Here is a 57325-nt window from a genome sequence, read left to right on the forward strand (position 1 = left end):
CGCCCGGGCGCGGGGGGGGGGGCGCGGGGGGGGGGGCGGCGCGGCGCGGGGGGGGGGGGGGGGGGGGGGGGCGGGGGGGGGGGGGGGGGGGGCCCCCCCCCCCCCCCCCCCCCCCCCCCTCCCCTCCCCCTTCCGCCACCCGCCCGACGTGAACAGGAGGGTCCGTCGATGGGCCGCCGTTCCCCGCTCGCCCACGCACCCCGCCCCACCTTCAAGGGCCGTCCCCAAGTGCACTTCGACGGCGCGGTCAAGGCCGTCTCCCGGACGCCGATCGTCCTCGCCACGGACGCCTCCGTCGCCGGCGACAAGGTCGGCACCGGCTACCTCGCCACCACCGGCGAGACCGGACTGCGCGCCCACGCCTACCCGCAATACCTCACCGCGCCCCGCGTCCGTGTCGTCGTCACCGAACTCCGGGCCGTGTACTGGGGACTGAGGCGGATCTTCGCGGCGCACCCCGGCCGGCCCGTCGAGGTGCGCGTCGACAACCTCGACGCCCTGGACCTCCTGCACGAGTGGCAGGGCGGCGGCTACCGGATGCCGGACGGGTACGAGACCCGGCTGCGTTCGCGAGGCCGCACGCCCAGCCTCGTCAAGCTGCAGATGTACGCCGAGTACACGCCCGGCCTGACCTTCGTCCATGAGAAGGCCCACGTCGGCAACCCGCTCAACGAGGCCGCCGACTCCCTGGCCAAGCTCGGCCTGCGCTCCCTGCGCGGCAGGGTTCCGGTGGCCGAGATACCCCGGCTGGTCCCGCTCTGGGCGAGCGGGGCGCTGACCGAGTACCGGCGGGGCCGGGGCTGAGCCCCGTATCCGCCCGCCACGCCCTCCTCCCGCCACACCTCCGCGCCCTCGTGCCGAAAGGAAGTTCCGCGATGTCCTCCCCCGAGCAGCAGCCCACCCCTCCCCCGGCCCCGGCCGAGGTCCCCGAAACGAGCCGGGAAACGGCCGAGGAGCCGGCCCCCGCGTCCGCCGGGCCGCTCCCCGCCCTGCCCGGCCACCCGCCGGCCGCGTCCGCCTCCCGCTGGTCGCGGCTGTCGCGCGGCACCGTCCTCGCGATCGGCGTCGGCCTCGGGGCCGCCGTGGTGGGAGCCTGCTGGGCGGGGGTGTCGCTGGCCGACGGCTCGGAAGAGACGTTCAGCACCGACGGGACGCTCACCGTCACCGGGATCGGCGCGGGTCTCGACTCCGGCGACCCGTGCACCGGAACGGACGGCTACTCCGACATCGACTTCGGCGCCCAGGTCAGCGTCACCGACGCCGCCGGGACCCTCGTCGCCAAAGGCGATCTGGGTCTCGGCCAGAAGACGGAGCTGGGCTGCGAGTTCCCCTTCACGGTCGACGACATCACGCCGGGTTCGAAGTTCTACACGGTCGAGGTCTCCCACCGCGGCGGCCTCACCCAGACCGAGGACGAACTGCGCATGGGCGGCCTCGCGTTCACCCTCGGCGACTGAACGACCAAACCACCCAGGGCAATTGCTCAGTTTCTTCCCTGCGCATCCCACTTCTTTCGGAACGTGTCACTGAACGATGTGCCTCACCCACGTGTCGGCTGATGGGGCACCGTGGCTCCGGCGGTCACAGTCGAAAGGGAGAACCTCCATGAGCACGTACACCGGTCCACTCGTCGACGGTGTGGCCTCGATGAGCGCGTACGAGAGGCAGGTGTGGGACACGGTCAACAAACACTGGCAGCGCCGCGACGACCGCCGTGGTCTGTCGAACTGGGCGGGCTCCGCGCTCGGCCGCACCGGTGAGCTCGCGGAAAACGCCGTGCGACGGGTCAAGGACGCCGTGCCGGAGGCGGTCACGGAACCGGTCCGTCGAGTGGGCGACGCGGTCGTCGACACGACCGTGCGACCGGTGCTCGCAGGCGCGACAGCGCTGCTCGAGTTGGCCAACGACTTGACCCTGGAGCTCAACAACCCGAAGAACGTCGAGGAGCGCGCCCGCAAGCGAGGCGTCGACATCGGCAGTTTCACCGAACTGCGGCAGCAGGACCTCAAAGCCTGCGACCGGCTGCTGACCCGTGACACCCTCACGTGGCGGGCCGTCGGCGCGGTCGAGGGCGGTGCCACGGGCATGCTGGCCACGGTCCCCGTCGTCGGTACCCTCACCGCGATGACAGCGGACATCCTCGTCGTCCAGGTTCTGAGCACGTCGATCGCAGCGCGCATCGCGTACTCCTACGGCTATGACGCCAAGGATCCCGGCGAGCAGGACTTCATCCAACGCCTGGTACAGCGGTCCTTCATGGCGCAGGCGGCCAAAGCCAAGCCGTTGCGTGACACCGCGCGGGCGGCGAACGCGGTCAAGGGGCGCGTGAGGTGGTCGGAGAAGCTCCGCAACGACCACCGTCTCCTGGCCGCCCTGGAGAAGTTGATGCAGCGGCTGGGCCCGGCCGGCTCCAGGGTGCCGGTTGGAAACGTCGCCAAGGCCGTTCCGTTCGTGGGTGTCCTCATCGGTGCCAGCATGAACAGCGCGGTCCTCGGCAGCGTGGCCGCCGACGCTCGGCGGTACTGCCAGACCCGGTTCCTGTGCGACAAGTACGGACTCCCACTGCCGGCCGCGCTGGTGACCGGTCAGGACGACGACCCCCAGACCCGTGCCACGTAAGTGATGGTCACTGCGGTATCACCGGAGCGTGCGATATCCACGGGGTGGCGGGCTTGCCGTCGGACGGCAGCGGTTGGGCGGAGAGGGTACGGCTTTAGGCGCCGAGCGGTTCCCCCGGGTCGGCCCGGCGGCACCTCGGCCGCCGAGGAGATCGCCGCCGCACCGGACACCCGGGGGCAAGGCGTTCAACACCACCCTCGCCAGGCCACCGGCCACCGGTGGGGTGGGCGGCGGGCCGCTGGACGTCTTCGGCGCGGGAGACGACGAGGGTGCGAAAGCGACCGTCTCCGAACTCGTCGCCTCCGAGGAACCGCGCCCCCTGGTCGCGGGAGAGGCGACACGATCCCGGCGCCGGTCAGGGCTTCCTGACCGGCGCGTGCGGCCCGGCGGTCCTTCTGCCGGGCCACCCGCCGATCAGTGGGTGCCGGTGCGCTTCTCGAGGCGGGTACCGTCGCGGAGGGTGATCGACATCAGGTCACTGGGGGCGTCCAGTTCCAGGCGGTGCCAGCGGCCGCGGGGGACGATCGCGGCGGTGCCCGCCCGCAGCCGCACCATGTCCTCGGCCCCGCCGGGCGTGTCGGGACGGAAGTAGAGGCGGACACCGCCGGTCAGACAGCACACCGCTTCCTCTGCCTGCGGGTGCATCTCCCAGTGATCGGCGTGAACGTCGGCGGCGGTCTCCACGTGGAACGTGGCGATCTGCCAGGCGTCGGAGCCGCTGCTCGTCATCTGCCGTTCGGCGGCCCGGACATCGCCGTCGGGGTGGAAGTGCAGCGCCGAGGTGAACAGGTCGATGGTGGTGGTCGTCATGACGGAGTTCCTTCCAGCCGGTTCTGCGCGGGGGTGGTGGAGCGCGGGACGGGAGTGACGGCTCGGCGGCGCGGCAGTACACCGACGGCCACGACCGCCGCGAGCACGAAGACGGCGGCGGCGACGGCCAGGCCCAGGGCGTAGCCGTCGTTGAGTGCGGCGGGATCGGTGGTCGTGCCGGTGTGGTGTGCGGCGACGGTGGCCAAGGCGGCCAGGCCGATGCAGCCGCCGAGCTGGCGGGAGCTGTTCATGAGGCCGCCGGCCATGCCGGCCTCACGCGGGGCGACGCCGGTGGTCGCGGCGGCGGCGACCGGCGCCAGGACCAGCCCGGCGCCGACACTGGTGACGAGGGACGGGCCGAGTACGTCGGTGAGGAAGCTGCCGTCGGGGCTGATGAGGGCGAACCAGGCCAGGCCCGCGGCGGCCAGCAGGGCGCCGGGCACCAGGGACGCACGGGGGGTGCGGGACGCGGTGACGCGGGTGGCGACGACGGTTCCCGCGACCAGGCCCAGGGAGAAGGGCAGGAACGCGGTGCCGGTCGCCGCGGCACCCATGCCCAGGACCTGCTGCATGTACAGGGACACGAAGTAGAACGCGGTGAACTGTCCGGCCGCGGCCAGGAACACCAGCACGTTCGCGCCGGCGACCCAGCGGCTGCGCAGCAGGCCGAGGCGCAGCAGGGGTGCGTGGACCCTCGCCTCGGCGAGGACGAAGGCGGCGAGCAGCACGGCCGCGGCGGCGAGAGTCGCCCACGTGACCGGGGAGCCCCAGCCCAGGGTGTCGGTTCGGACGACACCGAGCACCAACAGCCCGACTCCGCCTGTCGCCAGGACGGCGCCCGCTGCGTCCAGCCCCTCGCGCCGGGCGGGCGGGGTCTCGGCGGGCACCCCCGTGAGGACCAGCGCGAGAGCCACCGCGACGACGGGCAGGTTGATCAGCATGATCCAGCGCCAGCCCGCGTACTCGGTCAGCAGTCCACCCGCCAGTACGCCCAGCGCGCCGCCCGCGGCGTTCACCGCGCTCCACACCCCCAGCGCCCGGACACGTCGGGGGCCTTCGGTGAAGGTGGTGGTGAGCATCGCCAGCGCGGCCGGCGCGGCCGCGGCGGCGCCCAGGCCCTGCCCGGCGCGTGCGGCGATCAGGTGCCAGGGGTCCTGGGCCAGTCCGCCAGCCAGCGAGCACAGCCCGAAGGCGGTCACCCCCAGCACGAACATCCGACGCCGGCCGTACAGGTCGCAGGCGCGGCCCCCCAGCAGCAGGAACCCGCCGAACGTAAGCGCGTACACGTGCACGACCCATGACAGGTCGAGCGGCGCGAATCCCAGCGCCGTACGGATCGCGGGTAACGCGACGTTGACCACGGACATGTCCAGGGCGACGACGAACTGGGCGACGGCGGCCGCCGCCAGCACCACTCCGGGCCTGCCCTCAGAGTTTTTATACATGTAAGAAAATTTAGCGCCGAGGTTCGCCGTTGTCGACACCTGGGGAATGATGGAGGGCATGCCGCAACCGTCCGCACCGCGCAGAACCCCGGGCCGACCTCCCCGTATCTCTCGCGAGGAGATCATCGGGACGGCCCGCCGGATCGTGGAGGAGGGAGGTGTGGACAGGCTGACCATGCGGCGGCTGGCCACGGAGGTCGGCAGTACGCCGATGGCGCTCTACCACCACGTCCGCGACAAGGAGGAACTGCTCGTCCTCCTGCTGGACGACTACGCCGCCCGGACCCTGCGCCGGCCGGAACTGCCCGCCGCGCCCCGCGAGCGGGTCGTCGTGGCCGCCACCGCGATCCGCGAGGCGCTCGCCGCCTGCCCCTGGATCGTGGAGGTGCTGACCGCCGACGACCTGCTGTCCACGAGCGCGCTGTGGTTCGTCGAGCAGATCGTCGACGGCCTGGTCGGATGCGGCCTCTCCCTCGACCGGGCCGTGCACGGCTACCGTGCGATCTGGTACTACACCGCCGGGGAGATCGTGGTCAGGGCGACAGCGGCCCGACGGCGCGCGGACGACGACCGTGCGACCTACCGGGAGCAGGTCTTCGCCGATCTCGACCCGAGTGAACTGCCCCGCCTGACACAGGCCGCGGACCGCTGGGCGCCGCTGACCGCCGAGGACACCTACCAGGACGGGCTCCGGGCCCTGGTGGACGGCCTCCTCGTCAGCCGCTGACGACGCGCCACCGACGATGTGCCCGGCCGTCGGCGCCGAGTGAGCGAGGGCCGACGGGTCCGTGACGCGGCCTCTGCGGGGCCTCTGCGGGGCCTCTCACCCTTGCGGGCGAGCCCCGTGCCGATCGAGGAGTCCGGCGGCCCCCGCACCGGCCGGCCCTCGACCGACCACGCCGTCAGGCGGTGACCCGTACCGTCTCCACCCAGCCCGGGGGCTGCGGCGCACCCTCGCCGATCAGGGCCGCGATCAGGCGGCAGGACGGGGTCTCGTCCGGCCAGGGGGTGAGCCCGTCGGTGAGGACGATGACGATCGAGGGGCGGTCGCGGGCCGCGAGGGCCGCTTCGATGCCGACGCGCATGTCCGTGCCGCCCCCGCCGCCGAGGGTGACCTGCTCGGTGGCCGTCACCCGGGACACGGCGTGCACGTCGGCGTCGCAGGCGAGGACGGTGACGCGGTTGCCGCGCACGCCGACCTCGCGCAGGACGCCCGTGACCTCGCCCAGGGCGGCGGCGAGTTCCGCGTCGCCCATCGAGCCCGAGGTGTCGACGACGACGGCCACCCGGGGCAGCGGACGGCGGAGACTGGGGAGGACGACGCCGCGCAGCGCCGGGGTGCGGCGCGACGGGCGGCGGTAGGTGTAGTCGACGGCTCCGCCGGCCCACGCGGCGGCCTCCCGGACCGCGCCGGACAGGGCCTGCCGCCAGTCCACCGTGGGTTCCAGGAGTTCCGCGGCCCAGCGCTGCCAGCCCTCGGGCAGGGTGCCGCGGGAACGGTGGTGGGCGCGCATCGCCTCGGCGGTGTGCCGGCGCAGTGCCTGGGCCTCGACGTCACCGAGCGCGGCGGGACCGGCGGATGCGGGGAGTTCCCAGGGCGCGGGACGGCCGTGGGCGCCCGATCCGCAGTCGTGTTCCCTTACGTGCGGGGGCAGTCGCGGCAGGTACACCTCGAACAGCTGCCCGTCGGGCAGGCCGAAGAGGCGGGGCTCGACGCGTCCGGCGGGCAGGCGCAGGCCGTCGGCGAGGAGGTCGTCGTTGATCTCGCAGTCCTGGGCGACGTTGACGCGGTACCGGTCGCGCTGGTCGGCGGCGGGGAGCCGGCCGGCGCGGCCGTGGTGGTCGCGCAGCAGGTGCGCCGCCTCGTGGATCCAGACGCCCGCGAGTTCCTCCACGAGGGTCGCGTCGACGAAGGCGGGTGACACGTAGCAGCGCCAGTGGCGGTCCACGCCCATCGTCGGCACGTCGGGGCTCGCCACGACGGTCAGGGCGTACAGGGCCGACGCCAGGTAGGGGCGGTCGCTCGCCGCGCGGTAGCGGGCGGCGAGCAGTTTGGTCGTGTCCAGGCGGCTGCGGGGGTCCGTCATGCCCGCGTGCCTCAGCGGCTGCCGGGCAGGGCCCCGGACATCCGCAGCAGGTCCAGGAACCCGTCGATGCCGGGGGGTACCGGCCAGTCCAGACGGCGCATCGACGCGAGGTCGGTGGCGGCACGGGCGGCCACGTCCGGTACGCCCGCGTCCACGGCCTTGGCCAGGACCGTCCAGCCGGCCTCCCAGCGGGGCCGGGTGAGGTCGCTCTGGATGGCGGCGACGACCGCGATGAGGAAGGCGAGCTGGCGGTCGCCGCGCTCGGGCAGGGCGAACGCGTCGGGGTCGGCGAGGACCCGCTCGGGGTCGGGCAGATCGAGGTGCTCCAGGTACGACAGCAGTTCGATGCCCGCGCCGTCCCCGACGGCACCGGTGAGCGCGGCGGCCGTCGCCTCGCGGCCGGCGCCGGTCGCGTATCCGGTCGCGAGCAGCCGCAGCGCCATCTCCCAGGTGCGCGGGGACGGCCACGACCGGCCCCGGCTCTCGGCATCGGCGGGGATGTGGTGGACCAGGCCCGGACGGGCCGTGAGGAAACCGGAGACGGCACCGCGGGCCCGCGCGACGGCACCGGGCACCTTGGCCGGATCGACCGCCGGAACGGCCACCTCCGGCCAGGTGCCGGCCATGCCGCGCGCGACCGTGGCCGGGTCGTGGGTCCAGTCGAGGTGGACGAAGCGGTTGGCGAGCGGCGGGCTGAGGTGCCAGCCGTCGGCGGCGCTGGAGGGCGGGTTGGCGGCGGCGACGATGCGCACCGCGTCGGGCAGGACGAGGCTGCCGACCCGGCGTTCGAGGACGACCCGCAGCAGCGCCGCCTGCACGGCCGGTGGCGCGGAGGACAGTTCGTCGAAGAAGAGCAGGCCCTGTCCGGCGCGGGTGAGCCGGACCGCCCAGTCGGGCGGGGCCATCGGCACGCCGGTGGTGGCCGGGTCGTCCCCGACGATCGGCAGTCCCGCGAAGTCCGACGGCTCGTGCACGCTGGCGATGACCGTCTCCAGCGGGAGGCCGAGTCCGGCGGCGAGTTGTTCCAGGCCGGCGGACTTGCCGATGCCGGGTTCGCCCCACAGGAGGACGGGCTGGTTGGCCGTCACGGCCAGGGCGAGCGCCTCCAGTCGGTGGTTGGCGGCGGGTTCGGTGCGGTGCGTGCGCAGCCTGCCGACGAGGTCGTCGGCGGCGGCCAGCGGGGCCGGTGCGGTGCGGTGGGCGGGGCCGGTGCTCAAAACGGCGGTTCCTTGCTGTACTCGACGGGCTCGTCGGACTCGGGCTCGGACTCGTCGAGCTCGAGCTCGGGCTCGGGCTCGGGCTCGTCGGGCTCGGGCTCGGGCTCGTCGGGCTCGGGCTCGGGCTCGTCGGGCTCGGGCTCGGACTCGTCGGGCTCGACAAGCTCGTGGTCGTCCGCTTCCTCCTCCTCGTTGCGGTCCATGTACTCGTCCCACCACTCGGCCCCGAGGCCCGGGTGTTCCTCCCGGACGCGCTTCCGGAGGAAGGCCAGGTCGGAACGCCTGTAGCGGCGGATGGTCTGGGCCAGCGACAGCTCCGTCTGGTCTTCCACGTCGATCCGGGCGCCGGCGTCGAGGAGTGCCTCCACGAGGGCCCTGGAACCGCCGTCGTTGACCGCCACGAACAGCGGAGTACGGTCCCGCTGGTCCCGGGCCTCCAGGTCGAGCCCCGCCGCGAGCAGCCGGGGCAGCAGCGGTTCGTGGTCGAGGAGGTGCAGGACGTGGAGCAGCGAGCGTCCGGAGGCGTCGCGCACCCGGGGATCCACGCCGGCGTCCAGGAGGTGGAGCACGCCGTGCGTGTCGCCGTGCTGGGCGCGCAGGAACAGGTCCTGCCGCTGGGCGCGCAGTGCCTTCGGCAGCCGGCCGTCGCCGGACGCCCAGGTCTGCTCGACGGCGAAGCACCCGGCGACGGCGCCGCCGAACGCGCGCAGGGCCCGCTCGCGCCGCTGCTCCTCGTCGCTGTGCGGCATGCGGAGCAGACCGCCCGGGCGGAAGCCCACCTCGTGCCATTCGCCGCGGCAGCGCACCCGGACGGGTTCGGGGAGGGCGGGGCCCGGCGGGCCGCCGGTCCCGTCGGCGACCCGGAGGGCGGGGAACAGCGCCTCGCGGACCAGCGGATGCAGGTGTTCCGGCTCGACCCCTCCGACGCGCATCAGGTCGAGGTCGGGGAGCCTGCGCCAGAGTGCCTCTGCCAGGAAGGGCAGGCCGTCGGCCTCCTCGCGGCCGACGGCCCGCACCCCCAGGCCGGTGGCCGTCGACTCCAGCAGGACGCGCGTGCGCCAGTCGCCGAGGACGAGGAAGCGGTCCCCGACGCCCTCGTCCTTCAGCCGGCGGACCTCCCGCTCCAGGCGGGTGTGGTCGAGCGCGAGCCTGCCGAGGAGCTCCGCCGGATCGGCCCGGTACCAGCCGGGGCCGCCGGCCGGGGGCGTCAGGTCGATCGCGATCCCGGCCGCGGTGAAGGCCGCCTCGACCTCGCCCCTCTGGTGCAGCAGGGTGACCCATTCGGCCCGGGCCGCCGCGTCGCCGGGGCCGGGGTCGGCGGTGGGCAGTTCGTCCGTACGGCGCGGTCGGCCGTCGGTGTGGAAGAAGGGGAGCCGTTCGGTGCCGCCGCCGCACCGCTCGCGCAGTTCGGCGGTGTGCCGCGCGTCCCACAGGTGCCGGGCGTACCGCCAGTCCTCGATCCGGGCCCCGAAGACGCCCGCGGTCTTCTCGTCCGAGACCGTGCGGAACCGCAGGGTGACCCGCTGCGGGCCCTCCAGCATCGCGGGCGTGGTGAGGTGCAGGTACGGCGTGGAGCGGGGGCCTTCGCCCGCCCGCACCGGCCGGTAGCGGGCGAGGACGACGGTGCGGTCGGTGTCGAGGGTGGTCCGTCCGCCCAGCACCCGGGGCAGGTGCCAGCGCACCAGGTCCGGGACCAGGTGGCGCAGGTCCTCCTCCAGCGCCGCGGCGACGTCGTCGCCACAGTGCTCGGCGACCTCCGGCAGGTCGATGTCGACGTCCACGCCGGCCGCCGCGCACGCGCCCCGCCAGTCACCGGCCGTACGGCGTCCGGTCGCGCGCTCGATCATCCGCCGGGGTACGGCGTAGCGGCGGATCCGCCGCCGGCTGGCCGCCTCCTCCGGGGAGAAGCAGGGGACTGCGGGACGGCGGCTCACCGGTAGACACTTCCTATCGCGCGCAGGTCGGGGTGGGCCCCGGCCACGGGCCGCAGGCGCTGGGTGAAGGAGCGCTTCACCTTCCGGGGCAGTCCCGGTCCCAGGCCGACGTACTCCAGCGGTGAGTCGTCCGGCACGGCCGCCAGCAGGGACTTCGCGCCGCGCCCGGTGAGTCCGGTGTGGCACAGCTCCAGCCTGCGCAGCGGGCTGCCCGCGAGGGCGGCGGCCAGGGCGCGGGCGCCTTCGTCGCCGGTGGCGTTGGCGGGGGCGCCGAGGCTCCGTTCGGACATCGGCCGTCCCAGGTCGAGCGTCTCGATGGCGCCCAGGGCGTCGGCGAGGGCGCGCGCGCCGGCGGGGCCGATGCCGTTGCCGCCCAGGCCGAGGCGTACCGGCCGTCCGGAGCCGGCGGCGGCTGCCGCGAGGACGGCGGCGCCCTCGTCGCCGAGGTGGTTGGCGGGCAGGTACAGCTCGCGCACGCCCGCCTCCCGGATCAGCGCCGCCAGCAGGCCGGCGGCGTCGGCGGTCAGGCCGTTCCCGCCGAGGAAGAGGCGTTCCACCGGGCACGGGCGGCCGGTGAGGGCGTCGAGCAGGGCGCGCAGGCCCTCGGTGGTGACACCGGTGTTGACCAGGTCGAGGGTCCGCAGCGCGGTGTTGCGGCGGAGCGTCGCGGCGAGCGCCACGGCGCCGTCGTCGCCCACCGGGTTGCGCTTGAGCCACAGGGCGCGGACGGTGTCGTCCGCGGAGAGTGCGCCGGCGAGCGCGGCGGTGCCTTCCGGGCCGATGCGGTTGCAGCCGAGGTAGAGCGTGTGCAGGCCGTGGCCGGCGGTGAGCGCGCGGGCGACCGTCGACGCCCCTTCGTCGCCGATGGCGTTGGTGCCGAGCAGGACGTGCCGGGCGTGCGGCGATGCGGCGGCGACGGGCATCAGCCGGGCGGTACCGGCCGCTCCGAGGCCCTGCTTGCACAGGTCGACACGGCCGTCCGCGCGCACGGTGCCGAGCGGAAACGTCTCGTCGCTCTCCACCGCCCGGGCCGACCTCAGCCGGGCCAGCAGCGGATCCAGGCCGACAGGGTCACTGATCGGAATGTCCGGGTGCTCGATCGCCGGGCAGCGCACGGGTGTCGGCTGCGTCATCACCACTCCACCGGTCCATCGCCGGTGCCCGGCTCGCCGAGGGCGGCATGGCCCTCCGCCCGCCCAGGACGGACCGACGCCAATCGACGTTCCTCCACGACAAGGGCGGCAAGGCCGGTCGGATTCGAACCGACGTCCTCCAGCTTGATGCTAGGGCGCGACGACCTCTGCGCTACGGCCCTGCCGTGGAGATCATAGCGGGATCGGCCGCGTTGTCGATCACTTGTTTGAATGAGATCTCCCGCGCGCCGCACGCACGCGGGTCGTCACCGGTGCGTCAGGCGGAGGAGACGGGCAGCACGTCGGGCGACAGTGCCGCCGCGTGGGCCGTCGCGGCCGTCATGCGGCGGCGGTGGTGACGGCGGCACAGGACCTCGTAGCCGACCTCGTCCGCGGAGCCGGTGACGTCGCCGACGACCACCTGGGCGCCCTCGACGACCATGACCCCGCCGACCGTACGGGCGTTGTGCGTGGCGCGGGCGCCGCACCAGCACAGGGCCTCCACCTGGAGCACCTCGACCCGGTCGGCCAGCTCCACCAGCCGCTGGGAGCCGGGGAACAGCTTGGAGCGGAAGTCGGTGGTGATGCCGAAGGCGTACACGTCGAGCTCCAGGTCGTCCACGACCCGTGCGAGCTGGTCGATCTGTTCCGGGGCCAGGAACTGCGCCTCGTCCGCGATCACGTAGTCCGCGCGGCGGCCCTGGGAGAGGTGGTCGACGAGGTACGCGTACAGGTCCGCGCCGTCGCCGACCTCCACCGCGTCCGTGACCAGGCCGAGGCGGGAGGAGAGCTTGCCCTCGCCGGCCCGGTCGTTGCGGGTGAAGATCATGCCGACCAGACCGCGCGCCGAACGGTTGTGCTCGATCTGGAGAGCCAGCGTCGACTTCCCGCAGTCCATCGTTCCGGAGAAGAACACCAGCTCGGGCATGGGAGGTCGGGCACCTTTCGGCAGGGGTTGCGGGCGGAGACTCAGGAGCGTACTTCGAGCAGGGGGACCAGCTGCTCGGCAGGGGTCATCGAACCGTGGTTGCCGACCATCGCCGACTCCCTGGGCTCCCGCTCGGAGGCGATCAGCAGGACGTCGTCCCGCGCGGCGGCGACCACGTCGCCGATCCGGTGGTACACGCGCTCGTCGACCGCCGGACCGAACCAGCCCGCCTCGATCGCCTCGTCGCGCGAGGCCACCCAGAACTGCTCGCCGAGCACCTCGCGCCAGCAGGTCAGCACGTCGTTGGCGGCCCCCGGTACGGCGTAGACGTGCCGGGCGCGGCCCTCGCCGCCGAGCAGGGCGACGCCCGCCTTCAGTTCCCAGTCCTCGTCGAAGTCGATGCGGTGGTCCTCGTCGAAGGGGATGTCGACCATGCCGTGGTCGGCGGTGACGTAGAGCGCGCTGCGCGGGGGGAGCTGTTCGGCCAGGCGCTGGACCAGCCGGTCGACGTACATGAGCTGGCCGCGCCAGGTGTCGGAGTCGACGCCGAAGCGGTGGCCCGCGCCGTCGACCTCGGCGTAGTACGTGTAGACCAGGGAGCGGTCGGCGGCGGCGAGCTGCTCGGCCGCGGTGTCCATGCGCTCCTCCCCGGAGAGCCGCCCGTGGAAGGTGCCCCCGCTGAGCGCGATCTTGGTCAGCGGGGTGTTCGCGAAGGTCGGCGAGGAGACCTGCGCGGCGTGCACGCCCGCGCGGTGGGCCAGCTCGAAGACGGTGGGGTACGGCTGCCAGGGGCCGGGCGGGGCCCAGGGCTGCCAGCGCAGCTGGTTCATCAGCTCGCCGGTGTCCGGGTTGCGCACGGTGTAACCGGGCAGGCCGTGCGCGCCCGGCGGCAGGCCGGTGCCGACGGAGGCGAGGGAGGTGGCGGTCGTGGCCGGGTATCCGGCGGTGATCGGACGCCCGGTGCCGCCGCGCGAGGCGGCGAGCAGGGACGTCATGAAGGGGGCTTCCTCGGGGTGCGCCCTCAGCTGCTCCCAGCCCAGCCCGTCGATCAGGAACACGCAGTTCCGGTCGGCGGGGGCGAGCTCCCCGATCCCGGCGGTCGCGCCGGGGACGCCGAGGCCCGCGGCGAGCGTGGGCAGCAGGTCGGCGAGCGAACCGGTGCCGTACTCGGGCACGGGGGCGGAGGCGATGGGGAGGGGCTCCGGGTGGGTGTCCCAGACTGCGGGCTGCACCATCAGCGGGCGGTGTCCGCGGTCGCCTCGGACAGGGCCTGCGCGAAGGTGAGGGCCTGGCGCACCGTCTCCGGGCCGTCGCCGGCCTCGCTGACGCGCAGGCTCAGGTCGTCGGCCGTGGAGCTGCCCGTGTAGCCGTGGTCGGCCTCGCAGTTGGGGTCGCCGCAGGCGGCCGGCTCCAGGTCGATGCGGGAGACGGCGCCCCAGCCGATGGTGAGCACGATCTCGCGCGGCAGCGTGCCCGGCTTGTACGACTCCGGGTTGGCGACCACACGGCTGACCACGATCGACGAGATCCGGCCGAGCTTGACCGACTCCGTGGACGTGGTGGCGTACGGCGTCGGGGAGGTGGTGTCCGCGGCCTGCTCGTCGGTGTGGCTGACGATGAAGCGGTTGCCGGTGAGGACGAGCACGGTGACATGCCGCCGCACCTCGTTCTGGTCGAACGTCGTCTCCTGATGGACCAGGTACGACCGGACGGGCTCGCCGCCCACGGCGGCCTCCACCGCCTCGGCCACGAGGGCCGGGTAGTAGCCGCTGCGCTCGATCGCCGCCCGCAGCCCCTGGGTCGTCGTACTGGTCTTGGCCATGACGCCCATCCTACGGGGGACCACTGACTGCGAGGCACCGGTCAGTACGCGGGGAGGGTCCGCGGGCCGAGGTCGTCACGGGCGGGCGGCGGGGCGAGGCGCACGGACGCGCCGAGGACGCTCACGCCGCGCGGGGCGACGACCACCGGTTCCAGGGTGATCGCGACGACCTCCGGATGGTCGTGGACCAGCCGCGACACCCTCAGCATCAGCTCCTCCAGCGCCGGGGTGTCGACCGGTGCCGAGCCGCGCCAGCCGAACAGGAGCGGGGCGGTCCGGATCGACCGCACCAGTGAGGTCGCGTCCCGGTCGGTGACCGGGATCAGCCGGTGCGCCATGTCCCCGAGCAGCTGGGAGGGCGCCCCGGCGAGGCCGAAGGACAGTACGGCTCCGGCGGCGGGGTCGATGACCGCGCGCACGACGGTGTCGACACCGCGCGGTGCCATCCGCTGCACCACCGGGCGCAGCTCCTCCGGGGCGCCGAACAGCTCCGTCAACTCGCCGTACGCCCTACGAAGTTGCTCCTCGTCGGCCAGGTCCAGGCGGACGCCGCCCAGGTCGGCGCGGTGCCTCAGGTGGGGGGCGGTCGCCTTGAGGGCCACGGGGTAGCCGAGGGTACGCGCGGCCTCGGCGGCGGTACCGGGGTCCGGGGCGGGGAGGGCGCGGTGGACGTGGATGCCGTAGGTGCCGAGCAGGTCGCAGGTCTCGGCGGTGCCGAGGGTGAGGCCCTGCCCGCGCGAGAGGAGCCCGCCGATGAGGGCGGCGGCACCCCGCTCGTCGATGTCGTCGTACTCCGGCACCTTGCCGGGGTCGGCGGCGTCCCGCCGCCACTGGCCGTACGCGACGGCCTGGGCGAGCGCCCGGACGGCACGCTCGGCGGCGGGGTAGGCGGGGATGAGGTGGGCGCCCTCGGGGGGCGCGACGGGGGCCGGCGGGCCGCCGTCGACGGCCGCGCGGGCGCGGTCCGAGGCATCCGCGCGGGCCGGCGCACCGCTGCCGGCGGACGGCAGGACGCCCGCGGCGGCCGGGGGCGGCGCGACGCCGGACGGCCGGGACGCCGTGCCCGTCACCGTCTGCGGCGCGGCGCCGGCCGCCGAAGGGGGTGCCGTGCTCGTCGCGGCCGACAGCGCCTCCGCGAGGCCGCCCAGCTCCACGTGGACCACCAGCACGGGTTTGGACGGGGTCGCGGCGGCGGCCGAGCGCAGGGCCTGTGCCAGGGCCGCGTCGCCGACCGAGCCCTCCCCCACCGCCGGGATCGCGGTCACGACGACCGCGTCGCTCGTGTCGTCGGCCAGCGCGTGGGAGAGCGCCGCGTGGAAGTCCGCCGCCGAGGCGGCGGTGGTGAGGTCCAGCGGGCGGTGCGGACGCAGGCCCTCGGCGAGACAGGCGTCGTAGGTGAGCAGGCCCAGGGACTCGGAGTTGCCGAGGATCGCCACCCGGGGTCCGGCCGGCAGGGGCTGGCGGGCGAGCAGCAGGCCCGCGTCGACCAGTTCGGTGATGGTGTCCACGCGGATCACCCCGGCCTGCCGCAGCAGCGCGGACACCGTCGCGTGGGGCAGCCGGGTCGCCCGTACGGCGTGCCCCCGGGGCCCGGCTCCGTGGCGTGCGCCCTGGACCACGACCAGCGGCTTCGCCGCCGCGGTGCGCCGGGCGAGGCGGGTGAACTTACGGGGGTTGCCGATGGACTCCAGGTACATCAGGGCGACGTCGGTGTCGGGGTCCTCGTACCAGTACTGCAGGACGTCGTTGCCGGAGACGTCGGCCCGGTTCCCGGACGACACGAAGGTGGACACGCCGGTGACACCGGTGACGCCGCCGCCGCGCCGGTGCAGGCGGGACAGCAGGGCGATGCCGATGGCGCCGGACTGGGCGAACAGGCCGATCCGGCCGGGTCGGGGCATCTCCGGGGCGAGCGAGGCGTTCAGTCGCACGTCGGGCGAGGTGTTGATGACGCCGAAGGCGTTCGGGCCGATGATCCGCATGCCGTACGAGCGCGCCTGCCGTACGAGGGCGCGCTGGCGTTCGCGGCCGTCGGGGCCGGACTCGGCGTAGCCGGCGGAGACGACGACGAGCCCCTGCACGCCGTGCTCACCGCACTCGGTGACGATCTCGGGGACCCGCTCGGCGGGCACCGCGACGACGGCGAGGTCGACGGACCCGTCGATGTCCCGCACCGAGCGGAACGCGGCCACCCCGCCGAGTTCCTTCTCCCCCTCCCCCAGCGACTTGTTCACGGCGTACAGCCGGCCGGTGAACCCGGTGTCCCGGAGGTGGTCGAGGACGCTGCGGCCCACGCCGCCGGGGGTGCGGCCGGCGCCGACGACCGCCACCGAGCCGGGGGCGAGCAGCCGCTGCACCGAGCGCGCCTCGGCGCGCTGTTCGCGCGCGTACTGCACGGCCATGGAGCGGTCGGTGGGTTCGAGACCGAACTCCAGACGGACGACACCGTCCTCGAAGCTGCGCCTCTGGGTGTACCCGGCGTCGGTGAACACCTTGATCATCTTGGTGTTGGCGGGCAGCACCTCGGCCGCGAAGCGGCGGATGCCGCGCTCCCGCGCGACGGCACCGATGTGCTCGAGGAGGGCGGAGGCGACGCCCCGGCCCTGGTGGGCGTCCTGGACGAGGAAGGCGACCTCGGCCTCGTCGGCCGGTGCCGACGCGGGCGCGCCGTCGGCGCCGATCCGGTCGTAGCGTACGGTGGCGATGAACTCGCCGCCGATGGTGGCCGCGAGTCCCACCCGGTCCACGAAGTCGTGGTGCGTGAAGCGGTGGACGTCCTTGGCGGACAGGCGAGGGTAGGGCGCGAAGAAGCGGTAGTACTTCGACTCGTCCGACACCTGCTCGTAGAAGCTGACCAGGCGCTCGGCGTCATCGACGGTGATGGGGCGGATGCGCGCGGTGCCGCCGTCGCGCAGCACCACGTCGGCCTCCCAGTGGGCGGGGTACTCGTGCCGGTCCGACGAGGTCTGCATGGGCCCCAGAGTACGGCTCGCGTACGACGACGGCGCGAGGCAGTCTGTGGTGGACGACAGCCGGGCCGAGGCCGCGGTCCGGCCGTCACCGGGAGCGGGAGCGGAGCCGCTTCGGGCACGTTCCCGGCACGCTCCGGGCTTGCTTCACGATGTGGGAAACTGGTCTAGACAACCCTGAACAGCGAAGGGCAGCAACACATGGCTGAGCGCCGCGTCAACGTCGGCTGGGCCGAGGGTCTCCACGCCCGTCCCGCCTCCATCTTCGTCCGAGCCGCCACGGCCGCAGGCGTCCCGGTGACGATCGCCAAGGCCGGGGGCGACCCCGTCAACGCGGCCTCCATGCTGGCCGTCCTGGGCCTGGGCGCCCAGGGCGGCGAGGAGATCGTCCTCGCCTCCGACGCCGAGGGCGCGGACGCCGCCCTGGACCGTCTGGCGAAGCTGGTCTCCGAGGGCCTCGAGGAACTCCCCGAGACCGTCTGAGAACGCAATACCGAAAGGCCCGCCCGGACCACCGGGCGGGCCTTTCGACTCTCCCTCACACAGGCGGCTTTCCCCTTTTACGGGCAGCAGAAATAATCCCCGGGAAATACTCCCTCTTTGTATACGGCACCCGTGTTAATGCCGAACACTCGGCATGTTTACGGCATGTTGCGAGTTCCTCACACGGTCCGCGCGGCCGGCTCCGGAGGCGAAACGCAGGCGGTGCCCGGCGCTCGCGCGCTCGGTGTGCAGCGCCGTGACCGACCGCGCGCGGTCGCCGTCGCCGCGCGCCACGGCGTCCACGATCACACCGTGCTCCGCCCAGTACTCGACGGGATCGGACGGCCCCTCGACGGCGTACATCCAGGCGATCTTGTGCCGCAGCTGGGTCAGTGTCGAGGTCAGTGCCGGGCTGCCGGTGGCCTGGGCGAGCGTCTCGTGGAACCAGCCGCTCAGGGAGCGCAGGTCGTCGCTGTTGCCCTGGCGGGCGCGTTCCTGCCCCAGCCTGACCAGGCCGCGCAGCACCTTCAGATGGGCCTCGGTGCGGCGCTGGGCCGCGCGGGAGGCGCCGAGCGGCTCGAGGAGCATGCGCATCTCCAGCAGGTCGGCGGCCTCCTGCTCGGTGGGTTCCGCGACGCACGCGCCCGCGTGCCGCCGGGTCACCACGAATCCCTCGGCCTCCAGCGTGCGCAGCGCCTCCCGGACGGGGACGCGGGAGACTCCGTAACGGCGGGCGAGCACTTCCTCGGTGAGCCGGCCGCCGCGCTCGTGGACACCCGCGACGATGTCGTCCCGGATCGCCGTGCACACCGAGTGCGCGGGAATGCGCATGACGAACCTCCGGATTAATCCCCGTGAAACGTCGACGATTGACGTGTGTTCCGCGACTCTATTGCAATCGGCGGGAATTCACGACGGCGGGCCGGAATCCATGCATATTTTTTGGACAAGTGATGCGGCGGTGCCCGGAAACACCGATGCCCCGGCTCGGGGAGCCGGGGCATCGGGAAGCGGGCGGGTCAGAGGTTCACGCCGTGCGCGCGGAGGTAGGCGACGGGGTCGAGGTCGGAGCCGTAATCGGCGCCCGTGCGGGCCTCGAAGTGCAGATGCGCGCCCGTGACGTTGCCGGTGGCGCCGGAGAGGCCGATCTGCTGCCCGGCGGCCACCTGCTGGCCCACCGAGACGCCGATGGACGACAGGTGGGCGTACTGGGTGTACGTGCCGTCGTGCATCTTGATGACGACCTGGTTGCCGTACGAGCCGCCCCAGCCGGCCTCGACCACGGTGCCGACGCCGACCGACTGGACGGGGGTGCCGGTCGCGGCGTGGAAGTCGACACCGGTGTGACTGCCGGAGGACCACAGCGAGCTGCCGGCCTGGTAACCGGTCGAGACGTACGAGCCGGCGATCGGGGAGACGAAGGTGTTGAGGCGCTCGCGCTCGGCCTCCCGCGCGGCGCGCTCCTTCTCCGCGCGGGCCTCCTCGGCCGCCTCGGCGGCCTTCTCGCGCGCGGCCTCCTCGGCGGCCTTCCGCGCGGCGGCCTCGGCCGCCTCCCGGGCGGCCTCGTGCTGGGCGGCCGCCTGGGCGTCGATCCGGTCGGCGACCGCGTCGCCGAGGGTGACGACGGGCGTGAGGCCGGTCTGTGCGGCAGCGGGCTCGGCGGCGAGCGCGGGGGCCGCGAGGGAGCCGACGACGCCGGTGGTGGTGAGCGCCGCGACGCCCGCCACGCGGGCGGTGCCGCGCTGCGTCCGGCTGGGACGACGGTGCTTGCCCGGGGCGCGGGTGAACGCCATGTACAGGCTGGTCCTTTCCTTCCCTCTCGCCTACCGGGTTAGCTGACGGGTTCGGAGCAGGAAGGTCTCCTACGGGCCCCCTCGCGACACGCGCGGGCGTCCGATTCACCCCAGGGACTGCGGTGGGTCCCCGGCTCCCCCGGCTCGCGCCGTAGGGGGACTCGGCGATGGCTGTCCGGTGCCGCGGGTGCGGCGCACTGCCCGACGAACAGCCCGGATGACGCTAAGCGGGCCGTCTCCCGATCCTCAAACGAATCCCGGTTTTTGTAGCGCATCCCACAGGCCAGACAGGCAACTTCCGCCCCGATTCGGGCATAAGCGGGCCCTGGTGGCTTTCGTGTCACCAGGGCCCCACGCGCGCGTGCGTCCTCGCCGCTCGCTACTCGGCCGTCACGACGGTGACTTCACCGATGCCGAGGGCCTCGACGGGTGCCTTGATCTGCGCCGCGTCACCGACGAGGACGGTCACCAGGCGGTCCACCGGGAAGGCGTTCACGACGGCCGCGGTGGCCTCCACGGTGCCGGTCGCGGCCAACTGCCGGTACAGGTCGGCCTGGTAGTGGTCGGGCAGGTGCTGCTCGACCTGGTCGGCCAGGGTGCTCGCGACGGCCGCGGCGGTCTCGTACTTGAGCGGCGCCACGCCCACGAGGTTCTGCACCGCGACATCGCGTTCGTCGTCGGTGAGCCCGTCGGCGGCGAGCGTGCGCAGCACCGTCCACAGGTCCTCGAGGGCGGGGCCGGTGTTCGGGGTGTCGACGGAGCCGCTGATGGCCAGCATCGCCGCGCCGGTGCCGTCCGGGGCGGACCTGAGGACCTGGCCGAACGCCCGTACGCCGTAGGTGTAGCCCTTCTCCTCGCGCAGCACGCGGTCCAGGCGGGAGGTGAGGGTGCCGCCGAGGCAGTACGTGCCGAGCACCTGCGCGGGCCACACGCGGTCGTGCCGGTCCGCGCCGATACGGCCGATCAGCAGCTGCGTCTGGACGGCGCCGGGGCGGTCCACGATCACGACGCGCCCGGTGTCGTCGGCGACCACCGGCGGAACGGGCCGCGGCTGCGCCGAGGAGCCGGTCCAGGCGCCCAGGGTGTCGCCGAGCAGGGCGTCCAGGTCGATGCCGGTGAGGTCGCCGACGACCACGGCGGTCGCCGTGGCGGGGCGGACGTGCTTCTCGTAGAAGGCGCGGACGGCCGCGGAGTCGATGCCGGTGACCGTCTCCTCGGTGCCCTGGCGCGGACGCGACATACGGGCACTCGCCGGGAACAGCTCCTTGGAGAGCTCCTTGGCGGCGCGGCGGGAGGGGTTGGCCAGCTCGTGCGGGATCTCGTCGAGGCGGTTGCGGACCAGCCGCTCGACCTCGCTGTCGGCGAACGCCGGCGCCCTGAGCGCGTCGGCGAGCAGCCCGAGTCCCTTGGTGAGCCGGGAGGCCGGGACCTCCAGGCTGAGGCGGACGCCGGGGTGGTCGGCGTGCGCGTCCAGGGTGGCGCCGCAGCGCTCCAGCTCGGCGGCGAACTCCTCGGCGGAGTGCTTGTCGGTGCCCTCGGAGAAGGCCCGCGCCATGATCGTGGCGACACCGTCGAGACCGGCCGGCTCGGCCTCCAGGGGCGCGTCGAGGAGCACCTCGACGGCGACGACCTGCTGGCCGGGGCGGTGGCAGCGCAGCACGGTCAGGCCGTTGTCGAGCGTGCCGCGCTCGGGGGCCGGGAAGGCCCAGGGCTTGGCGTCGCCCGCCTGCGGCTGCGGGTGGAAGTCCATCGTGGCGAGCTCGGTCACTTCGCCGCCTCCTCGTTCTCGTCGGTGCCGGCGGCTGCGGCGGCTTCCTCGGTGTCCCCGGCGTCCCCGGCCTCCGGGGCGACGGGCTCGTAGACGAGCACCGCGCGGTTGTCGGGGCGCAGGCGGGCCTTGGCGACCTCCTGCACCTCCTCCGCCGTGACCTCCAGGACGCGCTGTACGGCGGTCAGGGCGAGCTGCGGGTCACCGAACAGGACCGCGTACCGGCACAGTTCGTCGGCGCGGCCGGCGACCGTGCCGAGCCGGTCGAGCCACTCGCGCTCCAGCTGGGCCTGCGCGCGTTCCATCTCCTCCGCCGTGGGGCCCTCCTCGGCGAACCGGGCGAGCTCCTCGTCGATGGCGGCCTCGATGACCGGCACCTCCACGTCGCCGGACGTCTTCACGTCCAGCCAGCCCAGGGAGGGGGCCCCGGCCAGCCGCAGCAGGCCGAAGCCGGCGGCCACGGCCGTACGGTCGCGCCGTACCAGCCGGTTGTAGAGCCGCGAGGACTCGCCGCCGCCGAGGACGGTGAGCGCCAGGTCGACGGCGTCGCACGCGCGCGTGCCGTCCTCGGGCAGGCGGTAGGCGGCCATCAGCGCACGCGCGGGGACCTCCTCCTCGACGATCTCGCGCAGCTGCCCGCCGATGACGTCGGGCAGCGAGCCGTCGCGCGGGGCGGGCTTGCCGTCGTGGCCCGGGATGGAGCCGAAGTACTTCTCGATCCAGGCGAGCGTCCGCTCCGGGTCGATGTCGCCGACCACGGAGAGCACGGCGTTGTTCGGCGCGTAGTACGTGCGGAAGAACTGGCGGGCGTCCTCCAGGGTGGCCGCGTCCAGGTCCGCCATCGAGCCGATGGGCGTGTGGTGGTACGGGTGGCCCTCCGGGTAGGCGAGGGCGGTCAGCTTCTCGAAGGCGGTGCCGTAGGGGACGTTGTCGTAGCGCTGGCGGCGCTCGTTCTTGACGACGTCCCGCTGGTTCTCCATGGACTCGTCGTCCAGGGCGGTCAGCAGGGAGCCCATACGGTCGGCCTCCAGCCAGAGGGCGAGCTCCAGCTGGTGGGCGGGCATGGTCTCGAAGTAGTTGGTGCGCTCGAAGCTGGTGGTGCCGTTGAGGGAGCCGCCGGCGCCCTGGACCAGCTCGAAGTGACCGTTGCCCTTCACCTGGGCGGAGCCCTGGAACATCAGGTGCTCGAAAAGGTGAGCCAGACCCGTACGTCCCTTGACTTCGTGACGCGAACCCACGTCGTACCAGAGGCACACCGCGGCGACCGGGGTCAGGTGGTCCTCGGAGAGCACCACGCGCAGGCCGTTGGCCAGGCGGTGCTCGGTCGCTGTCAGGCCGCCGGAGCCTGCCTGGGCTGTGGCCGTGTGACCCATGGGCATGTACGTCCCTTCGATCGCGGAGGCGGTCGTCGAAACCGCCGTTTCTGCCGGTCCTGCCACTGTATGCAAGCGTGCGGACCCCCGACGAAGTTCCCGCCGGGGCCGGGCTACGCCGAGAGCGAGAATGCCGAGGACACACGGGCACCCGCGCGCCACCGTTCCCGCGAGCCGCGATCCCCACGGTCCGCGGACAGCGCCTCCGCTCTCCGCAGGCGTTCGCCACCACATACCGCCTTTCCACAGGCAGCCGCTGCCGCGATCCGCGCGATCCGCGTCAGCCGCGGGCAGCCGTGCCGCTGGGGCGGCACGGGTGGGCGGTGGGGGTCCCTCCCGCTCGAGCGCAGCCGGGAGTGGGGGAGGCACCCCGCCGACTCCGGGCCGCGCGACCCCACCCCCGGCCGGCCACGACACCGGGCACCCGCCCGACCCCACACGGGTGGACGGTGGGGGCACCTCCCGCTCCAGCGCAGCCGGGAGTGGGGGAGGCACTCCGCCGACGCCGGGCCGCGCGACCCGCCCCCCGGCCCACTTCACCCCGATCACCAGGAACCCCGCAGGAAGCCGATCACACGCACCGCGTACCCTGCTCCCCCGCCCCCATCAACCGCCCGGACCCGGGACCCTGGTCCCCTCTGTCAGTGCGACGGTCCACAATGGTCCGCGTCAGATCCCGTCCAAAACGCTTCAGCAAGGAGCCGGCAGCGATGGCCCGCCGCAGCACGAAGACCCCGCCGCCCGACGACTCGTACGAGGAGAAGATCCTCGACATCGACGTCGTCGACGAGATGCAGGGCTCCTTCCTCGAGTACGCGTACTCGGTCATCTACTCCCGCGCCCTGCCGGACGCGCGCGACGGCCTCAAGCCGGTGCACCGCCGCATCGTCTACCAGATGAACGAGATGGGCCTGCGGCCCGAGCGCGGCTACGTGAAGTGCGCCCGCGTCGTCGGCGAGGTCATGGGCAAGCTGCACCCCCACGGTGACGCGTCGATCTACGACGCCCTGGTGCGCATGGCCCAGCCGTTCTCGATGCGCGTCCCCCTGGTCGACGGCCACGGCAACTTCGGCTCGCTGGGCAACGACGACCCGCCCGCCGCCATGCGGTACACCGAGTGCCGGATGGCCGAGGCCACCAGCCTGATGACCGAGTCCATCGACGAGGACACGGTCGACTTCGCGCCCAACTACGACGGGCAGGAGCAGGAACCGGTGGCGCTGCCCGCCGCGTTCCCGAACCTGCTGGTGAACGGCGCGTCGGGCATCGCCGTCGGTATGGCCACCAACATGCCGCCGCACAACCTGCGCGAGGTCGTCGCGGCCGCGCGGCACCTGATCAGGTATCCGAACGCCGATCTCGACGCCCTGATGAAGCACGTCCCGGGCCCCGACCTGCCCACCGGCGGCCGGATCGTCGGCCTGTCCGGCGTCCGGGACGCGTACGAGTCGGGCCGCGGCACGTTCAAGATCCGCGCGACGGTCACCGTGGAGGACGTGACGGCCCGCCGCAAGGGCCTCGTCGTCACCGAGCTGCCCTTCACGGTCGGCCCGGAGAAGGTGATCGGCAAGATCAAGGACCTGGTCGGCTCGAAGAAGCTCCAGGGCATCGCCGACGTCAAGGACCTCACCGACCGCGAGCACGGTCTGCGGCTGGTCATCGAGATCAAGAACGGCTTCGTGCCGGAAGCGGTCCTGGAGCAGCTGTACAAGCTGACGCCGATGGAGGAGTCCTTCGGCATCAACAACGTGGCGCTGGTGGACGGCCAGCCGCTCACCCTGGGCCTCAAGGAACTCCTGGAGGTCTACCTCGACCACCGCTTCAACGTCGTACGCCGGCGTTCGGAGTTCCGCCGCGGCAAGCGGCGCGACCGCCTCCACCTGGTCGAGGGCCTGCTCACGGCGCTGGTGGACATCGACGAGGTCATCCGCCTCATCCGTTCCAGCGAGAACTCCGCGCAGGCCAAGCAGCGCCTGATCGAGCGGTTCTCCCTCAGCGACATCCAGACCCAGTACATCCTGGACACGCCGCTGCGCCGCCTCACCAAGTACGACCGGATCGAGCTGGAGGCCGAGCAGGACCGGCTGAACGCGGAGATCGAGGAGCTGACCCGGATCCTGGACTCGGACGCGGAGCTGCGCAAGCTGGTCTCCACGGAACTGGCAGCGGTCGCGAAGAAGTTCGGCAACGACCGCCGTACGCTGCTGCTGGAGTCGGCCGGTGCCCCGGCCGTCGCCGTACCGCTGCAGGTGGCGGACGACCCGTGCCGGGTGCTGCTGTCCTCCACGGGCCTGCTCGCCCGTACGGCGGACAACGAGCCGCTCGCCGACGACGGCAAGCGGGTCAAGCACGACGTGATCGTCTCGGCGGTGCCGGCGACGGCCCGCGGTGAGATCGGCGTCGTCACCTCGTCCGGCCGGCTGCTCCGGCTGAACGTGGTCGACCTGCCGCAGCTCCCGCAGGCGATGCCGACGCCGAACCTCTCGGGCGGGGCGCCCCTGGCCGAGTTCGTGTCCCTGGAGGACGACGAGCAGGTGGTGTGCCTGACCACGCTCGACGAGTCGTCGCCGGGCCTGGCGCTCGGCACGGAACAGGGAGTCGTCAAGCGCGTGGTGCCCGACTACCCCTCCAGCAAGGAGGAGCTGGAGGTCATCACGCTCAAGGAGGGCGACCGGATCGTCGGCGCGATCGAGCTGCGCACGGGCGAGGAGGACCTGGTCTTCATCAGCGACGACGCGCAACTGCTGCGCTACCAGGCCGCGCAGGTCCGGCCGCAGGGCCGTCCCGCGGGCGGCATGGCGGGCATCAAGCTCACCGAGGGGGCGAAGGTCATCTCCTTCACGGCGGTCGATCCGGCCGCGGACGCGGTGGTGTTCACGGTCGCGGGCTCGCGGGGCACGCTGGACGACTCCGTCCAGACGACGGCCAAGCTGACTCCGTTCGACCAGTACCCGCGCAAGGGCCGGGCCACCGGCGGCGTGCGCTGCCAGCGGTTCCTGAAGGGCGAGGACTGCCTGGCCCTGGCCTGGGCGGGCCCGCTCCCGGCCCGTGCCGCGCAGAGGAACGGCACGGCGGTGGCCCTCCCGGAACCCGACCCGCGCCGTGACGGCTCGGGCGTGTCCCTGCCGAAGACGGTGTCGGTGGTGGCGGGCCCGGTCTAGGCGGCCGGGTCCTCCGCCGCCCCCTGCACATAGCGGAGAACGCCCCACATGCCGTGGTCGTCGGCGTGTGGGGCGCCGTCGCTCGCGCACGCCTCCAGCTCCTCGCCGAGGCCGGTGGCGTCGATGCCCGAGCCGATGAGGACGAGCTGCGTGAGCCGCTCCCCGCCGGCCGGCCAGGGCTCGGGGTAGAACCGCAGGAACGGCCCCACGGCATGTACGGCGTACCGGTTGCCGACGTCGTACGGACCGAAGTCGACGTACCCCTTGATCCGGTAGAGCCCTTCGGGCCGGCCGTCCAGGAACCGGATCAGCCGCCGTGGGTCCAGCGGGCGCCCGGAGACGAAGGAGACGCTGTCGTACGCGGCGTGCAGGTGCTCGGAGTGGTCGGCGTGATGCAGATCGTCGAACGACAGCTGCCCTACGCGCTCCTCGCTCGGCCTGCAGTCGAAGAGGAACTCGGGGTCGACACGGCCGTGCGTGGCCGGGACGACGGCCGCGCGGTCGACGAGGGACCGGACCAGGGTCAGTACGCGCGAGGCGTCGGTGACCCGGTCCACCTTGTTGACGACCACGAGATCCGCGAGGGCGAGGTGCCGGTCGATCTCCGGGTGCCTGGCCCGGGTGTCGTCGAACTCGGCGGCGTCCACCACCTCGACGAGTCCGCCGTACACGAGGTCCGGATGCTCGCTGGCGAGCACCATCCGCACGAGTTCCTGCGGTTCGGCGAGACCGCTGGCCTCGATGACGATGACGTCGATCCCGGCGGAGGGGCGGGCCAGCCGCTCGAGGTACACGTCGAGTTCGCTGCCGTCCACGGCACAGCACAGGCACCCGTTGCCCAGCGACACGGTCGAGTCGCCGAGCGCCCCGGCGACGGCCATCGCGTCGATCTCGACGGCACCGAAGTCGTTGACGACGGCACCGATGCGGCTGCCGCCGCTGCGGTGGAGAAGGTGGTTGAGCAGGGTGGTCTTCCCCGAGCCGAGAAATCCGGCCAGCACCACGACCGGAATCTGCCGACCGCCGCTCCGCACCACCACGCGACCCCTCTCACACCTGGGCGTACCCCGGCTCACGTCTGCGCGTACGCCCGGGGAATGACTGACGCACCAGGATACGAGCAGTGAGAACGACGGCGAAGTGAACGATTGTTAGCAGCATCCGCGGGGCAGACGTTGGGCAAGGCGCCGGTTTGTGCGACCCTCGCTTCCCTCCGTGCGCCGCCTGGCCGCCTTCCCGCCGATCAGAGCCGCTCGGCACCCTGGAAGGCGGCAAGCGCCGCCCACCGCTCGCCGGTTCCCTACAGTCGACCCGCACCCCGACGACCGGCGGACGGCGGCCTGATCGGGGGTATTTGACATGGCCACACAGATACCGGGGCTGCGGAGGCTCCGCACCGCCACCGCGGCCGGCTTGTGCCTGGCCGCAGGTGCCATCGCCGCCATGGCGGCACAGCGACACACCCTGGACTCGGTCAACGAGCGTCTGGAGCAACTGGAAAAGCACGCACTGACGCAGCGGCAGGCCAACCTGGCCATGCAGCAACGCCAGCACTGGGAGCTGTTGAGCAAGGCGATCGACGATCCCGAGCTCGCCGAGGTCCTGGGCGTCTTCGAGGTGCCGGTCACCGACCGGCAGCGCCGCCAGTACCTCTTCGCCAACGCCCTGTACACGAACCTGCTCTGCTACTACCGCATCGGGAACATGTCCAAGGACGAATTCTTCAAGCGGGTACGGGGCACGTTCCAGAACCCGATCGTCAGGGACTACTGGTACGCGACCCAGCAGCAGCGCGCCAGCCTGACGGGGACGGAGGAAGCAGAACTGGGGCACCTGGTCGACGACCTGCTGCTGCAGCTCGACGAGGCCGACACCGACGAGTGGTGGGTGGTCGGGGACCCCCCCCTCGACACGTGAGTCATGCGTCCGGGATGTCCGCCTTCGCCTTGATCAGGGTCTCCCTGGTGATCACGACGATGCGTTCGTAGTCGGCGCGTGCGGCGTCCTCGGGCAGTTGGGAGTCGAGCGAATCAGTGGCATCCGTACCGATGACGGCGAAGTTCCCGTCGGCCAGCTCGAAGAGGTCGGGACACGTCGCACCGTTCGTGCTGCCTCGATGACGCGGAGCGACACCGAGACGGCGGATGATCTGACTCACTGTTGAATTTCCTCTGCTCTCAAGGCACGAGCGCCTACGCCCGCTGCCGCGCGGTGGCATCCTCGCAGGCCCGACCCTCACTCGAGAGAGGCGCACAGGTGGCCGGCCCGGCTCCCACCGCAACGGACGCAACGCGTGCCGCATTCCTATCACTCATGGGTGTGAGGCCACTCCCGCTCCGAGGAATCCTCCGCAAGAGTGATAAGTAAGCGAAGAATCGATGATCAGCATCGTTTAAGGCAATTGTCACCAATGGTCGGTGCGCGCCCACGGGCGCGGTCGGCCCACGATGTACGGGCGGGCCGACAAGCCACTCGCGAGCGAGTCAGGTTAGGCTCACCTTTGTGAGTAGCACGTGCTCGAACGTCTCCCGTGAGTTCGATGAGCCGGTCGCGGGAACCGCCGCCACCGCGCGGACCTGGCTGCTGCTGGAGCAGCCCGGCCCCTGGGGTGCCAAGGCGCTCACCTCCAGCCACCTCGACCCCGCGCTGGGCCGCGCCCTGGAGGCCGCCGCGCAGGGCAGCGGGGTGCGGATCGCACTCATACGGCGGCCCGGACGGCACGCGGACCGCCGGGCGCCCGCCACGCGCCGGGTGTACGTGGCCCACACCGTCCCCGGAAACGTGTGGCTGTACGCCACCACCATCACGGACCCCGAGCACCTGCTCACCCTCGACTTCGCCGCACTCGGCAGGGGCGAGCCGGAGTCCTTCGCGACCGCGCTCGGCGGACGGCCCCACGAGGGCGATCCCCTCGCCCTCGTCTGCACCAACGGCAAACGCGACCGCTGCTGCGCCCTCCTCGGACGGCCCCTGGCGGCCGAACTCGCCGCCTCCGGGGTCGGGGGTGCCTGGGAGGTCACCCACCTGGGCGGTCACCGCTTCTCCCCCACGACGCTCGTGCTGCCGTACGGCTACGCGTACGGACGGGCCGAGGAGCACACCGTCAAGGAGGCGCTGCACGGCGCTCGGGAGGGCCGGATCGTCGTCGAGGGATGCCGGGGAGGTTCCGCCTGGGAGCGGCCCGGTCAGGCGGCCGAGCTGGCCGTCCGGCGCGCGGTGGGCGAGTACGCCGCCGAGGTCCTGAGTGTCGTACGGACGGACGGCGCGGCGCCCCGCTGGGAAGTGACCGTCGCCCACGGGGACGGGCGCCGGTGGCTGGTGGAGGTCGCCCGGGGCGCGTCCCTGCCGCCCCGTCCGGAGAGCTGCGGGTCGGTGCTCGGCTCGCCCGCGCGGATGGACGTCGTGGGCGTCCGCGAGGTGACCCTGACGGCGTTGGCGGGCTGACCGTCCCCGCTCGCGGGAACACGGGCCCGGGAGATCCCCGCCACACCCCTGCGGCACCCCGCGCCCACCCACGTACCGTCATGGGTATGAGTTCCACTCCCCCCGCACGCCGCCTGCGCCTCGGCCTGCCGCGGCGGGTGTTCTCGCAGGTCCTGCTGATGCAGCTGGCGATCGCCGCGGGAGTCGCGGTGCTGGCCACCGGGCTGTTCCTCGCGCCGCTCGGCGACCAGCTGGACGACCAGGCGATGCGCCGCGCGCTCGCGATCGCGCAGACCACCGCCCAGCAGCCGCAGCTGGCGCGGGACCTGCGCGGCACGACGCCGTCCGCGGACGGGCCGGTGCAGCGGGAGGCGGAACGGATCCGGAAGGCCACCGGTGCCGAGTACATCGTGGTGCTGGATGTGCGGGGCGTGCGCTGGTCGCACACCGATCCGGAGCGGATCGGCGGCCTGGTGTCGACCGATCCCGGTGAGGCGCTGGCCGGACATGACGTCATGGAGATCGACGACGGCACGCTGGGGCGCTCCGCGCGGGGCAAGGTTCCGCTGCGGGACGACGGCGGGGAGATCGTCGGGGCGGTCTCCGTCGGCATCGCCTACGACAGCGTCCGGGCCCGGCTGATCCACGCCATCCCGGGACTGTTCGCGTACGCGGGCGGTGCCCTGGCCGTGGGCGCGTTCGCGGCCTGGCTGATCTCCCGGCGGGTGCAGCGTCAGACCCGCGACCTGGCCTTCTCGGACATCGCGGCGCTGCTCGCGGAGCGTGAGGCGATGCTGCACGGCATCCGGGAGGGCGTCGTCGCCCTGGACCGCACCGGCCGCATCCGCCTGCTGAACGACGAGGCGCAGCGTCTGCTGGGGATCGGTGAGGATGCCGTCGGCCGCTCCCCCGACCTGGCGCTCGGCGCGGGACGCACCGCCGATGTGCTGGCCGGGCGGGTGACCGGTACCGATCTGCTCACCGTCCGCGGCCGGCGGGTCCTGGTCGCCAACCGGATGCCGACGGACGACGGCGGCGCCGTGGCCACCCTGCGCGACCGCACGGAGCTGGACCGGCTCGGCCGGGAGCTGGACTCCACGCGGGGACTCATCGACGCGCTGCGCGCCCAGGACCACGAGCACGCCAACCGCATGCACACCCTGCTGGGGCTGCTGGAGCTGGAGATGTACGACGACGCGGTGGAGTTCGTCGGCGAGGTCGTCGGTGATCACCGTGCCACGTCGGAGCAGGTCACCGAGAAGATCCGGGACCCGCTGCTCGCGGCGTTGCTGGTGGGCAAGGCGACGGTCGCGGCCGAGCGCGGCGTGGCGCTGTGGGTGTCGGACGGGACCCGGCTGCCGGACCGGCTGATCGACCCCCGGGGGCTCGTCACCGTCGTCGGCAATCTGGTCGACAACGCCCTGGACGCCGTCGCCGGCACGCCGCACGCGCGCGTGGAGGTCGAACTGCGCGCCGAGGGCCGTACGGCGGTGCTCGTGGTACGCGACACCGGGCCCGGAGTTCCGCCGGAGCACCGCGAGTTGATCTTCACCGAGGGCTGGTCCACCAAGGAGCCGCCGGCCCACCGCGAGCGGGGCATCGGGCTGCCGCTGGTACGCCGGCTCGCCGAGCGGCAGGGTGGCAGCGCGGACGTGGGCGAGGCGCCCGGCGGGGGTGCGGAGTTCACCGTCGTGCTGCCCGAGGCCCTGACCGAACCGGGCGCGGAACCCGCGCTCACCGGGGTGTCCGCCCCCGGGACCGCCGAGGAGGAGTCGGAATGATCGAGGTCCTGGTCGTGGACGACGACGTGCGGGTCGCGCGGGTCAACGCCGCGTACGTCGAGAAGGTGCCCGGCTTCCATGTCGCCGGCCAGGCGCACAGCGCGGCCGAGGCGCTCGGCCGGCTGGAGACGCTGCCCCGGCTGGATCTCGTCCTCCTGGACCACTATCTGCCCGACGAGACGGGGCTCGAGGTGGTGCAGGAGATGCGCCGGCGCGGGCACCAGACCGACGTGATCATGGTGACGGCGGCCCGTGACGTGTCCACGGTGCAGGCGGCGATGCGTCAGGGCGCCCTGCAGTACCTGGTCAAGCCGTTCGCCTTCGCCGGGCTGCGCGCCAAGCTGGAGGCGTACGCGGAGCTGCGCCGCACCCTCGACGGCGGCGGTGAGGCGGAGCAGGCGGAGGTGGACCGCATCTTCGGCGCGCTGTCGGCGTCCTCCGAGCCGCAGTTGCCGAAGGGGCACTCCCCCACCACCGCCGAACTCGTACGGCAGTCCCTGATGAACGCGGGCGGCCCGCTGTCGGCCCAGGAGATCGCCGAGCGCACGGGGGTGAGCCGCCAGACCGCCCAGCGCTACCTGAAGCTCCTGGAGCGCACGGGGCGGGCCACGCTGACCCTGAAATACGGTGACGCGGGCCGCCCTGAGCACCGTTATGTGTGGGCGACCCGCGCCTGAGGACACGGTCCATGGGGGGGCGGGGAGGGAACTTTCGCGGACGGCGGCGCCGTCCGTCTCCGCCGGGCGCCCTACGCGGCCCCCGCACCGGTCAGTGAGCGCACCTCGGTCTCCGCGTGCTTGGCCTCGTCGGGCACCTCGGGCGAGGTGAGCGTGCCGAGCCAGCCCGCGAGGAAGCCCAGCGGGATGGAGACCAGACCGGGGTTCTGCAGCGGGAAGAGCTGGAAGTCGGCGCCCGGGAAGAGGGACGCGGGGCTGCCCGAGACCACGGGGGACAGCAGCACCAGCACCACGGCCGGGATCAGGCCTCCGTACACGGCCCACACGGCACCCCGTGTGGTGAAGCCGCGCCAGAACAGCGAGTACAGCAGCACGGGCAGGTTCGCGGAGGCGGCCACGGCGAAGGCGAGGCCCACCAGGAACGCGACGTTGAGGTCGCGGGCCAGCAGACCGAGGCCGATCGCGACCAGGCCGATGCCGACCGAGGCGACGCGGGCGACGGCCACCTCGCTGCGCGGCTTCCCGCGCCGGCGGCGCAGGGAGGCGTACAGGTCGTGCGCGACGGACGCCGAGGAGGCGAGCGTGATCCCGGCGACCACGGCGAGGATCGTGGCGAAGGCGACCGCGGCGACGACCGCGAACAGGATCGTCCCACCCGTGGAGCCGGCGCCGCCGCCCAGGTCGAGCGCCAGCAGGGGCACCGCCGTGTTCCCGGACGCGTTCGAGGCGCGCACGTCGTCCGGCCCGATGAGGGCGGCGGCGCCGAAGCCGAGCACGATCGTCATCAGGTAGAAACCGCCGATGAGCCCGATCGCCCAGACGACCGACCGCCGTGCCGCCCGCGCGGTGGGAACGGTGTAGAAGCGGGACAGGATGTGCGGCAGCCCGGCCGTGCCGAGCACCAGCGCGAGACCGAGGCTGATGAAGTCGAACCGCGCGGTCCAGTCCCCGCCGTAGGCGAGACCGGGCGCCAGGAACGCCTCACCGTGACCGCTGCGTTCGGCGGCGGTGAGGAGCAGCCGGTTGAAGTCGCCGTGGAAGCGCAGCAGGACGAGGACGGTCAGCACGATGGTGCCGCCGAGCAGCAGGACCGCTTTGACGATCTGGATCCAGGTGGTGGCCCGCATCCCTCCCAACGACACGTAGACGACCATGAGGACGCCGACGCCTACGACGGTCCAGGCCCGGGCCGCCTCGCCCGTACCGCCGAGCAGCAGCGCGACCAGGCTGCCCGCGCCCACCATCTGCGCCACCAGGTACAGAACGGACACGGTGACCGAGGAAGTTCCCGCCGCGATCCGCACCGGCCGCTCCCGCATGCGCGCGGCGACCACGTCGGCGAGCGTGAACCGCCCGCAGTTGCGCACCAGTTCAGCGACCAGGAACAGGACCACCAGCCAGGCCACCAGGAAACCCACCGAGTAGAGCATCCCGTCGTAGCCGACGAGCGCGATGAGTCCGGAGATGCCGAGGAAGGACGCGGCCGACATGTAGTCGCCCGCGATGGCAAAACCATTTTCCATCGGGGAGAAGAGCCGGCCGCCCGCGTAGAACTCCTCCGCCGAGCCCTGCCGGTGGCGGCTCACCCAGGTCGTGATGCCCAGGGTCACCGCGACGAACGCGCCGAACAGCAGCAGTGCCGCCAACTGGTGATCGCCCGTCATGCCGCGCCGCCTCTCCCGCGCGCCAGCTCCTGGGCGTCCCAGCGCAGTTCCAGCGCCGCCCGGTCCCGACGCAGCCGCGCGTGGCGGACGTAGGCCCAGGTGAGCAGGAAGGTGGTCAGAAACTGGCCGAGCCCGGCGAGCATGCCCAGGTTCACGGCGCCCGCGACGGGCCGTGCCATCAGTCCCGGCGCGGTCGTGGCGGTCACGACGTACGCCACGTACCAGGTGAGGAAGGCGGCGACCGCCGGGACCACGAACCGCCGGTAGCGGCTGCGCACCTCCTGGAAGGCCGCGCCGCGCTGTACTTCCAGGTAGACGTCGGCCCCGTCCGCGCGGCGGGCCGGCGGCACCGCCTCCGTCGGACCGGTCGACTCGCCCCAGCCCGAGGCCAGGGCGTCGTACCAGGGATCGTCGTACCTCACGTCCCCCGAGTTGCTTCGCTGCATGCCCAAGGATGGACAGAACGGGAAGATCCCCGACTCTTCTTCCCGTTCTGCTTCACCCCATCAGGTGACTGGTCCGTGCGCGCGTCCCGCGTGCCCGCCAGGACCTGTCCGGCGGGCACGCCGGACACGCGGGGTCCGGGCTGCAGGGCGCCGCCTGTTCCGGCTCGATCAGGCGTCGATGCGCGACCGGTCCAGCGTCGCCGCGGAGCTGGAGATGAACTCCTTGCGCGGGGCGACGTCGTTGCCCATCAGGAGGTCGAAGACCTGCTCGGCGGCCTCCAGGTCGGTGAGGTTGATCCGGCGCAGGGTGCGGTGACGCGGGTCCATGGTGGTCTCGGCCAGCTGGTCGGCGTCCATCTCGCCGAGGCCCTTGTAGCGCTGGATCGAGTCCTTGTAGCGGATGTTCTTGCTCTGGAACTCCATGAGCTTGTCGCGCAGTTCCCGGTCCGAGTACGTGTAGACGTACTTGTCCTGGCCCTTCTTGGGCTGGATCAGCTCGATGCGGTGCAGCGGCGGCACCGCGGCGAACACCCGGCCGGACTCGACCATGGGCCGCATGTAGCGGTGGAACAGGGTCAGCAGCAGGGTGCGGATGTGGGAGCCGTCGACATCGGCGTCGGTCATCATGATGATCTTGCCGTAGCGGGCCGTGTCGATGTCGAAGGTGCGTCCCGACCCCGCCCCTATGACCTGGATGATCGCGCCGCACTCGGCGTTCTTCAGCATGTCCGTCACGGACGACTTCTGGACGTTGAGGATCTTGCCGCGGATCGGCAGAAGCGCCTGGAACTCGGAGTTCCGGGCGAGCTTGGCCGTGCCGAGCGCGGAGTCGCCCTCGACGATGAACAGCTCGCTGCGGTCGACGTCGTCACTGCGGCAGTCGGCGAGCTTGGCGGGCAGCGAGGAGGACTCCAGGGCCGTCTTGCGGCGCTGCGCGTCCTTGTGCTGACGGGCCGCGATGCGGGTCCGGGCCGCGGCGACGGCCTTCTCCATGACGACGCGGGCCTGCTGGGCGTCGTCGCGCTTGGTGGAGGTCAGGAACGCCTTGAGCTCCTTGGAGATCACGTTGTTCACGATGCGGCGGGCCGCCGAGGTGCCGAGGACCTCCTTGGTCTGGCCCTCGAACTGCGGCTCGGCCAGACGGACCGTGACCACCGCGGTGAGGCCCTCGAGGGCGTCGTCCTTGACGATGTCGTCCTCGGCCACGCGCAGCATCTTCTTGGTGCGCAGCACCTCGTTCATCGTCTTGGCGACGGCCTGCTCGAAGCCGGCGACATGGGTGCCGCCCTTGGGGGTGGCGATGATGTTGACGAACGACCTGAGCGTGGTGTCGTAGCCGGTCCCCCAGCGCATCGCGACGTCGACGCCGAGCTCGCGGGTGACCTCGGTGGGCGTCATCTGGCCGTGCTCGTCGAGGACCGGGACGGTCTCCTTGAAGGTGCCCTGTCCGGTGAAGCGGAGGGTGTCGCAGACGGGCCGGTCGGATGCCAGGAACTCGCAGAACTCGCTGATGCCGCCGTCGAAGCGGAACGACTCCTCACCCTTGCTGCCGCCCTCGCCGAGCCCGTACTCGTCGCGGACGACGATGGTCAGGCCGGGGACCAGGAACGCGGTCTGGCGGGCGCGCTGGTGCAGCGTGTCCAGGGCGAGCTTGGCGTCCTTGAGGAAAATCTGGCGGTCGGCCCAGTAGCGCACGCGCGTGCCGCTGCGGGTCTTGGGGATCTTCTTGGCCTTGCGCAGTCCACTCCCGGCCTCGAACTTCGCGTCCGGGCCCACGGCGGCGAAGGCTCCGGGGACACCTCGCCGGAAGCTGATCGCGTGGGTGTGCCCGCCGCGGTCCACCTCGACGTCCAGCCGCGCGGAGAGCGCGTTGACGACGGAGGCGCCGACGCCGTGCAGACCGCCGGAGGCCGCGTACGAGCCGCCGCCGAACTTGCCGCCGGCGTGCAGCTTGGTCATGACGACCTCGACACCGGAGAGGCCGGTCTTGGGTTCGACGTCGACCGGGATGCCCCGGCCGTTGTCCCGGACCTCCACCGAGCCGTCGTCGTGGAGGACCACGTCGATGTGGTCGCAGTAGCCTCCGAGGGCCTCGTCCACGGAGTTGTCGATGATCTCCCAGAGGCAGTGCATCAGACCGCGGCTGTCGGTCGACCCGATGTACATTCCGGGGCGCTTCCGCACGGCCTCGAGCCCCTCGAGGACGAGCAGGTGCCGCGCGGTGTAGTTGGAACCGTCCCGGTCTGCTCCTGCCAGCAGCGCTGTGGACGGCACGGACGTCTCGGCGGTCACGCGGTTCGCTCCTCGCTGAATTTCAGATGCGGCCCTCTTGGGTAAGGGCGCGGCTTCAGTCACCGGTGAGAGGGTACCGAGGCCTGGTAGAGCCGTTGTAACGCCACCCTCGCTTCCGCCCACCCTAGTCCAGGGTCGCATACGTGTTCGATCCCTCGATGGAGTGAAGCACACATCACGTTCCCTTCGAGGCATGAACCATTTAGGCTCCGGGCACGTCCTCATGAACAACCGGCAAGCCAGCCGGGAGGGCCGACCACCGATACGAACGCGAATCCGTACGACACATCAGACACGCACTACGGCACATTCGCCGCCAACCGGCAACAGCCACCCACCTCGGAAAATTTTTTCGAGGAGAAGCCACGAGCGGGAACGTTTTGGGGCTGGTTGGATGTTGACCCTGGTACGACAGCTCGTCGAGCTAGAGAAGAGGCGACGTGACTACTGTTCTGACCCCCGCGAGCCCGCTGACGGCCGCCGATCGCTGCGACCGCTGCGGCGCCCAGGCATACCTGCGCGTCGTCCTGCTGAGCGGCGGAGAACTGCTCTTCTGCGCCCACCACGGCCGCAAGTTCGAGCCGGAACTCAAGAAGATCGCCGCCGAGATACAGGACGAGACGGAGCGGCTGACCGCCCCTCCGGTGACCGCTCCCGACGAAGAGCGCTGACAGAGCGCCGACACCTCGCGTCCGACGACGAGCAGCCCGGCACAGGCCGGTGAGCGGGCGGCTGCCTCCACTCCGGAGGCAGCCGCCCGTCTCGTGTCCGTACCCGCCAGGAACCGCTCAGCGGCCCCCTGCGCCCTTCCGGTCATTCTCAGCCCTGCGGCCACCCGAGGGTCCGCAGGATGTCGGAGACGCGCGTGTACACCCCGGGACTGCCCGCCCAGCCGCACCCCGTCCCCCAGGAGACGAGGCCTATCAGCCGCCCCTGGGCCACCAGCGGCCCCCCGCTGTCCCCCTGACAGGCGTCCCGGCCCCCCTGCACCTCTCCCGCGCACAGCATCGTCTCGGCGCGGTAGGTGCCCTCGGAACCGCCCGGGTACGCCTTCTCGCACAGCGTGTCGGGCTGCACCCGCACGCGTGCCGCGTGCAGACTGCCGGCGTAGGCCCCGGACCCCGTGGTGTCCCCCCACCCGTAGACGGCGGCCGCGGTGCCCGCCCGGTACGCGGGATCACCGGCCCCGGCCATGGCTATCACCGAGCTCGAGGGCAGCGGCTCGGCCAGGCTGAGCACGGCGTAGTCGCCGGAGTTGGTGACGCCGTCGTAGCCCGGGTTCACCCAGGTGCCGCGTACGGCGATCTCCTGACCGCGGTCCGAGAGCAGTTCCGTACGCCCCGTGATCACCTTGAGATCGCCCACGCGCCCCGGGGGCGCCCCCAGCACCTCCTCGTCCATGCAGTGGGCCGCGGTGAGCACGGTGGTCCGGCCGACCGCCACACCCCCGCAGAACTGTCCCGCTCGCGTACCCCCGAACCGGTCGCGGCTGGACAGCGCCACCGTCCACGGACCCTCCGAGACATCGACGGGGAAGCCACCGACGACGATGCTGTCGGCGGTCGCCGGGACAGCCGAGGCCAGCGGTATGACGGTCGCGGCGGCCGCGAGGGCCAGCGGCCGGGCCAGGGCCCGGGCAAGACGACGTCGCATGCACGCTCCTCACACTGGGGTGATCCTGAAACACCCACAGTGATGGACCCCGCCCGCACACGCACCCGCACGACAACACGAAGGCCCGGCTCCCCAGGACGGGAAACCGGGCCTGACGCGAACCGGCACACGACGGTGCGCCGTGGCGGGCGGACCTAGTCGAGGTAGTCGCGCAGCACCTGGGAGCGCGACGGGTGGCGCAGCTTCGACATGGTCTTGGACTCGATCTGGCGGATGCGCTCGCGCGTGACGCCGTACACCTTGCCGATCTCGTCGAGGGTCTTCGGCTGACCGTCGGTGAGACCGAAGCGCATGGAGACGACGCCCGCCTCGCGCTCGGACAGGGTGTCCAGGACGGAGTGCAGCTGCTCCTGCAGCAGCGTGAAGCTGACCGCGTCGGCCGGGACGACCGCCTCGGAGTCCTCGATGAGGTCACCGAACTCGCTGTCGCCGTCCTCGCCCAGCGGGGTGTGCAGGGAGATGGGCTCGCGGCCGTACTTCTGGACCTCGATGACCTTCTCGGGGGTCATGTCGAGTTCCTTGGCCAGCTCCTCCGGGGTGGGCTCGCGGCCCAGGTCCTGGAGCATCTGACGCTGCACGCGCGCGAGCTTGTTGATGACCTCGACCATGTGCACCGGGATACGGATGGTGCGCGCCTGGTCGGCCATCGCGCGGGTGATCGCCTGGCGGATCCACCAGGTGGCGTACGTGGAGAACTTGTAGCCCTTGGTGTAGTCGAACTTCTCCACCGCGCGGATCAGACCGAGGTTGCCCTCCTGGATGAGGTCCAGGAAGAGCATGCCGCGGCCGGTGTAACGCTTGGCCAGGGAGACCACCAGACGGAGGTTGGCCTCCAGCAGGTGGTTCTTGGCGCGGCGGCCGTCCTCGGCGATGATCTCCAGCTCACGCTTGAGCTTGGGCGCCAGCTTGTCGGAGTTGGCCAGCTTGTCCTCGGCGAACAGACCCGCCTCGATGCGCTTGGCGAGCTCGACCTCCTGCTCGGCGTTGAGCAGGGGGACCTTGCCGATCTGCTTGAGGTAGTCCTTGACCGGGTCGGCGGTGGCGCCGGCGGCGGCGACCTGCTGGGCGGGCGCGTCGTCCTCGTCCTCGTCGGAGAGTACGAAGCCGGCGTTCTCGGTGCCCTCGGGCTCCTCCGCGGCCTTGGTGTCCTCGAGGACCTCCTCGTCGCCCAGCTCGGCGTCGTCCTTCTTGGCCGTGGTCTTCTTGGCGGCCGTCTTCTTGGCCGTGGTCTTCTTGACGGCCGCCTTCTTCGCGGTCGTCTTCTTGGCAGCCGCCTTCTTGGCGGCTGCCTCCTCCTCGGCGGCGGGGTCGGCGGCCGACGCCGCCGGAGTCGCGGTGGCGGTGGCCTTCCGGGCGGTCACCGTCTTGGCGGCGACCGTCTTGGGGGCGGTGCGCTTGGCGGGACTCTTCGCTGCGACGCTCTTGCGGGTGCGCTTGGGCTCTGCGGCACTGACCATCAGCGTCACACCCTCTTCCTCGAGGATCTGATTGAGGCTGCGCAGTACGTTCTTCCACTGAGTGGCCGGAATCTGGTCAGCTTCGAAGGCCCGACGCACGTCGTCGCCGGCGATCTGCCCCTCAGCCTTTCCCCGCTCAATGAGCGCCATGACAGAGACGGACTCGGCGATCTCCGGCGGGAGCGTACGGGATGTGCTGGCCGACACGAACAACCTCTCGGAACGTTGGAAAACGGCTTCCGGCCCCGCCCACGGGGGGCAGGAGCCGACCACCGGCTTGGGGATGGGCCGACGGCGCGGGCGCGGACCGGGGAGGATGCACAGCGCCATGAACGGCGTCCGTATTCCCTCCGCGGCTGTCACCTCTTAGGTCATCGCGTTCTTTCCAGGAGCGTTACGCCCAATCCGCGTGGCCCGAGTCACACCCCGTAAACGCACACGATCGGTCAAACAACCACGAAAGCGTCCACTCAGGGGCGAGGAGGTCACCTCTCCGAGTCTGCCACGCCGTTCTGGGCATCGGACCCCGCGGGATCATCGATGATCCCGCGGGGTCCGACGGGGGACGGCTCATCGGTGGGGCGCTGCCACAGGAGGGGGATGGCATGCCGGACCGTGCCGTCCGCGGAACGCGGTCAGTGCTCGCGCGGGGCGGGCACCACGCGTTCCACCTCTGGGTGGACCGTGAGCAGTTGCCGCATGGCCGCCTCGGCCGCCGCGCCGTCGCCGCCGGCGAGGGCGTCGACGATCCGGCCGTGCTGTGCCAGGGACGTCTCGTTCGGCCGCTCACAGCCCGTGGCCGGGCCACCCGAGACCTGCAGTGCTGCGGACACGATCCCGGAGAGGTGCTCCAGCATCCGGTTGCCGGCGATCTGGATGAGCAGGGAGTGGAACTCCGCGTCGGCGCGGGCGAAGGTCAGGGCGTCGCCCTGCCCCATGGCGTGGCCCATGATCTCGACCATGTCGGTCAGCCGCTGCTGGACGTCCTCCCGCCCGTGGCCGGCCGCCAGGCAGGCGGCGAGCGGCTCGATCGTCCAGCGCAGCTCGCTGAGCTCACGGCGCTGGTCGTCGCGCTGCGGCCCGAAGGCCCGCCACTCGATGATGTCCGGGTCGAGGAGGTTCCAGTCGCTGACGGGGCGCACGCGCGTGCCGACGTTCGGCCGGGCGCTGACCAGGCCCTTGGCCTCCAGGACGCGGAGCGACTCGCGGACGACGGTGCGGGAGACCTCGAAGCGCTGGCCGATCTCCTCCGGCACCAGCGGGCGGTCGGCACCCAGGTCCCCGGAAACGATCATCTGACCCAGCTGCTGGACGAGTTGGCCGTGCAGCCCGCGACCGCGGCTGCCCGCGGCCCGCCGGCCCATACGGCCCAGCTCCGGGTCCGCGCCGTTCCAGGCAGGGGCCCCGACGCGGTCGACGGCGGGCGTCTCGGCGTAGGGGTAGCGGTCGAGTCCGCCCGGGCTCGCGAGGCCGGAGTCTGCGGAGCGGGCGGCGGTCATCATGGTGTGCGCAAGGGTACTCACGCATCCTTTGTCGGCTCTGCTTCCAACTCCCTTGAGGTCTTTGGTGAAAAGCACACGAAAGGGTGATCGCTCACCCCGTCTCAATTGACGCCTTATCGGAAAGAAACGGGCTTTCTGCGGGGAGTTGCGGCCAGGGGCGGGCCGATGCGTTCGTGGACGGTCGTTATCGGACTCCGCTCCGTAGACCGGTGAGCACGTACGCGCACAGCAGCGCCGCCAGCGACAACGTCAGGGCACCGCCGACGGGTTGGACGACCAGGCGCAGGACCGCGTCCAGGTGGTGTTCGCCCCCGAAGGGCCACCGGAGCGGCACACCGTCCCGCAGCCGCGACGCGAGCGGGGCCGGGGTGCGCGCCGCCGGCCCTTCCGTCGCCTTGTGCACGAGCGGCACGACGAGAAGGGGTACGGCGACGACGACGGCGAGACCGGCGGTGGTGGACCGGAACACGCCCGCGGCCAGCACACCGGCGCAGGCGCACCCGGTCACCAGGCCGAGCCAGCCAGCACTCAGCGGCAGCCAGTCGGCGGGAACCTCGACGGTCTCCCGTCCGTAGACGAGGTAGAGCAGCTCGGCGTCGCACCCGACGGTCAGGACGGCCAGCACCAGCGCGGTGGCCGAGGCCACGAGGAGTTTGGCGGTCAGCAGCCCCAGCCGCCGGGGCACGGTGCCGCGGTCCGCCGCCAGCGCGGGGTGGCGGAACTCGTCACCGAAGGCCAGCGCGCCGAGCAGTCCCGCGCCGAGCGCCGCGGGCGGCAGCGGCAGCTCCCTCGGCCACGCGGCCAGCAGGCGCGGCTGCGGGGTGTGCCCGGCCCGCGCCAGCAGTACGGCGGTGAACGCGGACACGACGAGCACGGCCGCCCCGACGAGGAACCCCGTGCCGACACCCGTGGCGCGGCGGATCTCGTAGCGCAGCGGGCGAAGGGGCCTGGGGGCGGGGCGGACGGAGACGGGAGGGGGAAGCCCGTCAGCGGCGTCGCGCGTGCGGGCGGCCCGGCGCGAGCGGGCCCTGGGGGCCGGGCGGGCGTCCTCGGCGGCGGATTCCTCCGGCTCCTGCCGGGGCGGGGACACGGACGCGGGGGAGCCTCCGCCGGCCGGGGCGCCGGGGCGGTGGTCCGGATCACGTGCCGTGTCGTCCGCGGGGACGGGTTCCCCGGCGTCCCGGACGGCGGTGCCGGCCGGGGTCGCCTTCTCGCCCGGCGCCGGTTCGCCCGCTCCGGCACCGGGTCCCATGTCCCCTGTTTCGTCCGCCAGTCGGTGTACGACGATGCCGTGCCGGAACGCGACCTCGCCGACGTCCGCGCAGGTACTGCCGTAGACGCAGAGGCGGTTGCCACCCTCGTGCACGGCCTCCACGGACCGCCGGGTGGCGCGGGCCTCCTGGGCGAGCAGGGCGGAGAGGCGGGCGGCGTGCGGGCTGCGGACGGCGACGCGGGGACGCAGCCGGGTCCGCGAGAAGTCCGCCGCCTCCTGGTCGGCGACGAGCCTCCCCTGCTCCAGGGTGACCACGTGGTCCGCGATCCGCGCGGCCTCCTTCGGGTCGGCCGTCGTGCACAGCACCGTGCCGCCCTGGGCCGCGTACGCCCGGAGTGTGCCGTACAGCCAGCGGTTCTCGTCGACGGAGAGACCGCGCGCGGGCTCGTCGAGCACGAGTGTGTGCGGGTCCGGCAGCAGTGCGCAGGCCAGTCCCAGGCGGCGGTCCATGCCGCGCGACAGGGTGCCCAGGCGTTCGTCGCGCAGGCTCATGAGCCCTGCCGCCTCCAGGACTTCGTCGGCCCGGCGGACCGGGACGCCCGCGGCGGCGCACAGCATGCGCAGGTGGCCGCGGACGGTGCGGGCGGGGTGGCCCGGCACCTCGCCGAGCAGCACGCCGACTTCGTGGGCGGGATGGGGGATGCGGTGCAGCGGGCGGCCCCTGAAGTAGGTGATGCCACGGCCGCGTTGGAGTTCGAGCATGAGCCGGAGCGCCGTCGTCTTGCCGGCGCCCGGCGCTCCGAGCAACGCGGTGACGCGGCCCGCGTGCGCCTCGAAGGAGACGTCGTCGACGGCGGGCGGAAGCTCTTTGCGGGGGCTGCTGGTCAGTCCGGTGGCCTGGATCACCCGATGCAAGATAGCGCGCCATATCGGATTTTCCGGGCATCTCGTGGCCGGTCGGCGGAGGGGAAGGCCGCTGCCCCGCCCGGCCCGTTGGCCGGGTCCGGCCGTGCCGCGTCAGACCTCGGGGCGCAGCATCGGGGGGTTGAGCAGGGTGGCGCCTCCGGCCCGGAAGAGCTGGGCGGGGCGACCGCCCTGCCGGGTGGTCGTGCCACCGGTGGGGACCAGGAAGCCCGGCGTGCCCGTCACCTTGCGGTGGAAGTTGCGCGGGTCGAGCGCCACGCCCCAGACCGCCTCGTAGACCCGGCGCAGCTCGCCGACGGTGAACTCGGGCGGGCAGAAGGCCGTCGCCAGCGACGAGTACTCGATCTTGGAGCGGGCGCGTTCCACCCCGTCCGACAGGATCCGGGCGTGGTCGAAGGCGAGTGGCGCCACCGGCTCGTCGTCCCGGCCGTAACCGCCCTGCTGCAGCAGCTCCTCCACGGGTGCCCAGCGTGCGTTGCTGGCGTCACCGCCCGCCCGGGGCGCGGGCAGGTCGGGGGCGAGGGCGAGGTGGGCGACGCTGACGACCCGCATCCGGGGGTCGCGCCCGGGATCGCCGTACGTGGCGAGCTGTTCCAGGTGAGCGCCGTTGTCCTGGGCGGGAACGGCGGGGTCGTGCACCCTCAGACCTGTCTCCTCGGCCAGTTCCCGGGCCGCCGCCTGCGCCAGGTCCTCGTCGTCCCGCACGAAGCCGCCGGGGAGCGCCCAGCGCCCCTGGAACGGCGCCTCGCCCCGGCGCACCGCCAGCGCGCACAGGGCATGGCGGCGTACGGTCAACACGACCAGGTCCACGGTGACGGCGAAGGGAGGAAAGGCTGACGGGTCGTAGGGCATGCGGTGATCATAGTCGTCTGCCTGACGATAAACACTCCCTTCGCCGACCGTGACACCAACTGATCCACTTCGCTCCGGCGGGTCCGTCCTTCCGCTCTCCCTGCCCCCCGGCGAGGAGGTGCCCCACCGGGTCAGGCTCCCAACTGGAGTCCGTCGGCCGCTTCCTCGACCACGGCGAGACCGAGCCGGCTGATCCGTACGGCGAAGGGGGCGCCCGCCACGCGCAGTCCCGTCAGGACCGTCTCGCCCAGCGGGGCGCCGCGCACCGGGCGCAGCGCGACCGTCCGGGCCGGGGCGTCGGGGCGGATCCCCGCGAGCGTGGTCGGCAGCAGGACTCCGGCGGCCGCCGCCGTGGCCGCCGGGCGGCAGGCCGCCGGGTGCGGGAGCGGAGCGCTCCCCTCGGTCCGCTGCTCCCCCGCGTACATCTCGGGCAGCCGGTGGCCGAACGCCTCCGCCGCTCCGAGCACGTCCCGCAGCAGGGACGCCGCCTCCCTCTCGTAGCCGGCGGCCGCGAGTCCCGCGACGGCGAGCGCCGTCTCGCGGACCCGCACGGCGCCGGAACGGTGTCCGAACGGGTTGTAGCCCGCCTCCTTCACACCCATGCCGCGCAGGCCCCAGCCCGAGTCCAGGTCGGGGCCGCCCAGCAGCCGCGCCAGCCGCTCGGTCCGCACCTTGTCGAGGAGGCCGGGCGCGAGTTCGCCCCCGCCCAGCAGTCCGGTGTCGAGGAGGTGCGCGACCGGTGCGCCCAGGTGCGGGACGGGGCGGCCGTCCGGGGTACGGGCCGCCGCCGGCCGGTCTCCGCGCGGACCGTCGATCCAGAAGTCGTCGTGGAAGGCCCCGCGCAAGGTCCGCGCCCACTGCCGCAGTCCGGCGCCGCCCGGTCTGCCGTACGCGTCGAGCAGGTCGGCGCCGAGCAGGGCCACCCGGTGGGCCTGGGCCTGTGTCTCGCAGCGGACGGGTCCGCCGGGTTGCGGGTCGGGCAGGTAGGCGCCGTCGCCCACCGTCTTCCGCAACCAGGTCAGACAGCGTTCGGCGGCCGGAAGCAGCTCCTCGGTCTCGCGTTCGGGGAGCCCCCAGCGGCGGGCCTCGGCCAGGAGCACGGGGAAGAGCAGCGTGGCCTCCGTTCCCGTGCAGCCGGGAGGCAGATGGGGCCCGGCGTCGCGGCGCGGACCGGGGATCATGCCGGCCTTCGGTCCCGGCCCGGGCAGTTGGGTGCGGGCGAGGATGCGCAGGGTGCCCGCGGCGAGCCCGGTGCCGAGCGGCAGGGCCATCCGGGCGGCGGCGAGGGCCTCGGCCGGGGCGAGCCCGCAGCGCCAGGGGCGCCGGCCGCGAGGTGGAGGTCGGCGGGGTGCTCCGGGTCACGCAGCAGGAGGGCCCGGAGGTCGTCGGCGCTCGTCCGCAGCAGGGCGGGGACCCGCGGATCGTCTCCTGCGGCACGCGCCGGGGCGAGCGGGCTCGTGGCCGTGCGGCCCGCGGAACGAAGAGGCGCCGCCCCGTCCTGCCGTACCCGCAACTCGATGCTCGCGCTGCCGCCCGGGGGCAGGTCGAACTCCCAGCGCAGCAGTCCGGCGGAGGCCAGCGCCTCGGCCGGCGGCGGTTCGGCCGTGACCGACGCGCGTGCGCCGGCACGGGACCAGCGCAGGCCACAGGCGTGGACATCGGCCGGCAGTTCGGGCCCCGCGCGGCCGGCGGCGATCGCCCCGAGGTCGGCGAGATCCGTGCCGAGGGCCACCTCGACGGGCAGGCGCAACGGACGCGGGGCCGCACTGCGCAGCGTGATCCGTTCCGTGCCGTCCGCGCAGCGTGTCCGCTCCACGACCACGTCCGGGTCCGGGCCGCCGCCTCGCGGGGACACCCGCAGCGTCCCCACGAAACGGGCCCGGTCGGCGGCCACCATCCGCGCCTGGACCGCGAGCGGCTCCCGCCCGGCCACGCGGACCTGGCACCGGGAGAGGAGACGCCGTCCCGCGCGGTAGAACCCTTCCAGCCCGCTGCCGGTCTGCTGTCCCCGTTCCGTCGAGATGGCGAGGCCGGGCAGGGCGACGCAGATCATGGCGGTGTGCGCGGGCGGCAGTTCGGCGGGCCACCGACGGGTGGAGTGGTGGTCCCGCTGTCCTGGCAGTGGTGTCCCCGTACCGGTCGGGGCTCCGGCGCGAGCGGCGAAAGGGGCGGGCGGAGCCGGCTGGTGCATGGGAATGCCTTCTCTGTGCTCGGTGTGGCTCGGGCGGGCTCGTCGCCGACAGGTTTCGGTCAGGCTGGTGGAAGTGGAATACGACGTCACGCCCCGTCCAGGCGTTCCGCCACTCAGGTGAACGGAACCGCCCGTCTCCGGGTCACGCCCACGCCCACCCGCACCGCGGGCAGCCGTGCCTCTCCCCGTGCCTGAACGGCCTGGGAAGTACTCCCAGGGCGATGGGGGTCCCCAGCTCGAGCGGAGCCGGGAGCGGGGGAAGGTGGGCGGTGGGGGTGCCTCCCGCTCACCGGGGTCTCCTCGCTCGATCGAAGTCGAGAGCGGGGGGGGCACCCCGCCGGCGCCGGGCCGCTCAGCCTCCCCGCCCGCTCCGGACAGCCGTCGCCTGTCCGGAGTGGACCCCGGGGACGGTTCCCGGCCCGACGGCACAGCACCTCCGCCACCGCCCACCACACCTCCTTGAGGCCGGTTCCTGCGCAACGAGCGCAACATCTCAGCTCGCTCACTCCTCCCGGTCACCACCCTGGCGACCGGTCTGCGCGCCCGGCCGCGAGGCACCGCGGCGACGCCCCGCGCCGGGGCCGGCCGCGCCGGGACGCGTTCCGCTCTCGTCCGCGCCGCCCGCTGCGGGGTGGGCGCTCGCCGCCGACGTACGCGGATGCGGAACCCGTCGTCCCGGTCGGCCGCCCTCCGTGCGGACCCGGCGAGGGAGAGCACTGCCGGTGCCGGACGCACGGGTGTGGCGCCGGCGGGGCAGGGGAGCCGCTTCGGGGCCCGGAACCGCGGGTTCGGCAACCGGCGGCTCCGTGGTCACGGCCGCCGGCCCGTCCGGCGTCGCCCGCCCACGCTCCCCGCGCTCGGACCGCAGGCAGCGGCGGATCGACTCCGGGTCCAGTCCCTCGTTGCACGCCTGGTGCAGAAGCCGGGCGAAGAGGTAGTCGGGGTCGGCGCCCAGGGCCATGGCGAGTGCTTCCCGGGCCTCCAGTTCGTCACCGGTGGACCAGGCGACCCACCCGGCGAGGGTGAGGGGTGCCGCGGCGTGCTCGCCGTACGCTCCGACGCAGCGGCGGGCCAGGGCGCGCCACAGGCGAAGGGCCGGGCCCGCCTCGTCGCCCTCCATCCACTCGGCCGCGCGGTCGCGGGTCGTGCGGTCCTGCAGGCCGAGGATCAGCGCCGCGGCCTCGTCGTGCCCGAGCAGTTCGTCGTCCCGCAGGTCCGCCGGGAGCGTGCCGGGCACGGACGGGGCGTCGGCGAGACGGCCCAGGATCCGCTCGGCCAGCCCCAGTGTCTCCCCGGCGACCTCGTGCCGGCCTTCCCCGTCGAGGATCCTGGGGATCAGCGCCAGGCCGGCGGCGTCCAGGGCGGCCTCCTGTTCCCGGGCGGCGGAGTGCTCCCACGGCTGGAGCCTGGCGCGCAGTTCGCGCAGGGTGCCGCGGACCTGGAGCCCGGCGTAGGTGGCGGCGGCGGCCAGCACCGAGGTGCCGGGCAGGCCCATCGGTGTCCCCTCGGAGGGGCAGCAGCCCTCGTCGTCGCAGCAGTACGACCAGAAGCGGCCGTCCGAGACGCACAGGGCCTCGACCACCGGAATGTCCAGGGCGCCGCACTCCAGGCGCAGGGTGTGGGCGAGCGGACCCAGCCGCTCCTTGACCTGCCGGCCGGATTCGCCCCGGCCCGGTTCGTGGCAGAGGAAGACGACCATCTGCTCGGGCCGGGCGCCCCGGCGCTCGCTGCCCGTCACCAGGCCGTGGGCCAACTGCCGGGCGGCGGCGGGCCAGTCGTCGGGGTTGGCGGGGATACCGAGCCGGGCGCGGCCGCCGAACCGGCCCCGTCCGTCCTTGTCGTGCAGGGCGACCAGCACGATGCTGTCCTCGGGGCGGTAGCCGAGCAGGTAGGGCAGGGCGTCGGCGAGTTCGGCCGGGGAGCGCAGGGTGACCTGCTGTCCGTCGCCATGGCTGTCGTACGCGGTGCAGGTGATGTCCTGCGGACGCGGTGCGCGGTCTTCGTCACCGCCGGGTGTCCGGGGACCGGTGTCACGCCCGGAGATGTCACCGTTTTCGGGGGATCCAGTGGTTTCGCCGTGGTTCGTCATGCGAAGACGATCTCGCGGATTGCGGCCTTCCGGTTTTCCCTGTGGATAACTTCGAGCAGGAACATGTCACCGACCTCGGGGGCACGGGGGCCGCTCCCGCGCACCCGCCCGCATGTCAGTGGCGTCCTGTTGTATGGACCCATGGAGCACACGAGCAACGCGGATCTCCGCACGGCCGCCGACGCGGTTCTCGCCCGCCTCGTCGGGGACGCCTCGGGCGGGGCCCGGCTGCGCGAGGACCAGTGGCGGGCGATCGAGGCGCTGGTCGCCGACAAGCGCCGGGCCCTGGTCGTGCAGCGCACGGGCTGGGGCAAGTCCGCGGTCTACTTCGTGGCCACCTCGCTGCTGCGGGCACAGGGCAGCGGCCCCACCGTGATCGTCTCCCCGCTGCTGGCGCTCATGCGCAACCAGGTGGAGGCCGCGGCCAGAGCCGGAATCCGCGCCCGGACCATCAACTCCTCCAACAGCGAGGAATGGGACTCCGTCCAGACGGAGATCGCCGCGGGCGACGTCGATGTGCTGCTGGTGAGTCCGGAGCGGCTGAACAACCCCGACTTCCGCGACCAGGTGCTGCCCAGGCTCTCCGCCGCGACCGGGCTCCTGGTGGTCGACGAGGCGCACTGCATCTCCGACTGGGGGCACGACTTCCGCCCGGACTACCGCCGGCTGCGCACCATGCTCGCCGACCTCCCGGACGGCGTTCCCGTCCTCGCCACCACCGCCACCGCCAACGCCCGTGTCACCGCCGATGTCGCGGAACAGCTGGGTACGGGAGGCTCGTCGGACGCGCTGGTGCTGCGGGGCCCGCTGGACCGGGAGAGCCTGAGCCTGAGCGTGCTGCGCCTGCCGGACGCCGCGCACCGGATGGCCTGGCTCGCCGACCACCTGGACGAGCTCCCGGGCTCGGGGATCGTCTACACGCTCACCGTGGCCGCCGCCGAGGAGGTCACCGCCTTCCTGCGGCAGCGCGGGCACACCGTCGCCTCGTACACCGGCAGGACGGAGAACGCCGACCGGCAGCAGGCCGAGGAGGATCTGCTCGCCAACAAGGTGAAGGCCCTGGTCGCCACCTCCGCGCTCGGCATGGGCTTCGACAAGCCCGATCTGGGCTTCGTGGTGCATCTCGGTTCGCCCTCCTCCCCCATCTCCTACTACCAGCAGGTCGGCCGCGCCGGGCGCGGTGTCCGGCACGCCGAGGTGCTGCTGCTGCCGGGGAAGGAGGACGAGGCGATCTGGGAGTACTTCGCCTCGCTCGCCTTCCCCTCGGAGGACCTGGTGCGCCGTACGCTCGACGTCCTCGCGCACTCCGACCGGCCCGTGTCGCTGCCGGCCCTCGAGCCACTGGTGGAACTGCGCCGCTCCCGGCTGGAGACCATGCTCAAGGTGCTCGACGTGGACGGGGCGGTGAAGCGGGTCAAGGGCGGCTGGATCGCGACCGGGCGGCCGTGGACGTACGACGCCGAGCGGTACGCGTGGGTGGCGCGCCAGCGCAAGGCCGAACAGCAGGCGATGCGCGAGTACGCGGCGAGCACGGACTGCCGGATGGAGTTCCTGCAGCGCCAGTTGGACGACGAGGGCGCCAAGCCCTGCGGACGCTGCGACAACTGCGCGGGCGCGCGGTACACCCCCGAGGCCTCCTCGACCGCCCTCGAGGCGGCCCGCGTGGATCTCGGCCGGGCGGGCGTCGAGGTGGAGCCCCGGCGGATGTGGCCCACCGGGCTTCCGGCGATCGGCATGGACCTCAAGGGGCGTATCCCGGCGGGGGAACAGGCCGCTCGGGGCATGGCGTTGGGGCGTCTGTCGGACATCGGCTGGGGCAACCGGCTGCGACCGATGTTCGCGCCGCAGGCACCGGACGGGCCGGTGCCGGACGATGTCGCCCGGGCCGTGGTGGGTGTGCTGGCCGACTGGGCCAAGGGGCCGGGCGGTTGGGCTCCGGGGGCGGCGGACCCCCAGCCGCGGCCGGTGGGGGTGGTCACCCTCGCCTCCCGCAGCCGGCCCCGGCTGATCCACTCGCTCGGGGCACGCATCGCGGAGATCGGGCGGCTGCCGCTGCTGGGATCGGTGGATTACACGGGTGAGGCGCACTCCGCCTCCCGGAGCAACAGCGCCCAGCGCCTCAAGGCCCTCGACGGGGCGCTGACCGTGCCCGCCGGCCTCGCCGCCGCGCTGGCCGAGGCGCGGGGCCCGGTTCTCCTCGTGGACGACTACACGGAGACGGGCTGGACTCTCGCGGTCGCGGCACGCCTGCTCCGGCAGGCCGGTGCACAGGGTGTGCTGCCTCTGGTGCTGGCCGTACAGGGCTGATGGTTCGGACCACCCGGCGGGTGGGGATATTAGCCGTGGAACATCCGATACCGGACCGCTGCATCAATTGCTCGTTGCCGCATCCAAGTTCGACAGGAAGAATTGAAGGACGCACCCGCACGGCTCGCCCGCCGATCAGGTAGGCCTCTGTTGCGTGCGCGCTCCCCCCAATCCGACCCCGCCCGCAGTCCGGGCGTAGCCGAAGGGAGAACCGTGACCTTCGGATTCGCTCCGTCCTCGGCGGCATCGCTGTCGACGTCCGCCGCTTCCGCCACTCGTGTGCTCGAACCCGCGGAGTGGGCCGCCGCGGGAATCCCGCTGCTGGGCAGTCCGCGGGAGGTGGTCAGCGGACTGCACGCCCGGCACCGTCCCGGTCCGGCGACCGCGGTCGTCGCCGTACTCGATCCGGACGAACGGGTGCGGGCGAGCGCGTCGTTCACCCGGCGTACCGCCTCCGCGGACGGCTGGTTGCTCCGCAATGTGCTGCTGTCCCAGTTGCGCCGGGTGATCCCGCACGACCTGCGCCGCCGCACCCCGGTGCGCACCGCCGTGCTGCTCTACTGCCGTGACGGCGACGCACGCTGGACGGAGGAGGACGGTGCGTGGATGTGGGGGCTGCGGGACGCCTGCACTCTGCACGGGCTGCGCTGCGGTGCGTACATCACGCTGACCCGTGACGGGTGGCAGGTCCTCGGCGAGGGGCGTGGCGGCCGTCACCCCAGCGCCGGCTCGGCGCCGGAACCGTTCGCCACGTCCGCGGCACCGCCCCGGATACCGCGCACCGGTGGCGCCGCGTCAGAGGTTCTGCGCCGCGCGGCGGCACGCTGACGGTACGGGACGCCGCCCGGGCATCCAGGCCTCACGTGGTGGCGTGGAGCGGGCCGCGGCGCGGCGCGTCCGCGCGACGCCGGACCCGGCCCGGTACCGAGGCGGCCGAGACGCGAGAGCGTCGGCCCCTCCGGTCCCGGGCACGCCGAGTCCCCGGTCGTGCGGACGCCGCGACCGCGGCGTCCGTGTCCCCCTCGGCGTCCGGCCGGACGCCTTGGTGCCGGCTCAGACGCCCGCGCCCAGCACCGAGTTGATGCGCTGCGGGTCGCCGCAGACGATCAGCAGGGTGCCGGCCCGGGCGTGCGCCACCGACAGCGCGGAGGCGGCCGCGGGTTCCGGGCCTCCGTTGACGGCGACCACGACGACGGGGCGCACACCGGCACGCTCGGCGACCTTGGCGTCCGCGTAGAAGACGTCGTCACCGGCGTCGTGCTGGGCCCAGTAGGAGGCTTCACCGAAGGACAGTTCGTGGGTGGCCCACGGGTGCGGGTCACCGGTGGTGATCACCAGCACGTCGCCGGGGGCGCGGCCCGAGTCCAGCAGCAGGTCCACGGCCTCTTCGGCGGCGTCGAGCGCCCCCTGGGCCGAGGCCGGGATCAACTGGAGCTGCGGGGTGGCCGCCGCGGGCGCGGGCGGGCCCGGGGGAACGGGCTTGGCCGCGTCGCGCGACGCGCGCTGCACCGGCGGCGCGGGCCGCGGCGGGCCGGGACGACCGGGACGCGACGGAGCCGCGGGGCGGGGACCGGGTACGGGGCGGGGGGTCGGCGCGGTGCGGGGACCCTGGGCACTCTCGTGAATCTGAGGCTCCTCGGGAATGAGAGGCATGGGTTGATTTTTATCAAACGCTGGTACGGCTCGCGCCGCCGGGTGGCACATGAGTGCGAGCGGTCCGTCAGAAGTCGAAGCCGAGTTGACCCTCGATTTCCGGAACGCGCCCTTCCGTCAAGCTGCGGACCTTCTTGAGGTGCCGCCACTGGGGCAGCGCATCAAGATACGCCCACGACAACCGGTGGTACGGGGTGGGCCCCCGGACCTCCAGTGCGGCCTTGTGCACGGGCGACGGATACCCGGCGTTGTCCGCAAAACCGAAGTCTGCATGGTCGACACCCAGTTCGGCCATCATTTTGTCGCGCTGAACCTTGGCGATCACCGAGGCCGCCGCGACGGCCACACACGACTGGTCGCCCTTGATGACCGTACGGACCTTCCAGGGCGTGCCGAGATAGTCGTGTTTGCCGTCGAGGATCACCGCGTCCGGCCGGACCGGCAGCCCCTCCAGCGCACGCCCCGCCGCCAGCCGCAGCGCGGCCGTCATCCCCAGGGCGTCGATCTCCTCGGGAGAGGCGTGCCCCAGGGCGTACGAGGTCACCCAGCTCCGCAGCGTCTCGGCGAGCTCGGTGCGCCGCCTGACGGTGAGGAGCTTGGAGTCGGTGAGCCCTCCCGGGGGCCGGCGCAGTCCGGTGACCGCCGCGCAGACGGTGACAGGGCCGGCCCACGCACCGCGCCCCACCTCGTCGACACCTGCAACGATCTTCGCCCCGGTCGTGGCGCGCAGAGAGCGCTCGACGGTGTGAGTAGGTGGTTCGTACGGCATGGCGCCCCTAGCGTACGCCGCCCGCGGCGGCCCGCGACACCCCGGTCCCCGAGCGGCGCCGACAACTCGGGGAAACCGCGGTCAGGAGCCGGCCGGCCGCAGCAGCGGAACCATCAACTGGTCGATCATCTCCTCCAGATCGACGTCCGACCATTCGCTGCCGCACATCTTCGAGCGATACATCATCATCGCCGGAATGGCGTCGAAGACATATCCGTTCGCCGCGTCGGCACGCACCTCTCCCCGCTCTATTCCACGCTCGATCACGGCGCGCAGCATCTTGATGGTGGGTTCCACGACCCCTTCGAAGATGACGGCGTGGAAACGCTCGGCCTGGAGCGTGTCACATTCGTGAATCACCGAACGCAGAGCGTACCCCGGCTGGGAGAACATCGCGTCGCGCGCCCTCAGGCACAGGTCCAGCAGATCCTCGCGCACACCGCCCAGGTCCGGCGCCTCGTCGAACCGCGGCAGTCCGGCCCGCAGCGCGTCCGCGACCAGATCCTCCTTGGACGGCCAGCGCCGGTAGACGGCGGCCTTTCCGGTCTGGGCGCCCGCGGCGACGCCCTCCATCGTCAGGCCGTTCCAGCCGACCGTACTGAGCTGCTCCAGGGCGGCATCGAGGATCGCGCGTTCCAGCACGGCACCGCGGCGGCGGGAGGCGGCCGTCCGATCCTGGGCGGCCACCCAACTCGAAGAAACCATCTGACTCTTCTCCAACGAGCAGAGGAAGCGGACATTCGGGGATGAAGCGCGCGCCACACGGCGACCGAGGGGGACGCGCCGAGCGACAACGCACTCAGTGAACGCTTGCGTTCACTGTCGGGGACTCATACCGTTGGCGCAACAGTGAACGCGAGCGTTCACTGACGCACTCGTGGGGGACCCATAGTGACAACCTCTCCTTTGACTCAGACCCAGAAGCCAGGTGCGGCCCGCCGGGACGGACGTCCCGGCATCGCGCTCACCGTCATCGCGGCCTGCCAGCTCATGGTGGTACTCGACTCGACGATTGTGAACATCGCGCTGCCGCACATCCAGAACGCTCTCGAGTTCAGCACCACCGACCTCACCTGGGTGATCAGCGCCTACACCCTGACCTTCGGTGGCCTGCTGCTGCTCGGCGGCCGGGCCGGCGACATCCTCGGCCGCCGCCGTGTCTTCATGACCGGCATCCTGCTGTTCACCCTCGCCTCGCTGCTCGGCGGATTCGCCCAGGAGCCGTGGCAGCTGCTGGCCGCACGCGTCCTGCAGGGCGTGGGCGGCGCCATCGCCTCGCCCACCTCGCTGGCGCTCATCACCACCACGTTCCCGGAAGGACCCGAGCGCAATCGCGCCTTCGGCATCTTCGCCGCGGTCTCCGCGGGCGGCGGTGCCATCGGCCTGCTCGCGGGCGGCATGCTCACCGAGTGGCTCGACTGGCGGTGGGTGCTCTTCGTCAATGTGCCGATCGGCCTGCTGATCGTCGTCCTCACACCGATGTACATCAACGAGTCCGAGCGGCACACCGGCCGTTTCGACATCGCGGGCGCGGTGACCTCGACGGCCGGCATGGCCTCTCTCGTCTACGGTTTCATCCGCGCGGCGGAGGAAGGCTGGCGGGACGGGCTGACCATCGGCTCCTTCGCGGCCGCCGCGGTCCTGCTGGTGGCCTTCGCGCTGATCGAGTCCCGGGCCAAGGAGCCGATCACCCCGCTGCGGATGTTCACCGACCGCAACCGCGCGGGCACGTACGTGATCATGCTCAGCCTGGCCGCGGCGATGTTCGGCATGTTCTTCTACATCGTCCTCTTCGTGCAGAACGTGCTCGGCTACAGCCCGATCGAGGCCGGTCTCGCGTTCCTGCCGGTGACGGTCGTGATCGCGCTCGGGGCCGGCCTGTCGCAGCGGTTCCTTCCCGTGTTCGGCCCCAAGCCGTTCATGCTCGTCGGGTCGGCGCTCGCCGCGGTCGGACTGGCCTGGCAGACGCTGATCAGCTCCGACAGCTCCTATGTCGGCGGCATCCTCGGCCCCATGCTGATCTTCGGCTTCGGTATGGGACTGAACTTCGTGACGCTGACGCTCACCGCGATCTCCGGGGTGGCCCAGCACGAGGCCGGCGCCGCGTCCGGGCTGCTCAACGCCACCCAGCAGGTGGGCGGGTCGGTGGGACTGGCCCTCCTGACGACGGTGTTCGGCACGGCCGGCAAGGACGAGGCGGAGAAGCAGATCCCGGGCTTCCTCGCGGAAGGGACGGCGGAGCAGAAGGCGGAGTTCGCCCAGACGCAGCAACTGCCCGCTCCCTGGGGCCACGAGGTGCTCACCGAGGGCATCTCCACGGCCTTCGTCCCGGCTGCCGCGATGGCCGTACTCGCCCTGGCCACCGCGTGGTTCGTCATACGGGTCCGCAAGAGCGACCTGGAGGCGCTGTCCGGCTCGGCCGGGCCGGGCATGGGCTGAGAAGGACACACCACGGGGCCGGCCCGGCGGCTCGCCGGCCGACGTCTTCGGACCCGGCCGGCGAACGCCCGGCCGGCCCGTGCCCATCAGCGCGAGCAGAACCCCGAGCAACGCTTTCACGATCACCACCACGGCCCCTCCCCCACACCACTCCCGCACGACGGACTCATCTACACGTGTCAGGCCTCATGCCTCACACAGCGGACGTCTCGACAACGAGCGGACGGTCACGGAGAGTTCCCGAGATGCACAGAGAGTTCTGAACTCCGCCCCGGACCGGGGCGGAGGCGAGTCCCCGCCCTCAGACCGCGGTCCGCATCCACTCCGGCAGGGGCTCGACCCGGTCGGCCCACTCGGCGGGCGGTGCCCCCGCCTTCTCGGCGGCGACCACGCCGCCCACGATCGCACAGGTCGTGTCGACGTCCCCGCCCACCTGCGCGGTCGTCCAGAACGCCCGCTCGTAGTCGCCGAGAGCCCGGGCCGCCGACCAGAGCGCGAAGGGCACGGTGTCATGCGCCGTCGTACGCCGTCCGCAGCCGAGTACGGCCGCGACGGTGGCCGCGTCCGCGTAGTCGAGCATGTCCCGGGCCCGGCGCAGCCCCGCGCCGACCGCGCTCCTCGCGGGCACCAGCGCGATCACCCCGTCGAGGAGGGCTTCCGAGCCGGGCGGCCCGCCGGGCGCGGCGACCAGCGCGGCCGCCGCCGCGACGGCCATCGCGCCGACCACGGCCTCACAATGCTGGTGCGTGGGGTAGGCGGAGATCTCGGCTTGATGGGTGGCCTGTTCCGGGTCGTCCGCGTACCAGGCGCCCAACGGCGCGATCCGCATCGCGGCGCCGTTGCCCCACGACCCCTGCCCGTTGAAGAGCGCGGCGGCGAGTTCCCGCCAGTCTCCGCCCTCGCGGACCAGCCGCAGCAGCCGGTTGACCGCGGGCCCGTAACCCCGGTCGAAGTCGTGATGCGTGGCGAAGGACCGCGCGAGGGCGTCCTGGTCGATCCGGTGGTGCGTGGCCAGGACGGAGACGACGGAGCACGCCATCTCCGTGTCATCCGTCCACTGCCAGGGCGCCGGGGGCAGTTCGCGGCGCTTGAGCAGCGGGTAGTTCACCGGCACGAAGAACTGGGAGCCGAGCGCGTCCCCCACGGACACACCGCGCAGGCTGGCCAGGGCGCGGTCCAGGCGCCCGGCGGGAGAGGAATCAGCGGTCATCGCCCTGCCACTCTATCCGGTGACCCTCTGACCATCCGGTGATCCCGTAGGGTTCCGGATCCCGCCAGCGCCCGAAGGGCCGGTCGAGGGTGTACTTGCCGTTCTCCCCCAGAACGAGCACGCGCATCTCGGCGTTCCCCGGGTTCGACAGCGACTCGAACTCCGCCACGGTCCAGTGGAACCACCGCATGCAGAACAGCCGCATGGCCAGACCATGGGTGACGATCAGGACGTTCGGGGGGTGGTCGGGGGCCTCGAAGCTGCGGAACAGGCTCTCCAGGAAGCCGCCGACCCGGTCGTAGACGTCGGCCCCGGACTCCCCCTGGGCGAACCGGTAGAAGAAGTGCCCGTAGGCGTCCCGGTAGGCCTTCTGCAGCCGCACGTCCTCGCGGTCCTGCCAGTTGCCCCAGTCCTGCTCGCGCAGCCTCGGCTCCTCGCGCACGCGTATCCGCCCCGGGTCGAGCCGGAAGGCGCTCAGCGTCTGGTGCGTGCGGCGGTAAGGAGAGACGTAGACGCTGACGCGTTCATGGCCGAAGAGTTCCCGCAACCGCTCGCCCGTCTCCTCCGCCTGCAGTCTGCCCCGTTCGGTCAGGGCCAGGGCGTGATCGGGTTCGCGCTCATAGACGGAGTCATCAACATTGCCCGTTGATTCGCCGTGTCGGACAAGGACGATGCGCCGTGGTCGTGCCATGCCAAAACCCTAGATCGGGTGACGGCCGGACGAGCACCCGTGCGGGCCCCGTACGGCGTAGGTCACACATGTCCCGCACCCCGCGTCACACCGGATCCACACCGTTCCGCGTCCGGAGATCAAACCGTCCAGGCCGATTCCATCTCCACGATGTCTCCCGCGAGGGCCGCGACGTCGGCCTCCGTCTGCGCCCGCAGGGCGAGGCGTTCCACCCGCTCGGTGCGGTACTTGCCGTGCTCGGCGGCCGACCGCCACATCGACAGCACCAGGAACTCGTGCCCGGGCGCCTCTCCGAACAGCCCCCGGACCATGCCGGGCGAGCCGGCCATGGCCGGATTCCAGACCTTCTCCTGCATCAGTACGAAGTGCTCCGACCGCTCCTCGTGCACGCGGCACAGCGCCACCCTGAGCAGGTCGGCGTCCGTGAACCGCGGTTCGAAGCCGGTCTTCACGTCGAAGCGGTGGTCGAAGAGTCTGACCTGGGCGTCCTTGAACGTGCCCGACTGGGCCGAGGCGAGCCGGTCGTGGG

General features: G+C 72.7%; 45 protein-coding genes, 1 pseudogene and 1 riboswitch (1 of these 47 cut by a window edge). Of the genes and pseudogenes, 14 read left to right on the forward strand and 32 right to left on the reverse strand.

Features of this window, described 5'->3' with window-relative positions; translation table 11 throughout:
• The first annotated feature begins 168 nt into the window (after window positions 1-168).
• From ACIA6T_RS26950 to ACIA6T_RS26960, 3 genes are all read left to right on the forward strand, one after another.
• The gene (locus ACIA6T_RS26950) at window positions 169-804 is read left to right on the forward strand and encodes a hypothetical protein (protein ID WP_399449061.1); all 636 of its coding nucleotides are present in this window, start codon (window positions 169-171) and stop codon (window positions 802-804) included.
• Between the two features lie 71 nt (window positions 805-875).
• On the forward strand, window positions 876-1457 hold the full coding sequence (locus ACIA6T_RS26955; RefSeq protein ID WP_399449062.1) for a hypothetical protein: 582 nt from the start codon (window positions 876-878) through the stop codon (window positions 1455-1457).
• Between the two features lie 148 nt (window positions 1458-1605).
• A complete protein-coding gene (locus ACIA6T_RS26960; RefSeq protein ID WP_399449063.1) occupies window positions 1606-2619 on the forward strand; it encodes an EcsC family protein in 1014 nt (337 codons plus the stop codon).
• 414 nt (window positions 2620-3033) lie between these two features.
• On the opposite strand, the gene ACIA6T_RS26965 is transcribed toward ACIA6T_RS26960, so the two are convergent.
• Complete coding sequence (locus tag ACIA6T_RS26965; RefSeq protein ID WP_399449064.1) at window positions 3034-3429, reverse strand: cupin; 396 nt, start codon at window positions 3427-3429, stop codon at window positions 3034-3036.
• Window positions 3426-4874, reverse strand: a complete 1449-nt coding sequence (locus ACIA6T_RS26970; RefSeq protein ID WP_399449065.1) for an MFS transporter — start codon at window positions 4872-4874, stop codon at window positions 3426-3428. The genes ACIA6T_RS26965 and ACIA6T_RS26970 overlap by 4 nt, the downstream gene beginning before the upstream one ends.
• A gap of 58 nt (window positions 4875-4932) precedes the next feature.
• Between ACIA6T_RS26970 and ACIA6T_RS26975 the strand changes: the two genes are divergently transcribed.
• Window positions 4933-5601 carry a TetR/AcrR family transcriptional regulator gene (locus ACIA6T_RS26975; RefSeq protein WP_399449066.1) on the forward strand — a complete coding sequence of 223 codons (669 nt, stop codon included), beginning with the start codon at window positions 4933-4935 and terminating at the stop codon, window positions 5599-5601.
• Window positions 5602-5776: 175 nt separating this feature from the next.
• Here the strand turns inward: ACIA6T_RS26975 and ACIA6T_RS26980 are convergent, their stop codons facing one another.
• The 8 genes from ACIA6T_RS26980 to ACIA6T_RS27015 form a co-directional block, all read right to left on the reverse strand.
• Complete coding sequence (locus ACIA6T_RS26980; protein WP_399449067.1) at window positions 5777-6961, reverse strand: VWA-like domain-containing protein; 1185 nt, start codon at window positions 6959-6961, stop codon at window positions 5777-5779.
• 11 nt (window positions 6962-6972) lie between these two features.
• A complete protein-coding gene (locus ACIA6T_RS26985; protein ID WP_399449068.1) occupies window positions 6973-8178 on the reverse strand; it encodes an AAA family ATPase in 1206 nt (401 codons plus the stop codon).
• Window positions 8175-10112 carry an ankyrin repeat domain-containing protein gene (locus ACIA6T_RS26990; RefSeq protein ID WP_399449069.1) on the reverse strand — a complete coding sequence of 646 codons (1938 nt, stop codon included), beginning with the start codon at window positions 10110-10112 and terminating at the stop codon, window positions 8175-8177. Before ACIA6T_RS26990 ends, ACIA6T_RS26985 begins: the two co-directional genes overlap by 4 nt.
• Window positions 10109-11245 carry a gala protein gene (locus tag ACIA6T_RS26995; protein ID WP_399449071.1) on the reverse strand — a complete coding sequence of 379 codons (1137 nt, stop codon included), beginning with the start codon at window positions 11243-11245 and terminating at the stop codon, window positions 10109-10111. Before ACIA6T_RS26995 ends, ACIA6T_RS26990 begins: the two co-directional genes overlap by 4 nt.
• Before the next feature lie 277 nt (window positions 11246-11522).
• A complete protein-coding gene (locus ACIA6T_RS27000) occupies window positions 11523-12173 on the reverse strand; it encodes a thymidine kinase (protein ID WP_399449072.1) in 651 nt (216 codons plus the stop codon).
• Window positions 12174-12214: 41 nt separating this feature from the next.
• Entirely contained in the window at window positions 12215-13408 is a 1194-nt protein-coding gene (locus tag ACIA6T_RS27005) for an alkaline phosphatase family protein (RefSeq protein WP_399449073.1), read from the reverse strand.
• Window positions 13408-13995, reverse strand: a complete 588-nt coding sequence (locus ACIA6T_RS27010) for a DUF5998 family protein (RefSeq protein WP_399449074.1) — start codon at window positions 13993-13995, stop codon at window positions 13408-13410. Before ACIA6T_RS27010 ends, ACIA6T_RS27005 begins: the two co-directional genes overlap by 1 nt.
• 41 nt (window positions 13996-14036) lie before the next feature.
• Window positions 14037-16967: a GNAT family N-acetyltransferase gene (locus ACIA6T_RS27015; RefSeq protein WP_399449075.1), complete on the reverse strand. Its 2931-nt coding sequence runs from the start codon at window positions 16965-16967 to the stop codon at window positions 14037-14039.
• Window positions 16968-17165: 198 nt separating this feature from the next.
• Between ACIA6T_RS27015 and ACIA6T_RS27020 the strand changes: the two genes are divergently transcribed.
• Window positions 17166-17447, forward strand: a complete 282-nt coding sequence (locus tag ACIA6T_RS27020; RefSeq protein WP_053637259.1) for an HPr family phosphocarrier protein — start codon at window positions 17166-17168, stop codon at window positions 17445-17447.
• 135 nt (window positions 17448-17582) lie between these two features.
• Here ACIA6T_RS27020 and ACIA6T_RS27025 read toward each other — a convergent pair whose 3' ends face one another.
• The 4 genes from ACIA6T_RS27025 to ACIA6T_RS27040 form a co-directional block, all read right to left on the reverse strand.
• The gene (locus ACIA6T_RS27025) at window positions 17583-18278 is read right to left on the reverse strand and encodes a GntR family transcriptional regulator (protein ID WP_399449076.1); all 696 of its coding nucleotides are present in this window, start codon (window positions 18276-18278) and stop codon (window positions 17583-17585) included.
• 188 nt (window positions 18279-18466) lie between these two features.
• Window positions 18467-19240, reverse strand: a complete 774-nt coding sequence (locus ACIA6T_RS27030; RefSeq protein WP_399449077.1) for a M23 family metallopeptidase — start codon at window positions 19238-19240, stop codon at window positions 18467-18469.
• A gap of 12 nt (window positions 19241-19252) precedes the next feature.
• Window positions 19253-19417, reverse strand: a riboswitch (cyclic di-AMP (ydaO/yuaA leader).
• 202 nt (window positions 19418-19619) lie between these two features.
• Window positions 19620-21008, reverse strand: coding sequence for a M16 family metallopeptidase (locus ACIA6T_RS27035; RefSeq protein WP_399449078.1), 1389 nt, complete (start codon window positions 21006-21008; stop codon window positions 19620-19622).
• Entirely contained in the window at window positions 21005-22387 is a 1383-nt protein-coding gene (locus ACIA6T_RS27040; protein WP_399449079.1) for a M16 family metallopeptidase, read from the reverse strand. The genes ACIA6T_RS27035 and ACIA6T_RS27040 overlap by 4 nt, the downstream gene beginning before the upstream one ends.
• Window positions 22388-23091: 704 nt before the next feature.
• Between ACIA6T_RS27040 and ACIA6T_RS27045 the strand changes: the two genes are divergently transcribed.
• Window positions 23092-25542, forward strand: a complete 2451-nt coding sequence (locus ACIA6T_RS27045) for a DNA topoisomerase (ATP-hydrolyzing) subunit A (protein WP_399449080.1) — start codon at window positions 23092-23094, stop codon at window positions 25540-25542.
• Here ACIA6T_RS27045 and ACIA6T_RS27050 read toward each other — a convergent pair.
• A complete protein-coding gene (locus tag ACIA6T_RS27050; RefSeq protein WP_399449081.1) occupies window positions 25539-26582 on the reverse strand; it encodes a CobW family GTP-binding protein in 1044 nt (347 codons plus the stop codon). The two genes, ACIA6T_RS27045 and ACIA6T_RS27050, sit on opposite strands and share 4 nt — an antisense overlap.
• A gap of 319 nt (window positions 26583-26901) precedes the next feature.
• Between ACIA6T_RS27050 and ACIA6T_RS27055 the strand changes: the two genes are divergently transcribed.
• Window positions 26902-27459, forward strand: coding sequence for a DUF6082 family protein (locus ACIA6T_RS27055; RefSeq protein ID WP_399449082.1), 558 nt, complete (start codon window positions 26902-26904; stop codon window positions 27457-27459).
• Between the two features lies 1 nt (window position 27460).
• Here the strand turns inward: ACIA6T_RS27055 and ACIA6T_RS27060 are convergent, their stop codons facing one another.
• Window positions 27461-27700, reverse strand: coding sequence for a hypothetical protein (locus ACIA6T_RS27060; RefSeq protein ID WP_399449083.1), 240 nt, complete (start codon window positions 27698-27700; stop codon window positions 27461-27463).
• Window positions 27701-28044: 344 nt separating this feature from the next.
• Here ACIA6T_RS27060 and ACIA6T_RS27065 point away from each other — a divergent pair, with 344 nt between their 5' ends.
• The 3 genes from ACIA6T_RS27065 to ACIA6T_RS27075 all read left to right on the forward strand — a co-directional run bounded on the left by ACIA6T_RS27065 (window position 28045) and on the right by ACIA6T_RS27075 (window position 31423).
• The gene (locus tag ACIA6T_RS27065; protein WP_399449084.1) at window positions 28045-28986 is read left to right on the forward strand and encodes a sucrase ferredoxin; all 942 of its coding nucleotides are present in this window, start codon (window positions 28045-28047) and stop codon (window positions 28984-28986) included.
• Between the two features lie 86 nt (window positions 28987-29072).
• The gene (locus tag ACIA6T_RS27070; RefSeq protein WP_399449085.1) at window positions 29073-30746 is read left to right on the forward strand and encodes an ATP-binding protein; all 1674 of its coding nucleotides are present in this window, start codon (window positions 29073-29075) and stop codon (window positions 30744-30746) included.
• Window positions 30743-31423 carry a response regulator gene (locus tag ACIA6T_RS27075; RefSeq protein WP_399449086.1) on the forward strand — a complete coding sequence of 227 codons (681 nt, stop codon included), beginning with the start codon at window positions 30743-30745 and terminating at the stop codon, window positions 31421-31423. The genes ACIA6T_RS27070 and ACIA6T_RS27075 overlap by 4 nt, the downstream gene beginning before the upstream one ends.
• A gap of 71 nt (window positions 31424-31494) precedes the next feature.
• On the opposite strand, the gene ACIA6T_RS27080 is transcribed toward ACIA6T_RS27075, so the two are convergent.
• The 3 genes from ACIA6T_RS27080 to ACIA6T_RS27090 all read right to left on the reverse strand — a co-directional run bounded on the left by ACIA6T_RS27080 (window position 31495) and on the right by ACIA6T_RS27090 (window position 35825).
• Window positions 31495-33087 carry a cation acetate symporter gene (locus ACIA6T_RS27080; RefSeq protein ID WP_399449087.1) on the reverse strand — a complete coding sequence of 531 codons (1593 nt, stop codon included), beginning with the start codon at window positions 33085-33087 and terminating at the stop codon, window positions 31495-31497.
• Window positions 33084-33533, reverse strand: a complete 450-nt coding sequence (locus ACIA6T_RS27085) for a DUF485 domain-containing protein (protein WP_399449088.1) — start codon at window positions 33531-33533, stop codon at window positions 33084-33086. Before ACIA6T_RS27085 ends, ACIA6T_RS27080 begins: the two co-directional genes overlap by 4 nt.
• 168 nt (window positions 33534-33701) lie before the next feature.
• Window positions 33702-35825, reverse strand: a complete 2124-nt coding sequence (locus ACIA6T_RS27090; protein WP_399449089.1) for a type IIA DNA topoisomerase subunit B — start codon at window positions 35823-35825, stop codon at window positions 33702-33704.
• A 440-nt stretch (window positions 35826-36265) separates the two neighbouring features.
• On the opposite strand from ACIA6T_RS27090, the gene ACIA6T_RS27095 reads away from it, so the two are divergent.
• Window positions 36266-36496 (forward strand): hypothetical protein, encoded by a 231-nt coding sequence (locus ACIA6T_RS27095; protein ID WP_073930661.1) that lies wholly within the window; start codon window positions 36266-36268, stop codon window positions 36494-36496.
• A gap of 148 nt (window positions 36497-36644) precedes the next feature.
• Here the strand turns inward: ACIA6T_RS27095 and ACIA6T_RS27100 are convergent, their stop codons facing one another.
• The 7 genes and pseudogenes from ACIA6T_RS27100 to ACIA6T_RS27130 form a co-directional block, all read right to left on the reverse strand.
• A complete protein-coding gene (locus tag ACIA6T_RS27100; RefSeq protein WP_399449090.1) occupies window positions 36645-37478 on the reverse strand; it encodes a S1 family peptidase in 834 nt (277 codons plus the stop codon).
• 155 nt (window positions 37479-37633) lie between these two features.
• Window positions 37634-39163 (reverse strand): RNA polymerase sigma factor, encoded by a 1530-nt coding sequence (locus ACIA6T_RS27105; protein WP_399449091.1) that lies wholly within the window; start codon window positions 39161-39163, stop codon window positions 37634-37636.
• A gap of 428 nt (window positions 39164-39591) precedes the next feature.
• Window positions 39592-40479, reverse strand: a complete 888-nt coding sequence (locus tag ACIA6T_RS27110) for a FadR/GntR family transcriptional regulator (protein WP_399449092.1) — start codon at window positions 40477-40479, stop codon at window positions 39592-39594.
• Between the two features lie 163 nt (window positions 40480-40642).
• Window positions 40643-42577, reverse strand: coding sequence for an ATP-binding cassette domain-containing protein (locus ACIA6T_RS27115; protein WP_399449093.1), 1935 nt, complete (start codon window positions 42575-42577; stop codon window positions 40643-40645).
• Window positions 42578-42688: 111 nt separating this feature from the next.
• Window positions 42689-43447, reverse strand: a complete 759-nt coding sequence (locus ACIA6T_RS27120) for an NUDIX domain-containing protein (protein ID WP_399449094.1) — start codon at window positions 43445-43447, stop codon at window positions 42689-42691.
• Window positions 43448-43578: 131 nt separating this feature from the next.
• Window positions 43579-45500 (reverse strand): annotated as a pseudogene (locus tag ACIA6T_RS27125) (glycogen debranching N-terminal domain-containing protein).
• A 640-nt stretch (window positions 45501-46140) separates the two neighbouring features.
• The gene (locus ACIA6T_RS27130) at window positions 46141-47727 is read right to left on the reverse strand and encodes a DUF4192 family protein (protein WP_399449095.1); all 1587 of its coding nucleotides are present in this window, start codon (window positions 47725-47727) and stop codon (window positions 46141-46143) included.
• A 141-nt stretch (window positions 47728-47868) separates the two neighbouring features.
• On the opposite strand from ACIA6T_RS27130, the gene ACIA6T_RS27135 reads away from it, so the two are divergent.
• Together ACIA6T_RS27135 and ACIA6T_RS27140 are read left to right on the forward strand one after the other, a co-directional pair.
• On the forward strand, window positions 47869-50034 hold the full coding sequence (locus ACIA6T_RS27135) for a RecQ family ATP-dependent DNA helicase (protein WP_399449096.1): 2166 nt from the start codon (window positions 47869-47871) through the stop codon (window positions 50032-50034).
• A gap of 213 nt (window positions 50035-50247) precedes the next feature.
• On the forward strand, window positions 50248-50862 hold the full coding sequence (locus tag ACIA6T_RS27140; RefSeq protein WP_385045861.1) for a hypothetical protein: 615 nt from the start codon (window positions 50248-50250) through the stop codon (window positions 50860-50862).
• Between the two features lie 225 nt (window positions 50863-51087).
• Here the strand turns inward: ACIA6T_RS27140 and ACIA6T_RS27145 are convergent, their stop codons facing one another.
• The 3 genes from ACIA6T_RS27145 to ACIA6T_RS27155 form a co-directional block, all read right to left on the reverse strand.
• Window positions 51088-51687, reverse strand: a complete 600-nt coding sequence (locus ACIA6T_RS27145) for a hypothetical protein (RefSeq protein ID WP_399449097.1) — start codon at window positions 51685-51687, stop codon at window positions 51088-51090.
• Window positions 51688-51754: 67 nt separating this feature from the next.
• Window positions 51755-52456, reverse strand: a complete 702-nt coding sequence (locus ACIA6T_RS27150; protein WP_385045867.1) for a ribonuclease HII — start codon at window positions 52454-52456, stop codon at window positions 51755-51757.
• Between the two features lie 81 nt (window positions 52457-52537).
• A complete protein-coding gene (locus ACIA6T_RS27155; protein ID WP_399449099.1) occupies window positions 52538-53161 on the reverse strand; it encodes a TetR/AcrR family transcriptional regulator in 624 nt (207 codons plus the stop codon).
• A 186-nt stretch (window positions 53162-53347) separates the two neighbouring features.
• On the opposite strand from ACIA6T_RS27155, the gene ACIA6T_RS27160 reads away from it, so the two are divergent.
• On the forward strand, window positions 53348-54895 hold the full coding sequence (locus tag ACIA6T_RS27160; RefSeq protein WP_399449100.1) for an MFS transporter: 1548 nt from the start codon (window positions 53348-53350) through the stop codon (window positions 54893-54895).
• Window positions 54896-55196: 301 nt separating this feature from the next.
• On the opposite strand, the gene ACIA6T_RS27165 is transcribed toward ACIA6T_RS27160, so the two are convergent.
• The 3 genes from ACIA6T_RS27165 to ACIA6T_RS27175 form a co-directional block, all read right to left on the reverse strand.
• Window positions 55197-56105: an ADP-ribosylglycohydrolase family protein gene (locus tag ACIA6T_RS27165; RefSeq protein ID WP_399449101.1), complete on the reverse strand. Its 909-nt coding sequence runs from the start codon at window positions 56103-56105 to the stop codon at window positions 55197-55199.
• The gene (locus ACIA6T_RS27170; RefSeq protein ID WP_399449102.1) at window positions 56095-56796 is read right to left on the reverse strand and encodes a histidine phosphatase family protein; all 702 of its coding nucleotides are present in this window, start codon (window positions 56794-56796) and stop codon (window positions 56095-56097) included. The genes ACIA6T_RS27165 and ACIA6T_RS27170 overlap by 11 nt, the downstream gene beginning before the upstream one ends.
• Window positions 56797-56915: 119 nt before the next feature.
• Window positions 56916-57325, reverse strand: the 3' portion of a protein-coding gene (locus ACIA6T_RS27175; RefSeq protein WP_073930647.1) for a YdbC family protein. The gene runs 196 nt beyond the window's last position; the window shows 410 of its 606 coding nt (coding positions 197-606); its start codon lies beyond the right edge, outside the window — the gene reads right to left on this strand; the stop codon is at window positions 56916-56918.

The sequence above is a fragment of the Streptomyces sp. NPDC051740 genome (assembly GCF_044453165.1).
Lineage (GTDB): Bacteria > Actinomycetota > Actinomycetes > Streptomycetales > Streptomycetaceae > Streptomyces > Streptomyces atrovirens.

What these genes read in the sequence shown, in the direction of transcription:
- ACIA6T_RS26950 (WP_399449061.1), top strand. Translation starts at nt 169, where the DNA reads ATGGGCCGCCGTTCCCCGCTCGCCCACGCACCCCGCCCCACCTTCAAG.
- ACIA6T_RS26955 (WP_399449062.1), top strand. Translation starts at nt 876, where the DNA reads ATGTCCTCCCCCGAGCAGCAGCCCACCCCTCCCCCGGCCCCGGCCGAG.
- ACIA6T_RS26960 (WP_399449063.1), top strand. Translation starts at nt 1,606, where the DNA reads ATGAGCACGTACACCGGTCCACTCGTCGACGGTGTGGCCTCGATGAGC.
- ACIA6T_RS26965 (WP_399449064.1), bottom strand. Translation starts at nt 3,429, where the DNA reads ATGACGACCACCACCATCGACCTGTTCACCTCGGCGCTGCACTTCCAC.
- ACIA6T_RS26970 (WP_399449065.1), bottom strand. Translation starts at nt 4,874, where the DNA reads ATGTATAAAAACTCTGAGGGCAGGCCCGGAGTGGTGCTGGCGGCGGCC.
- ACIA6T_RS26975 (WP_399449066.1), top strand. Translation starts at nt 4,933, where the DNA reads ATGCCGCAACCGTCCGCACCGCGCAGAACCCCGGGCCGACCTCCCCGT.
- ACIA6T_RS26980 (WP_399449067.1), bottom strand. Translation starts at nt 6,961, where the DNA reads ATGACGGACCCCCGCAGCCGCCTGGACACGACCAAACTGCTCGCCGCC.
- ACIA6T_RS26995 (WP_399449071.1), bottom strand. Translation starts at nt 11,245, where the DNA reads ATGACGCAGCCGACACCCGTGCGCTGCCCGGCGATCGAGCACCCGGAC.
- ACIA6T_RS27000 (WP_399449072.1), bottom strand. Translation starts at nt 12,173, where the DNA reads ATGCCCGAGCTGGTGTTCTTCTCCGGAACGATGGACTGCGGGAAGTCG.
- ACIA6T_RS27005 (WP_399449073.1), bottom strand. Translation starts at nt 13,408, where the DNA reads ATGGTGCAGCCCGCAGTCTGGGACACCCACCCGGAGCCCCTCCCCATC.
- ACIA6T_RS27010 (WP_399449074.1), bottom strand. Translation starts at nt 13,995, where the DNA reads ATGGCCAAGACCAGTACGACGACCCAGGGGCTGCGGGCGGCGATCGAG.
- ACIA6T_RS27015 (WP_399449075.1), bottom strand. Translation starts at nt 16,967, where the DNA reads ATGCAGACCTCGTCGGACCGGCACGAGTACCCCGCCCACTGGGAGGCC.
- ACIA6T_RS27020 (WP_053637259.1), top strand. Translation starts at nt 17,166, where the DNA reads ATGGCTGAGCGCCGCGTCAACGTCGGCTGGGCCGAGGGTCTCCACGCC.
- ACIA6T_RS27025 (WP_399449076.1), bottom strand. Translation starts at nt 18,278, where the DNA reads ATGCGCATTCCCGCGCACTCGGTGTGCACGGCGATCCGGGACGACATC.
- ACIA6T_RS27030 (WP_399449077.1), bottom strand. Translation starts at nt 19,240, where the DNA reads ATGGCGTTCACCCGCGCCCCGGGCAAGCACCGTCGTCCCAGCCGGACG.
- ACIA6T_RS27040 (WP_399449079.1), bottom strand. Translation starts at nt 22,387, where the DNA reads ATGCCCATGGGTCACACGGCCACAGCCCAGGCAGGCTCCGGCGGCCTG.
- ACIA6T_RS27045 (WP_399449080.1), top strand. Translation starts at nt 23,092, where the DNA reads ATGGCCCGCCGCAGCACGAAGACCCCGCCGCCCGACGACTCGTACGAG.
- ACIA6T_RS27055 (WP_399449082.1), top strand. Translation starts at nt 26,902, where the DNA reads ATGGCCACACAGATACCGGGGCTGCGGAGGCTCCGCACCGCCACCGCG.
- ACIA6T_RS27070 (WP_399449085.1), top strand. Translation starts at nt 29,073, where the DNA reads ATGAGTTCCACTCCCCCCGCACGCCGCCTGCGCCTCGGCCTGCCGCGG.
- ACIA6T_RS27075 (WP_399449086.1), top strand. Translation starts at nt 30,743, where the DNA reads ATGATCGAGGTCCTGGTCGTGGACGACGACGTGCGGGTCGCGCGGGTC.
- ACIA6T_RS27080 (WP_399449087.1), bottom strand. Translation starts at nt 33,087, where the DNA reads ATGACGGGCGATCACCAGTTGGCGGCACTGCTGCTGTTCGGCGCGTTC.
- ACIA6T_RS27085 (WP_399449088.1), bottom strand. Translation starts at nt 33,533, where the DNA reads ATGCAGCGAAGCAACTCGGGGGACGTGAGGTACGACGATCCCTGGTAC.
- ACIA6T_RS27100 (WP_399449090.1), bottom strand. Translation starts at nt 37,478, where the DNA reads ATGCGACGTCGTCTTGCCCGGGCCCTGGCCCGGCCGCTGGCCCTCGCG.
- ACIA6T_RS27120 (WP_399449094.1), bottom strand. Translation starts at nt 43,447, where the DNA reads ATGCCCTACGACCCGTCAGCCTTTCCTCCCTTCGCCGTCACCGTGGAC.
- ACIA6T_RS27130 (WP_399449095.1), bottom strand. Translation starts at nt 47,727, where the DNA reads ATGACGAACCACGGCGAAACCACTGGATCCCCCGAAAACGGTGACATC.
- ACIA6T_RS27135 (WP_399449096.1), top strand. Translation starts at nt 47,869, where the DNA reads ATGGAGCACACGAGCAACGCGGATCTCCGCACGGCCGCCGACGCGGTT.
- ACIA6T_RS27145 (WP_399449097.1), bottom strand. Translation starts at nt 51,687, where the DNA reads ATGCCTCTCATTCCCGAGGAGCCTCAGATTCACGAGAGTGCCCAGGGT.
- ACIA6T_RS27150 (WP_385045867.1), bottom strand. Translation starts at nt 52,456, where the DNA reads ATGCCGTACGAACCACCTACTCACACCGTCGAGCGCTCTCTGCGCGCC.
- ACIA6T_RS27155 (WP_399449099.1), bottom strand. Translation starts at nt 53,161, where the DNA reads ATGGTTTCTTCGAGTTGGGTGGCCGCCCAGGATCGGACGGCCGCCTCC.
- ACIA6T_RS27165 (WP_399449101.1), bottom strand. Translation starts at nt 56,105, where the DNA reads ATGACCGCTGATTCCTCTCCCGCCGGGCGCCTGGACCGCGCCCTGGCC.
- ACIA6T_RS27170 (WP_399449102.1), bottom strand. Translation starts at nt 56,796, where the DNA reads ATGGCACGACCACGGCGCATCGTCCTTGTCCGACACGGCGAATCAACG.